Source organism: Vibrio sp. N418, from assembly GCF_000222565.1.
Taxonomy (GTDB): domain Bacteria; phylum Pseudomonadota; class Gammaproteobacteria; order Enterobacterales; family Vibrionaceae; genus Vibrio; species Vibrio scophthalmi.
In genome coordinates, this window is the sequence record NZ_AFWD01000035.1 from 57672 (window position 1) to 115342 (window position 57671).

Annotated in this window: 52 protein-coding genes (2 of these 52 cut by a window edge); 31 read left to right on the plus strand and 21 right to left on the minus strand. The window is 44.8% G+C overall.

Features of this window, described 5'->3' with window-relative positions; translation table 11 throughout:
• Window positions 1–99 carry the 3' end of an ATP-binding protein gene (locus tag RH86_RS05720; RefSeq protein ID WP_009385478.1) on the plus strand. It extends 1347 nt beyond the left edge of the window, so the window shows 99 of its 1446 coding nt (coding positions 1348–1446); the start codon falls outside the window, past its left edge; the stop codon is at window positions 97–99.
• 2 nt (window positions 100–101) lie between these two features.
• Window positions 102–1334 (plus strand): ABC transporter substrate-binding protein, encoded by a 1233-nt coding sequence (locus RH86_RS05725; protein ID WP_009385479.1) that lies wholly within the window; start codon window positions 102–104, stop codon window positions 1332–1334.
• 106 nt (window positions 1335–1440) lie between these two features.
• Here RH86_RS05725 and RH86_RS05730 read toward each other — a convergent pair whose 3' ends face one another.
• Window positions 1441–1635 carry a hypothetical protein gene (locus tag RH86_RS05730; RefSeq protein WP_038219333.1) on the minus strand — a complete coding sequence of 65 codons (195 nt, stop codon included), beginning with the start codon at window positions 1633–1635 and terminating at the stop codon, window positions 1441–1443.
• 214 nt (window positions 1636–1849) lie between these two features.
• Window positions 1850–3265 (minus strand): serine hydrolase domain-containing protein, encoded by a 1416-nt coding sequence (locus RH86_RS05735; protein ID WP_009385481.1) that lies wholly within the window; start codon window positions 3263–3265, stop codon window positions 1850–1852.
• Between the two features lie 468 nt (window positions 3266–3733).
• Here RH86_RS05735 and glgX point away from each other — a divergent pair, with 468 nt between their 5' ends.
• From glgX to RH86_RS05750, 3 genes are all read left to right on the plus strand, one after another.
• Window positions 3734–5692: a glycogen debranching protein GlgX gene (gene glgX, locus RH86_RS05740; protein WP_009385483.1), complete on the plus strand. Its 1959-nt coding sequence runs from the start codon at window positions 3734–3736 to the stop codon at window positions 5690–5692.
• Window positions 5693–5950: 258 nt separating this feature from the next.
• The gene (locus tag RH86_RS05745; protein WP_009385484.1) at window positions 5951–7648 is read left to right on the plus strand and encodes a diguanylate cyclase domain-containing protein; all 1698 of its coding nucleotides are present in this window, start codon (window positions 5951–5953) and stop codon (window positions 7646–7648) included.
• Between the two features lie 131 nt (window positions 7649–7779).
• Complete coding sequence (locus RH86_RS05750; RefSeq protein WP_009385485.1) at window positions 7780–8649, plus strand: hypothetical protein; 870 nt, start codon at window positions 7780–7782, stop codon at window positions 8647–8649.
• A gap of 100 nt (window positions 8650–8749) precedes the next feature.
• Here RH86_RS05750 and RH86_RS05755 read toward each other — a convergent pair whose 3' ends face one another.
• The 5 genes from RH86_RS05755 to RH86_RS05775 form a co-directional block, all read right to left on the minus strand.
• A complete protein-coding gene (locus tag RH86_RS05755) occupies window positions 8750–9181 on the minus strand; it encodes a YccF domain-containing protein (RefSeq protein ID WP_005599907.1) in 432 nt (143 codons plus the stop codon).
• Between the two features lie 147 nt (window positions 9182–9328).
• Window positions 9329–10063 carry a sulfite exporter TauE/SafE family protein gene (locus RH86_RS05760; RefSeq protein ID WP_009385488.1) on the minus strand — a complete coding sequence of 245 codons (735 nt, stop codon included), beginning with the start codon at window positions 10061–10063 and terminating at the stop codon, window positions 9329–9331.
• Window positions 10064–10143: 80 nt separating this feature from the next.
• Window positions 10144–11352 carry an MFS transporter gene (locus tag RH86_RS05765; protein WP_005599903.1) on the minus strand — a complete coding sequence of 403 codons (1209 nt, stop codon included), beginning with the start codon at window positions 11350–11352 and terminating at the stop codon, window positions 10144–10146.
• 60 nt (window positions 11353–11412) lie between these two features.
• Complete coding sequence (locus tag RH86_RS05770; RefSeq protein WP_009385489.1) at window positions 11413–11592, minus strand: hypothetical protein; 180 nt, start codon at window positions 11590–11592, stop codon at window positions 11413–11415.
• A gap of 171 nt (window positions 11593–11763) precedes the next feature.
• Window positions 11764–12159, minus strand: coding sequence for a rhodanese-like domain-containing protein (locus tag RH86_RS05775; protein WP_005599899.1), 396 nt, complete (start codon window positions 12157–12159; stop codon window positions 11764–11766).
• 148 nt (window positions 12160–12307) lie between these two features.
• Between RH86_RS05775 and RH86_RS05780 the strand changes: the two genes are divergently transcribed.
• Both RH86_RS05780 and RH86_RS05785 read left to right on the plus strand, forming a co-directional pair.
• The gene (locus tag RH86_RS05780; protein WP_009385490.1) at window positions 12308–13246 is read left to right on the plus strand and encodes a helix-turn-helix domain-containing protein; all 939 of its coding nucleotides are present in this window, start codon (window positions 12308–12310) and stop codon (window positions 13244–13246) included.
• A gap of 199 nt (window positions 13247–13445) precedes the next feature.
• Window positions 13446–13736, plus strand: a complete 291-nt coding sequence (locus RH86_RS05785; RefSeq protein WP_009385491.1) for a putative quinol monooxygenase — start codon at window positions 13446–13448, stop codon at window positions 13734–13736.
• A 69-nt stretch (window positions 13737–13805) separates the two neighbouring features.
• Here the strand turns inward: RH86_RS05785 and RH86_RS05790 are convergent, their stop codons facing one another.
• Both RH86_RS05790 and RH86_RS05795 read right to left on the minus strand, forming a co-directional pair.
• Entirely contained in the window at window positions 13806–14612 is an 807-nt protein-coding gene (locus tag RH86_RS05790) for a Cof-type HAD-IIB family hydrolase (protein WP_009385492.1), read from the minus strand.
• 114 nt (window positions 14613–14726) lie between these two features.
• Entirely contained in the window at window positions 14727–15083 is a 357-nt protein-coding gene (locus RH86_RS05795) for a hypothetical protein (protein ID WP_009385493.1), read from the minus strand.
• A 297-nt stretch (window positions 15084–15380) separates the two neighbouring features.
• On the opposite strand from RH86_RS05795, the gene RH86_RS05800 reads away from it, so the two are divergent.
• The 7 genes from RH86_RS05800 (at window position 15381) to secF (ending at window position 25854) form a co-directional block, all read left to right on the plus strand.
• The gene (locus tag RH86_RS05800) at window positions 15381–16220 is read left to right on the plus strand and encodes a phosphate/phosphite/phosphonate ABC transporter substrate-binding protein (RefSeq protein ID WP_009385494.1); all 840 of its coding nucleotides are present in this window, start codon (window positions 15381–15383) and stop codon (window positions 16218–16220) included.
• A gap of 9 nt (window positions 16221–16229) precedes the next feature.
• Window positions 16230–18872 (plus strand): ATP-binding protein, encoded by a 2643-nt coding sequence (locus RH86_RS05805; RefSeq protein WP_009385495.1) that lies wholly within the window; start codon window positions 16230–16232, stop codon window positions 18870–18872.
• 219 nt (window positions 18873–19091) lie between these two features.
• Entirely contained in the window at window positions 19092–19979 is an 888-nt protein-coding gene (locus RH86_RS05810; RefSeq protein WP_009385496.1) for a PA4780 family RIO1-like protein kinase, read from the plus strand.
• Between the two features lie 282 nt (window positions 19980–20261).
• Window positions 20262–22109, plus strand: coding sequence for a M3 family metallopeptidase (locus tag RH86_RS05815; protein ID WP_009385497.1), 1848 nt, complete (start codon window positions 20262–20264; stop codon window positions 22107–22109).
• Between the two features lie 367 nt (window positions 22110–22476).
• Window positions 22477–22932, plus strand: coding sequence for a hypothetical protein (locus tag RH86_RS05820; protein ID WP_038219308.1), 456 nt, complete (start codon window positions 22477–22479; stop codon window positions 22930–22932).
• Between the two features lie 208 nt (window positions 22933–23140).
• Window positions 23141–24955 carry a protein translocase subunit SecD gene (secD, locus tag RH86_RS05825; RefSeq protein WP_038219309.1) on the plus strand — a complete coding sequence of 605 codons (1815 nt, stop codon included), beginning with the start codon at window positions 23141–23143 and terminating at the stop codon, window positions 24953–24955.
• 2 nt (window positions 24956–24957) lie between these two features.
• A complete protein-coding gene (secF, locus tag RH86_RS05830; RefSeq protein WP_009385500.1) occupies window positions 24958–25854 on the plus strand; it encodes a protein translocase subunit SecF in 897 nt (298 codons plus the stop codon).
• 92 nt (window positions 25855–25946) lie between these two features.
• Here secF and RH86_RS05835 read toward each other — a convergent pair whose 3' ends face one another.
• A complete protein-coding gene (locus tag RH86_RS05835; protein WP_009385501.1) occupies window positions 25947–27383 on the minus strand; it encodes a coniferyl aldehyde dehydrogenase in 1437 nt (478 codons plus the stop codon).
• Between the two features lie 274 nt (window positions 27384–27657).
• On the opposite strand from RH86_RS05835, the gene speG reads away from it, so the two are divergent.
• The 3 genes from speG (at window position 27658) to RH86_RS05850 (ending at window position 31261) form a co-directional block, all read left to right on the plus strand.
• A complete protein-coding gene (gene speG, locus RH86_RS05840; protein ID WP_005599882.1) occupies window positions 27658–28185 on the plus strand; it encodes a spermidine N1-acetyltransferase in 528 nt (175 codons plus the stop codon).
• A 249-nt stretch (window positions 28186–28434) separates the two neighbouring features.
• Window positions 28435–29103, plus strand: coding sequence for a hypothetical protein (locus RH86_RS05845; RefSeq protein WP_009385502.1), 669 nt, complete (start codon window positions 28435–28437; stop codon window positions 29101–29103).
• Window positions 29104–29263: 160 nt separating this feature from the next.
• Window positions 29264–31261 carry a leucine-rich repeat domain-containing protein gene (locus RH86_RS05850; RefSeq protein ID WP_009385503.1) on the plus strand — a complete coding sequence of 666 codons (1998 nt, stop codon included), beginning with the start codon at window positions 29264–29266 and terminating at the stop codon, window positions 31259–31261.
• Window positions 31262–31445: 184 nt separating this feature from the next.
• Here RH86_RS05850 and RH86_RS05855 read toward each other — a convergent pair whose 3' ends face one another.
• The 7 genes from RH86_RS05855 to RH86_RS05885 form a co-directional block, all read right to left on the minus strand.
• Window positions 31446–31820 (minus strand): hypothetical protein, encoded by a 375-nt coding sequence (locus RH86_RS05855; RefSeq protein ID WP_005599879.1) that lies wholly within the window; start codon window positions 31818–31820, stop codon window positions 31446–31448.
• Window positions 31821–32057: 237 nt separating this feature from the next.
• Entirely contained in the window at window positions 32058–32582 is a 525-nt protein-coding gene (locus RH86_RS05860; RefSeq protein WP_005599877.1) for an RNA methyltransferase, read from the minus strand.
• A gap of 309 nt (window positions 32583–32891) precedes the next feature.
• Window positions 32892–33263, minus strand: a complete 372-nt coding sequence (locus tag RH86_RS05865; RefSeq protein ID WP_005599875.1) for a DUF2750 domain-containing protein — start codon at window positions 33261–33263, stop codon at window positions 32892–32894.
• Window positions 33264–33437: 174 nt separating this feature from the next.
• Window positions 33438–35168: a diguanylate cyclase gene (locus RH86_RS05870; RefSeq protein WP_009385504.1), complete on the minus strand. Its 1731-nt coding sequence runs from the start codon at window positions 35166–35168 to the stop codon at window positions 33438–33440.
• A 342-nt stretch (window positions 35169–35510) separates the two neighbouring features.
• On the minus strand, window positions 35511–36737 hold the full coding sequence (gene gltS / locus RH86_RS05875; protein WP_009385505.1) for a sodium/glutamate symporter: 1227 nt from the start codon (window positions 36735–36737) through the stop codon (window positions 35511–35513).
• 394 nt (window positions 36738–37131) lie between these two features.
• Window positions 37132–37560, minus strand: a complete 429-nt coding sequence (locus RH86_RS05880; RefSeq protein WP_038219336.1) for a VF530 family DNA-binding protein — start codon at window positions 37558–37560, stop codon at window positions 37132–37134.
• A 155-nt stretch (window positions 37561–37715) separates the two neighbouring features.
• Window positions 37716–39320: an ABC-F family ATPase gene (locus RH86_RS05885; RefSeq protein WP_083181580.1), complete on the minus strand. Its 1605-nt coding sequence runs from the start codon at window positions 39318–39320 to the stop codon at window positions 37716–37718.
• 324 nt (window positions 39321–39644) lie between these two features.
• Between RH86_RS05885 and RH86_RS05890 the strand changes: the two genes are divergently transcribed.
• The 8 genes from RH86_RS05890 to RH86_RS05925 all read left to right on the plus strand — a co-directional run bounded on the left by RH86_RS05890 (window position 39645) and on the right by RH86_RS05925 (window position 46889).
• Window positions 39645–40238, plus strand: a complete 594-nt coding sequence (locus tag RH86_RS05890; protein ID WP_009385508.1) for a LysE family translocator — start codon at window positions 39645–39647, stop codon at window positions 40236–40238.
• A 66-nt stretch (window positions 40239–40304) separates the two neighbouring features.
• A complete protein-coding gene (locus RH86_RS05895) occupies window positions 40305–41159 on the plus strand; it encodes an AraC family transcriptional regulator (protein ID WP_009385510.1) in 855 nt (284 codons plus the stop codon).
• 274 nt (window positions 41160–41433) lie between these two features.
• Entirely contained in the window at window positions 41434–42540 is a 1107-nt protein-coding gene (locus RH86_RS05900) for a tetratricopeptide repeat protein (protein ID WP_009385512.1), read from the plus strand.
• A gap of 19 nt (window positions 42541–42559) precedes the next feature.
• Window positions 42560–44074, plus strand: a complete 1515-nt coding sequence (locus tag RH86_RS05905; protein ID WP_009385514.1) for a 4Fe-4S dicluster domain-containing protein — start codon at window positions 42560–42562, stop codon at window positions 44072–44074.
• Window positions 44074–44385, plus strand: a complete 312-nt coding sequence (locus tag RH86_RS05910; RefSeq protein ID WP_009385516.1) for a hypothetical protein — start codon at window positions 44074–44076, stop codon at window positions 44383–44385. Before RH86_RS05905 ends, RH86_RS05910 begins: the two co-directional genes overlap by 1 nt.
• 75 nt (window positions 44386–44460) lie before the next feature.
• Window positions 44461–45708 carry a 4Fe-4S binding protein gene (locus RH86_RS05915; protein WP_223296327.1) on the plus strand — a complete coding sequence of 416 codons (1248 nt, stop codon included), beginning with the start codon at window positions 44461–44463 and terminating at the stop codon, window positions 45706–45708.
• A 2-nt stretch (window positions 45709–45710) separates the two neighbouring features.
• Window positions 45711–45929, plus strand: a complete 219-nt coding sequence (locus RH86_RS05920) for a hypothetical protein (protein ID WP_005599837.1) — start codon at window positions 45711–45713, stop codon at window positions 45927–45929.
• A gap of 90 nt (window positions 45930–46019) precedes the next feature.
• Window positions 46020–46889 carry a helix-turn-helix transcriptional regulator gene (locus RH86_RS05925; protein ID WP_005599835.1) on the plus strand — a complete coding sequence of 290 codons (870 nt, stop codon included), beginning with the start codon at window positions 46020–46022 and terminating at the stop codon, window positions 46887–46889.
• Window positions 46890–46975: 86 nt separating this feature from the next.
• Here RH86_RS05925 and RH86_RS05930 read toward each other — a convergent pair whose 3' ends face one another.
• A complete protein-coding gene (locus tag RH86_RS05930; protein WP_038219312.1) occupies window positions 46976–47902 on the minus strand; it encodes a DMT family transporter in 927 nt (308 codons plus the stop codon).
• 1036 nt (window positions 47903–48938) lie between these two features.
• Here RH86_RS05930 and RH86_RS05935 point away from each other — a divergent pair.
• Together RH86_RS05935 and RH86_RS05940 are read left to right on the plus strand one after the other, a co-directional pair.
• Entirely contained in the window at window positions 48939–49976 is a 1038-nt protein-coding gene (locus RH86_RS05935) for an HlyD family secretion protein (protein WP_005599829.1), read from the plus strand.
• A gap of 1 nt (window position 49977) precedes the next feature.
• The gene (locus tag RH86_RS05940; protein ID WP_009385521.1) at window positions 49978–51519 is read left to right on the plus strand and encodes an MDR family MFS transporter; all 1542 of its coding nucleotides are present in this window, start codon (window positions 49978–49980) and stop codon (window positions 51517–51519) included.
• A gap of 103 nt (window positions 51520–51622) precedes the next feature.
• On the opposite strand, the gene RH86_RS05945 is transcribed toward RH86_RS05940, so the two are convergent.
• The 3 genes from RH86_RS05945 to RH86_RS05955 all read right to left on the minus strand — a co-directional run bounded on the left by RH86_RS05945 (window position 51623) and on the right by RH86_RS05955 (window position 53903).
• Window positions 51623–52393, minus strand: a complete 771-nt coding sequence (locus RH86_RS05945) for a phospholipase A (protein ID WP_009385522.1) — start codon at window positions 52391–52393, stop codon at window positions 51623–51625.
• 201 nt (window positions 52394–52594) lie between these two features.
• The gene (locus RH86_RS05950; protein ID WP_005599812.1) at window positions 52595–53014 is read right to left on the minus strand and encodes a DUF3010 family protein; all 420 of its coding nucleotides are present in this window, start codon (window positions 53012–53014) and stop codon (window positions 52595–52597) included.
• A 172-nt stretch (window positions 53015–53186) separates the two neighbouring features.
• Entirely contained in the window at window positions 53187–53903 is a 717-nt protein-coding gene (locus tag RH86_RS05955; RefSeq protein ID WP_009385523.1) for a UTRA domain-containing protein, read from the minus strand.
• Window positions 53904–54140: 237 nt separating this feature from the next.
• Between RH86_RS05955 and RH86_RS05960 the strand changes: the two genes are divergently transcribed.
• The 4 genes in view from RH86_RS05960 to RH86_RS05975 are tightly spaced (at most 47 nt apart) and all read left to right on the plus strand, a layout consistent with a single transcriptional unit that may run on beyond the window.
• Complete coding sequence (locus RH86_RS05960; protein WP_009385524.1) at window positions 54141–55217, plus strand: ABC transporter substrate-binding protein; 1077 nt, start codon at window positions 54141–54143, stop codon at window positions 55215–55217.
• Between the two features lie 47 nt (window positions 55218–55264).
• The gene (locus tag RH86_RS05965) at window positions 55265–56089 is read left to right on the plus strand and encodes an alkaline phosphatase family protein (protein ID WP_009385525.1); all 825 of its coding nucleotides are present in this window, start codon (window positions 55265–55267) and stop codon (window positions 56087–56089) included.
• Window positions 56086–56997, plus strand: a complete 912-nt coding sequence (locus tag RH86_RS05970; RefSeq protein WP_009385526.1) for an ABC transporter permease — start codon at window positions 56086–56088, stop codon at window positions 56995–56997. Before RH86_RS05965 ends, RH86_RS05970 begins: the two co-directional genes overlap by 4 nt.
• A protein-coding gene (locus RH86_RS05975; protein WP_009385527.1) for an ABC transporter permease crosses the window boundary here: on the plus strand, window positions 56984–57671 show its 5' portion. The gene runs 98 nt beyond the window's last position; 688 of the gene's 786 nt are visible here — the first part of the coding sequence; its start codon is at window positions 56984–56986; the stop codon falls past the right edge of the window. The genes RH86_RS05970 and RH86_RS05975 overlap by 14 nt, the downstream gene beginning before the upstream one ends.

Genomic DNA, 57671 nt, shown 5'->3' on the forward strand with positions numbered 1-57671 from the left:
ATTTCGCAAAGCATTGCCAAAGCGCATGGCGGTCATTTATCACTCAGTGTGACAGAACGTGGCGGCCTATGCGCGACGCTCGCATTTCCAAGAGATTAAGCATGAACAAAACACTACTCACTATGATCATCACCAGCTTTTCCGCCGACAGTTTTGCTGAGGTAGAGTTTCTCCATTGGTGGACTTCAAAAGGCGAAATCAAAGCGTTAGAAGCTCTCGAAAATCAGTTACAACACCATGATATCCAATTGCGGCACTCAGCGATTCTAGGTGGCGGCGGCGACAGTGCGATGACGGTATTACAAGCTCGTGCGTTGGCAGGTAATACACCCGATGTGGCACAGATCGAAGGGCCAAGTATCAAAGCATGGGACGATGTGGGTATCGTGCACAGCATCAACGAAACCGCGCTCAAGCATCAATGGGATGAAAACCTACATCCACTGACCATCAGTATCAATAAATCAGCTAACGGTTATATCGCGCTACCTATCACCCTACATCGACTAAATTGGATGTGGGTCAACCATCGTTTACTCGATCAACTCGAACTACAAGTACCAACCACTTGGCCAGCAATGTTTCAAGCAATGGAAAAAGCTCAACAAGCCAATCTATTGCCCTTAGCCCTTGGTGAACAAAGCTGGCAAATCGCGTCACTCTTTGAAAGCTTACTGATCGCCTCCGGGGGCGTCGACTTTTACCATAAAGCGTTAGTCGAGCTTAAACGCGATCATATTGATAGTGAGCAAATGCGCTTGGCACTACGCCAATTACGCAAAATTGCTAGCTTTGTTGAACCGCTACAGCCCAATCAAAACTGGGATACAGCAACGCAAACCTTAGTCGACAATAAAGCGCTATTTCAATTGGGCGGCGACTGGATCTTAGGCGATCTGCTGGCTTCCGATGTTAAAGTTCCGCAGCAAATAGGTTGCTATCCAGCACCTCAATCACACGGTGCATTTTTGTATAACATGGATAGTTTTATCTTTATGGACGCTCCTGACTTTAGTCAACAACAAGCGGTTGCGGTGGCCAACGCGCTGGCAGACAAAACGTTTCAAACGCGCTTTAATCAAATTAAAGGCTCAGTTCCAGTGCGAACCGATATCGACCTTTCCAATTTCAATTCCTGCCAGAGACAATCCGCCCAAGACTTTATCCAAGCCAGCCAGAACGGACTGGCAATACCGAGCATGAGTGACTCGATGGCGGTGAATCCCATTGCCCAACAAGCCATCAATTCAGAAATATTCAATTACTATCGAAACCCGAATGTCACCGAAGAAGCAGTGTTGCGCCGTATTATCGCCATAGCACAAAGCACCTAGTTACTTGGTCACCGTCATCCGGCTAATGTTTACGTTATTCATACTCCGCAAAAAAGAACAGGCGACCCGTTACTGGTCGCCTGTTACCGATTCATTCGTCCGTTATCTAGCGATCCAAAGACATTCCCACATCGGCTAATTTCTGCTTAAACGATTCGACGCTCTCCGCCTGATAGGTCGGTGAACCATTGAAATAACGCGGTTTCTCTGGTGCTAGTGCATTTTTTACTGCTTTTTCCTGCTCAAGGTCATCATGGTAGATAGTGACACGATTAGGAATGTCCTGTTTGAATGTCGCCATTTCGCTCTCCTTTTCTTTGACGTTTTTATTAAGCGTAGAGAGTTGCGGCAAACTGTCAAAGTAAGGGGCGAAATTCATTCCTTCTCGCTGTCAAAAAATAAGAATAAAAAAATTTAAATTCAATCACTTATGAAATTAAATTTAATGTGAAATAAATGTTAATATTTATGCGTTCGCAACATATATGCCAGAAGTATGACTCAAGCGATCAGCACTAGTGGCCAAACGCAGGAAGAATAAACTCTTTCATTAGTCGTGTATGAGGCAACAGCAATTCAAAATTACTCGCAGTGCGCACAATCACCAAATTAAGATCGTCAACAACCGCGATCATTTGCCCACCATAACCAAGCGCATAATTGACTTGATAGGTTTTTCCACCACTAAAAATATGGTCAATCCACCAATAATAACCATACCCAGAGCTATAGATTGGCGTCGCAAGATAAGGCGTGGTCATCTGTTTTATCCAACTCGGTGAGATAATCTGGTTACCTTGCCACTTTCCTTGGTTATCGAGTAACAGCCCTAATTTGAGCATATCTCTCGAACGCAAAAATGCCCCACCAGCGGTATTAGAGTGGTTCCCCGCTTGCTTGCTAATATAGGCATGTTCTAGACACAAACTTTGCAATGAACTGCTCTTCATGAACTCCGCAAAATTGTCATGCTGAGTTTGCTCTGCCAAAAGTTGACCCACAATCGTCACCAAACCACCATTGTAATTAAATCGTATCCCTGGCTTATCGACCATTGAACGACTGAGCACAAAGCGAGCTGGGTCACTCTCTATCATTTCTTGATAACGAATATTGGCGGGATCTGAATAAGGTGTGCCCCATTCATCCCACTCAAGTCCAGCGCCCATTGAGAGAAAATCATGTACGGTTAAACTGGCTTTTTCACCTTGCAGCAGCGATTCATATTGCGGCATCAGTTCGCTTAGTTTTTGTTGAGTATCACCCAATTTTCCTTGTTGCTGTGCGACGCCAACCATCATCGAGGTTAAGCTTTTAGTAATGGATTGAACACTATGCGGGTAAGCAGATTGCCAGCCATTCAGGTACTTTTCGTAGACAATCTCGCCATTTTTAGCGATCAAAAAACTATTCGTGTTAGCAAAAGGGCCTGACTCTTTTTCGCCAAGCTGCATTAGTTCGTCAATCAAATCTCGATTAAACTTTGCGTCAGGATTTTCACTCCAGGACGAAAATTGACAGCTTTGATGCTGACCTACCGATGTAAACCACTCTGGTGAGTCATACAATTTGTCCAATAGTTGATGTTGAGGCAAGGCGTGATGGCGTTTCGCTTGATAGCGTTGACCATTTTCAGAAAATTGCGCTTGTTGATATTCTCCCTGCTGAACATGGGTGAACTGCCCCGAGATAGAGACTCGACTGTCGTGTATTTTTATCGCTCCTTGAGTACTCACATCAATTGCAAGTACTCCCCAAGCTGAACGTAGATAATCTTGCCCATCTTGATGATAAATTTGTATCAGAGGTAAATTGGCTTGATCGGTGGTGTAGATTCCATGGTATTTAATTGCCTGACCCTGCTGATCAAAACAACCGCCAATTAAGCTCGTCACAAGAACAACCAATACTGCGAAAAAAGCGCGAGACACCCTAGTCTTCCTTTTCACTGGATATTTGCTCCATTGTATTAAAATCATTACCTCGACGTAGATACCCCTAACCAATATGCGGTCAATATTGCAACTATCTTTCCTTCTATTTCGCAGCAGGAAAATAGTGAGTCTAATTTAGACGACAACGAACAAAAAACGCACTATTTTTAACCTTTGTGGAGGCATATCTCCAAAAACCACTTAATTTTTCTAGCAACCGATTAAGAAACAAGCGCATTAATATTGGTTCTACGACCTTAGAGGCTGGAGATCGATCACATTTGACGATAAAAAATAGTCAAAGTTAGACAACATTCTGTAATACAAAATGCAATATAGTTCACTATTTAGAAAAAGAGATAACAGTATGCTAATTCAAGCGGGCATCTCTGCTCTAAAATTGGATGGCATTTAAGTACTTAACCAAGTGATAAATCCACTTACAGAAGACACATAATAAAATCAATGACAGTGACTAATTCAAGCCCATATCCGCTCGGTGCCACTCTAACTCAACAAGGGTGTAACTTTGCGATTCATTCGCCGGACTGCCCTGACATTCAACTGGCGTTGTTTGACGATTCTGGCAGTTATACTACTCATCCATTAGAGCATGAATATGCAGGCGTGAAACACACTTACATTGCCGATATTCAAGCAGGTCAAAAATACGGTTACATCACAACGATCAACGGCCATTTGCATTACCTCGCCGATCCCTATGCCAAAGCTCTAGAACGTGAACTGGGTTACGTCTTACCGTTTAACGCTGAAAAAAGTTTTAAGCTGGCTAAATGTGTCGTGACTAATGATAGATTTGACTGGCAAGACGTTAGCAAACCCAACCGACCTCGCGATGAAATGGTGTTGTTTGAAACTCATGTAAAAGGCGTCACTAAATGCAATCCTGACGTATCAACCAGCCAACAAGGCCGCTATCTTGGCTTGATCAGTGAAACGATGTTGGCCTTCTACCGCGAACAAAATATCAACACGATTCAACTAATGCCGATCACGGCCTGTATGCATGAACCTCACCTACTCTCAATGCGCAAGGTGAACTATTGGGGATACAATCCTTATCTCTTTATGGTGCCAGATCCACGTTACGCTGAATACGATGCGGTCTTTGAACTAAAAACCACCATTCGAGAACTGCACCGCCATGGCATTGAAGTCATTCTAGATGTGGTATACAACCACACAGCAGAAGGGGGCACCGATGGGCCAGCTTTTAACCTCAGAGCACTCGACAAACATCACTACTTAGCCCATGGCACTCATTTTGCCAACTACACTGGTTGTGGCAATACTATCAACTTAGCGTATCAACCATCACTTAACCTAGTTATGGATACCCTTCGTTACTGGGTTAATGAATTCCATATTGATGGCTTCCGTTTCGATCTCGCAGCGACACTGGGTCGCGAAGGTGATCAATTCAATCCCAACAGCGGCTTTTTCAAAGCGGTGGCACAAGATCCAGTCCTCAAGCAAACCAAGCTCATTGCTGAGCCGTGGGATATCGGGCCAAATGGCTATCAAGTCGGTAATTTTCCCCAAGGTTGGAACGAATGTAATGATCGCCTACGCGATATTAGCCGGAGCTTTTGGCGCGGTGATAACGGCTATCTAAAAGAACTCGCGACACGCTTGATGGGGTCACGAGATCTCTATAGCGCCGCCAACTGGCCTTATCGCCTTACCGTCAATTACATTACTTACCACGACGGCTTCTGTCTGCAAGATCTGGTCTCCTATAAGTCTAAACATAACGAAGCTAATGGGGAGAAAAACCGAGACGGGCACGGTGACAATCGTTCGGCAAACTACGGAATTGAGGGACCATCAGATAGTCAATCAGTGACCAACCTGCGTGAAAAACAGAAACGCAATTTTATGGCCACGCTACTGTTCTCCTTTGGTATTCCACACATTTTAACCGCTGATGTGTTGTCACATACACAGAGAGGCAATAACAACGCATATTGCCAAGACAACGAAATCAGTTGGCTAAATTGGCAATTGAATCAAAACCAGCAGAACTTTAAACAATGGTTAGCAGAGATGGTGGCTGCACGACAACGCTATATGCTGCCCTTTATTCGTGCATTCAGTGGCGAGAGTCGCAACCACAACCGGATTTTTTGGCGCCGTCTTGATGGTAAAGATCTCTCTCACGATGATTGGAATCAGCTCACCGCGGTCGCTTTGCACCTAGGAATCGACGAACATGGCGATGAACTATTTTATTGCATCAACCAAACCAACGCACCGGCGCGATTTAGCTTACCGAGTGAAGAACAGCAGCAATGGAATATGATCTGTAATACTGGCGGATTAGATTTGCATCAGACGATTGATGGTAAGCAAATCCTACTTGAACCGGTTTCAATCGCAATTTTTCATTTCTCACCCAACTAAAATTCCTGAGCCAATCAGTGAGCTCATTAGATACGATTTCTCTCCACACCAAGAGGGGCGCAAAGTGATGTGCCCCCTATTACTACTCAATAAAAGCGACAAGTTGTTGTCAAAAGTGCATTGATGTGCATACAAAATCCGTTTATTATACGACACAAATCACAATAATTTTAAATATGTTGGCAAAAATCAGTTATGGCTTTACCTAAGTTAGTTATCCACACGCTCAGGCCGTACGTTATACTATTATCACTCGGTATGATTTACTTGGCTTATCAGCAGTTCAAAACATCCGAACAAGATGCTGATATGCAGTCACTTGCTAACCTTAATACCGCCTCTAGCTTAGTTGCTACTCAAATCGAAGCCGCCTCAAGCAAACTGTTCCTGTTAGATAACACGACATCTCTGACGCAATTCAATAACACGGCAAAACGCATTCTCAAGCACTCTCCTTTGTATGCCGATGTGATCCATGTAAACCAAGAAACTGGCCAATATCGCTCTGTGTCACTGCAATCGACCGATGCCGAGCGCAACGCAGACATTATTTGGACACCACTGATCAAACTGTCCGCTAATTTAGCGGTATCTTCTCTTTATGAGAAAAAGCCCGGCTATTGGGTATTTGCAGTTAAATACACCCCAGATAGCGACAATCAAATCTGGCTTGAGTTCGATCTTATGCATACCACTCAAAGTCTCAGAGGTTTACGAACGCTCAACGATGGCTATGTGTTTGTGATCGATCGTCATACTGAACGCTTAATATTCCATCCAGATCCAAGCCGTATTGGCTCCCCTTCTGTGAGCTATCATGGCGGCATTAGCGCCTTGATTGATTCCGGGCAACAATTTGGCCATTACGAATACTATTATCGTGACCAATTTAAAATCACCGTATTCGATACCGACAATGCCTTTAACTGGGTCTTCATCTCCGGAACAGATCGATCTGATATTCTTGCCTCTTCTTACCAATTTGGTTTGACGGCCATCTTTATCGCTTCGTTACTGTTAATCTCAGCATCGATTGCCTATTTGATTCGCCAGCTTAATCAGTCTTTGTCGACACTAAACCGCCAAACAGATTTAGCCCAATTCAAACAGCAATTCCGCCATATTCTTGACCGTTTCGTCTCTCATCAAGGTGTGCAATTTTGTCTGTATGATCGCGATAACAACCAGTTTAGCACTGTCGACTTTCACGGTAACAGCCGCGTGATCATGTGTGATAACCCACTGGCACAACACTTTTCTCCGGGCGTCATCGACTACCAAAGCAAAGCGCATACTGATCCGTTGGCCAAAAAACTGATGATTCAAGCCCGTCACTACCGCTTACCTCTGTTTAGCAAAGACGAATTGATCGCAGTGATATACATACAAGCAATGATGCCAACGTATCGTACTATCGTACACATGATCTGTGATTACTCAGAAGTGGCTTTAGCGAACTTATTACTGCACAAGAAATTGCTTAGTAAAGATGTCATGACGCAGTTGGATAACAAGCACATCATGCGTGAAGCGATTGACCACAACATCGATAACCAGCACGTCTTTTTTGCTTTGATTGATATCGACCGCTTTAAGTTGATCAACGACAATCACGGGCACAAATGTGGCGACAAGATCATCCTCGCCACTGCAGAATTGATGCAAACCTGCTTTGCCAAGCCGAAAGCAATTAGTCATGCGCGTTATGGTGGGGATGAATTCTGCGTCTTGTTCCATGCCAATGATGAAAATGACGCCTATGACCAATGTGATTTATTTAGGCAGTTGATCGAAAAGCACGCCTATTGCTATAACGGTGAGGACATCCATTACACCATCAGTATGGGCGTAACTCGGGTTCGTGACAGCCAACATATCACCGTCGGTAATGCCGACAAGGCGATTTCTCAAGCTAAAGGGCTTGGTCGAAATCAGGTGGTATTAAACACATTCTAGTGTGAACTGACTAAGGAGGCTTCGCCTCCTTTTTTATCGCGTGAGCTTGGCCTAAGAGTACGACACAAACATAGATTATCACCACTATTGCTGCCAAAATAGACCTAACTTGTAGCGCAAAGGAGCCATGCGTGACCCAACCTAAAATATCCACTTCTCAGCTGGCCAAACAGCGTAGTATTGATGTTAAACAACTGTTCAATGACCTAAAACATGCTGGTTATATTAATCGCAGTGAAGAGAGTTGGGTGCTGACCGAACTGGGCCGTAGATTCGGCGGAGAATACCTCCAACATCCCAAGTTTGGTCAATACATTATTTGGCCCGAGAACCTGTTGATCGACGATGCACTGACGGATGGAAAACAGCTCACCGCAACGCAGATCGGTGAACGCTTTCAACTCAATGCTAAAAAAATTAATCAACTACTCAGTGAGCTGGGTTGGATCAATAAAACAGACAGTGGCTGGCATGTCACCGCATCCGGCTTAACGCACGGCGGTCAGCAACGTGTTGATAGCCAAAGCGAGCAACACTATGCCCTGTGGCACGATACCATCGTACACAATCAGCGCTTAAAACAGACGGTAATAGAATTTTTAGGCCAAGATGCACAAGCCAATGCGACCGATAAGTCATTTTCTAATTTCCAGCAAAAATTTGCCGCCAAACATCGCACCTTAGATGGCCATTATGTTCGCTCTCGCGGTGAGTTAATCATTGATAACTGGCTCTATATGAATGGCATTGTTCACGCTTATGATCGCCCATTGCCGATTGAACAAGAGCAATTGTGTGATTTTTATCTCCCGACAGGAAAGGTGTATCTGCAATATTGGGGCGATGATCAAGGGCCGACTGACGAGATGAGTAAACAGGCAATCAAAACGCTCTACCAACAGCACCAGTTCGCTTTAATTGAAGTTTGTGTCGATGAGATCGATAGACTCGATGAGGTGTTACCCAGCCAATTACGTGCGTTTGGTATTAGAGCTTACTAAGCAGACTTTTAGCTATAAAAACGTTTAGCAGTAAAAACGCCGCTATTCAGCGGCGTTCTGTCTGTTACAGTTCTTGTCTATCAACAATGTCACAATAGACTCAGCGACGAATTGAGTAACGAGCTGCAGCCGCTTCTTCTTTCGATACCACGGTTTTACCAATCGGTGCGAGTGAAATCACCGCCAGTTTCAAATGCTGTAAAGCAAATGGAATACCGATAATGGTCACAAAACATGCGACGGCTGAGAGAATATGACCAATCGCCAACCACACGCCAGCCAATAGGAACCAAATCACGTTACCGACAACACCCAACGGGCTGGTACCAATATCCATTTCATTGGTTAGTTCATCACGAGAGATCGCCTCTTTACCAAATGGGAAAAACGAGAAATTCCCCATCACAAAGCAGGCTCTACCCCATGGAATACCGATAATACTGATGAATGCAAGCAGACCAAACATCCACCACATTAGCCCCATAAAGACACCACCGAATAAAAACCAAATGATGTTACCGAGTGTTCGCATATTTTTACCCTCTTTTAAAAAATGATAATACAAAACATAGAGAGTGAACGGAATTCATCTAATGCCCAGTAGCTTATGGTCTATCGTCAATATGATCAACCAAACAGACACTGCTAGTATTCATAAATTACATGAACCTAATATGAATTATAATGCCATTATCCCTTGCCACACCGCCGTTGCCCCACTGAGAGAACATAACACCAACGCGCCAATTCGAATTTTTTCCTTTGGTAGCGAGCCCGTTGTCGCTCGCGCTAAGCGATAGCCCAAATAAGCCGCAGGCAACAACGGAATAGTGATCCAAAGATGATGCGTATTTAAAAAGCCAACCGGTATTTGCACACACAATGAAATAATCGAGCTGAAAACAAAGAACGCCGATAGATTACCACGCAACTGATTCGCTTCTTGATGTTGCAGCAACAGTGCCATTGGTGGACCGCCAATCGCGCTACTGGTACCAAAAAAGCCTGAGAAAAAACCGGCAATCCCCATACGTGTTGGGGTCGGTTCAATTCGCACAGGCAATAGGCTGACTAATACAGCGAACAGCACCAAGATACCCAACCATAAGGCCAGCGCATTACCAGAAACCATCACGAGTAAAGCACCACCAGCAATCGATCCAGGAACGCGACCAATCAGCGCCATTTTTAGGCCACCAATTTCAATACTTGAGCGGTATTTCAAGGCATTTAACAATGAGATGAACAATGCCACCAAGCAGATCGGCGCTGGCACATAGTCAGGAGAAACCAAAAATAACAGCGGTGATGCGACGATAGCCAAGCCAAAGCCAATCGAGGTTTGCACAAATGAGCCAACAAAGATCAAAAATGCCGCAATCAGGGCCTCAGAGGTAAGCCATTCTGAGAACATGGGTAACCACAAACGATAGATAGAAAGAGAGCTGAGTATAACCCAGCTCTCTAAAATATCGGTAATATTACGCTTAATGATTATGCCGTTGCTAATCGCGTGACTGGCTTGTCATTAATTGGAATATGAAGTAGTGCCGCGATAAAGGCTAATACGACTGTCGACCACCAAATTGGCTCATAGCTACCATAGTAATCATAAATACGGCCACCCGCCCATGCACCAAGGAAGCTACCGACTTGGTGAGTAAAGAACACCAAACCGTATAGGGTTGATAGATAACGAGCACCGAAGATCTGACGCACCAGCCCTGAGGTTAGCGGCACTGTGCCTAACCAACAAAAACCAATCGCGGCACCAAAAATAGCCGCCGTGTTTTCTGTGATCGGCAAAGTAACAAAACCCGCGATCACCACAGTTCGCATCAAATACAGCGCAGACATCACATAGCGCTTGTTGAAGCGATCACCCATCACACCCCAGAAATACGAACCAAAGATATTGAAAATGCCGACGTAAGCCAAAGCCATTGCCGCACTTGATGCTGGCAAGTGTTTATCGGCTAAGTAACTTGGTAAATGAGTGGCGATAAACATAACGTGAAAACCACACACAAAGAAACCCGCATGAATCAACCAGTAACCACGATGATGAAATGCTTCTTTGATTGCCTGACTCAGCGTAAGATCATCCTGGCCATTTTGATTGTTCGCCACATTATTACTTTGCGCTGTTTTCATAAATAAGCTCAACGCCATGATCACAGTACATAGCACCGCGAACACCTGCATCGCTTGCTGCCAGCCAAAATCCATCAGTAACCATTGGGCACCAGGTATGACCGCAAACATACCAAATGAACCCGCCGCAGTGGTTAAACCAAACGCTTTTGCCGCATGTTCAGCGGGTACCACTTTAGCCACCGCCCCCAAAACAATCACATAGCTGGTGCAGCTTAGACCAAGGCCAACTAACGCGCCCAAAGAAACATATAACATGCTCGCTTCAGAGGTAATTGAAGTTAAATAAAGACCCAACGCATAAGAAAGTGCACCTAAAAAGATAATGCGTTTTGAACCAAATTTGTCTGCTGCCATACCAATAAATGGCTGAAAAGCACCAAACAGTAAGTTTTGCAAAGCGATAGCAAAACTAAAAAACTCTCGCCCCGTTTGAAAGTGTTCAGAAATGGGCATCATAAAAATGCCAAATGACTGACGAATACCAAGGCTGGTGATCAAAATGCCGATCCCTAGCCAAACCAATAATGGAAAGCGGAAAATACTCATAATATGTCTTAATAACTTATCGAAATGATCTGGCCATCAGTACGCGAATTGGCCAGCAAATTAATGGTGATGCGAATGGGTATCCGATTCTGATACGCCACTTTGTTGATGGCATCCCATGTCTACGGCTTGCTGAGCAAGCAACTCAAGTAACGGCTCGCTGTGATGAACTACAACGAGCGTCAAACCCAGCAACAGCACCATTCTGGTTAACTGAGCTTTCAGCGATTGTGAGAACATACAAAGTCCATGAGGTAAAAAATGAGCGCGGAGTTTAGTGGCCAAGGCACTAAGTTACTAATGATATTTCGTCAGCTAGTCTATGCATAATTTGCATAGACTATTGAAAATTGAAACCTAGATTGCATATAAAACCACCAACCAATGCAAGTTATCAGCAGAATGACTTTATTATGAGCCTATTAAGTCGAACCCTTCATCGAGCCATCCCGTCACTCCACCAATCATTTTCTTCACCGGACGCCCAAGCTTAGCTAAGCGAATCGCGGCTTTCTCCGTACCGTTGCAGTGCGGCCCAGCACAATAGACAACGAACAGGCAATCTAGAGGGTAATCAACAAGTGCTTTCTCATTTAAACGGCTATGAGGAATATTCACCGCGCCAGCAATATGCCCTTGAGCGAATAATTCATTGCCCCGCACATCGACCAAAATAAAGTCTTGTCTTTGATTGGTAAGCGCATGATGCACATCCCAACAATCGGTTTCGAACTCTAATTGAGCACTAAAATGACGCAATGCTCTCTCGCTCTGTGCGGCAGGAACCCTGGATACGGCACTCGACATAACTTCTCCTTGTGTCTCGTCTATCGATTATCGTTTAGCTTAATTACCTACCACCATTATTCATCGTTGAACACATCATCACCATTGGCTTTCAAGTCAAGGTTCGTTAATATCAAGCCAAGTTAATGACATGTTAAGGATGACAATCATGCGCGTGGCAATACTTTCACACCCCGACATCTCCTTCTTCGAACTGGGTTGCGCGGTTGAGATGTTTGCGCTATCTCGACCTGAATTTGAACATTGGTATGAGGCAGAGGTCATCAATCTCGTTGACCAAGCCATCACGACGACAGGTGATATCGTGATGAAAACCAAGCATGTGGCTGATCTTACTGATTACGATATGTTAGTGATTCCCAGTTGGCCGACCCACACCGCTGACATTGACCCAAAAACAAAAACCGAAGTACTGCGGTTTGCGCAGCAAAATAAACGCATCATTTCATTTTGTTCCGGGGCATTTTTACTCGGTGAACTGGGTCTTCTTGATGGTAAACAAGCAACCACGCACTGGGCGTTTGAAGCGCGATTTCGTGAACGATTTCCACAAGTTAACTACGCCAGTAATGTACTGTATGTGTTTGATGGTCAATATGGCTGCTCAGCAGGCAGCGCGGCAGGGTTAGATCTCGGGCTTGCCGTGGTAAGACAAGACTTTGGCTATACCATTGCTAACCAAGTAGCAAAACGTTTAGTGGTCTCAGCTCATCGAAATGGTGGCCAAGCGCAATTTGTCGATACGCCAATGCTACAAGTGGCCAACCAGTTTTCAGAGTCACTACAGTGGGCGAGAGCCAATCTGGACCAGTTCATCAGCGTTGATTTGATGGCAGAGAAAGCCAATATGTCACGCAGAACCTTTGACCGAAAATTTCGCGCCAGTATGGATTTGACGCCGCAAGAGTGGCTAATCATACAGCGCATTGAGTTAGCTAAGGGAATGCTGGAGAGTGATAACGGCAGTATTGAACAACTCGCCGTGCAATCGGGCTTCAATAATGCCGAGAGCATGCGCCATCATTTTCGCCGCGTGGTGGGCATCTCTCCCAAGCAATATCGCGCCCAGTTCAATCGCTCAGCATAAACGATCACCGACAGTTAGGATCAAGGAGAACCATCGAGTGGAACATCGGCTGATTATCAAATTTTATTTGAAACTGGTTTAAGCGAAGGCACGTTTTCTATTGGCTCATCAAAGATTATGCTTAGTGCAGAAAACAAAGCGTCGGCCAGCCGCTATCGCTTTGACAGTTTGAGCAAAAAGATAAATTAAGGAGAAGTCGATGACCAAATTAACCATCGTGGCTAATATCGTCGCACATGCGGATAAAATTGAATTGGTAAAAAATGAATTACTGAAATTGATTGAGCCGACACGCAAAGAAGCAGGCTGCATCAATTACGATTTACATCAGGACAATCAAGACCCTGCGCATTTTGTCTTTTACGAAAACTGGGCGTCAGAAGCACATTTACAAACGCACCTAGCCACCGAACATATCGCTCAATACGTCCAAGCGACGCAAGATGCGATTGTTAGCTTTACGCTAAACAAGATGACCCACATCGGTTAGATTATTGCGAATACCAACAATCCCTGCCAATCAATAAGCAGGGATTGATTTCAACATCAAAAAGCGTAGCTACGCCTGATTCAACACCGTTTTTTTGAGCACTTGCATCACACCCGCTTCAATGTTGCTCGGTGCTCGGAAACGAGCTAGTTTTTTCACTTCTGGATGGGCATTTTCGACGGCATAAGAGTGGTAACTCGCCTTCAACATCTCTACATCGTTAAAGTAGTCGCCAAAGCTCATGGTTTGTTCATGAGTAAAACCAAGCGTCTTTTGTAAATGTTCTATTGCTGCGCCTTTTGATGCCTCGGCATGCATTATATCAAGCCAAATTCGGCCACTGACCACCACTTGGTTAGTTGCGCCAAATTTTGCATTCATCGTTGGGAAGACAAATTGTTCAGTACTATCAAAATGACAAATCGCGACTTTAATAAACTCATCGTCAACGTCCAACAAGTCTTCCACATACTGACATGCATGGTAGTACTTACTCAACTCTGCTAACGCAATCGGATCTTGGGTTTCAATATAGGCAGAATTTTTTCCGCACAACACCGTATAAGCGCCTTTTATCTCACGCGCCGCGACCACGACTTCACGCGCAGTACGAGTATCCAATGGGCAACTATACAGCTCTACCCCATTATGCATTACAAAAGTGCCATTTTCCGCGATGAACATCATCTCATCTTGAATGGGTAAAAATGTCTGTTTCAAACTCGCGTATTGGCGACCGGACGCGGCGGCAAAGATGATGCCTTGCTCGGTGAGTTGGCGATAAAGATCAAAAAACTGAGGATCGAGCTGAGACGATTCATCAAGCAGTGTGCCATCCATATCAGAGGCAATAAATTTGATGTTATGTGAAGACAATTCTGGAGACATTGATGCAAACTCTTGTAAAAGCGAAGCATTGAGATTGCGATATCTACCTAGAATTGTAAACCCCTAAACACGGCAAAGTTCCCCTCTGAATTTATCCGCTTTTTAGCTAGCGCCCATTGCACAATCGGTTTGTGACAACAAATGGTAATCGTTCAATGACTCGACTGAAAATTGAAAGCGGATCTGCTTACACACTGTCTTCTGATCATCAACATATTCAATTCTCGCATCTGCATACGCGACACCATCAAATGCGCTGTTGACGGTTAATGTCGTGTGGTAAACCGGATTATCTTCATTATGACTAAGTGGATTGAACCAATTCTCACCATACGCAATCTGCAACACCATTCCTTTGGCGCGCTGCTCGATATATTGCGGTTTAACCACCCAATGCTGATAACTAAAATAACCGATGATCAACAGTAGCAGCGTTACTACAGGTACACTTTTACTCATCGCCCCCTCTCCTTCAATCCATACGATAAACAAAACGTCGTAATGTTAAGGAAATTATTGATATAACTCTAACTTGCCGGTTGTTTCTGCGAAATAGCACAAGTTAATCAGCATTGTTTCGATTGAAACATATCGTAAAAGACCTCCCTTCTAAAAGGCGACCTTCTCTCAGTCACTGTTTTCAATAAAATCTGCTAGTTAGAACAGAATATAACGACGAAGATGCGAATCGTTGACTACTATCAATAGAGGGCCGAAAACACGGTCAACTTAAAGGGATTTAAGGAAAAGATCAGGATGATTAGAGCAATGTTACAGACTATTTTCAGGGCTAGCCGCAGACGCACTACAGTATTACTCGGCTTAACGCTGATCGCATTTACGAGTCATGCAACGGACAAGCAACAGTTGGTCTTTGGCGTCGTGCCGCAACAATCAGCAGCAAAACTCGCCCAGCAATGGCAACCGCTTCTCGATCGCTGGGGAGAATTAGCCGGAGTCGATATTACTTTTGCGACTGCAAGAGATATCCCCACCTTTGAAAAACGCTTAGCCGCTGGGGAATATGATATGAGCTATATGAATCCGTATCACTTTACCTTGGTCAATCATAATCCCGGCTATACCGCTGTTGCGCATGCTAAAGATAAGCAGATCACGGGCATACTTGTCGCGAAGCGTGATTGGCAAGGTGAACTAAGCGATTTAGAAGGAGCGACGATTGCATTCCCGGCCCCCAGAGCGTTTGCAGCGTCAATCCTGACCCAATCGGAGCTTAAACAAAAAGGGATAACGTTTACGCCCAAATACGTTGGTTCACATGATTCCGTATATCTAGGGGTTGCTAAAGGGCTGTACGTTAGCGGTGGTGGGGTAGGTAGAACCTTCAAGAGTTTCAATGATGAAGCAAAGCAGGATCTCAAAATCATCTATCGAACCGCTTCCTACACGCCCCATGCTTTCGCGGTCTCAAACCAAGTGGATGAAAAAACACAAACGTCATTACGTAAGGCGGTCGAACTATTAAATAAAGATCCTCAAGCACAAAAAAGCTTCAAAATGCTAAGTATTAAGGGGCTACAACCCGCTCAAGATAGTGATTGGGATGATATCGTCCAGCTTGGCATTTCACTTTAATGATCGCCTATGACTCTACGCTCTAAGACCATAATAGGCATTGCTCTCATCGAAGCGCTCGCGCTTGGAATATTGATTGTCAGCGGCTTAAGTTGGTTAAAAAGCTCAAATGAGAAAAGTCTTGAGATTGGTAGCCAGCAATTAGTAAGTGTATTTGCTAAAGCCTCTCGAGACGCAGTTATCGCAACAGATCTTGCCTACTTGGCCAGTTTTGCGCAATCGGTCGTCAGTGAACACAACCTTGCCTACATCCGAATTGTTGATCAAAATGGCATCGAACTTACTCGTAAAGGCGACTATTTCTCCGTTGATACCAACGTACTCCCTTTCGATGCCTCCGATGGAATTTACGATGTATCCAGCCCAATAATGCTTGATGAACTCTCTTTTGGTTCGGTAGAGATGGGCGTTAGGGTTGACGGTATTCACCAAATTTTTGATTATGCCAAACGAGCCAGCATTTTTATCGCTGTTATCGAAATGTCTCTGGTTGCACTCTTTTCTTTTGCGCTAGGTACATACCTAATGAAGCGATTGGATTTACTGCGAAAAGGGGTTATGAAAGTCACTCAGCAGGGACCTGGCACACATATAACCATCCCTGGAAATGACGAAGTAACACGGGTTGGGGATGCATTTAATCTTATGTCCTCCTCACTTGCCCAAGCACAAGATAATTTGGCTCAAGAGTATTACAAGCAAAAAATCCTCTCTGATAAAGTCTCTCTACTGGCTGAAGTCGCAGAGCATGCACGTGATGCCATCATCATCACCAGTCCAGATGGAAAAATTGTCTGGGTAAATCCTGCTTTTGAACGATTAACCAAGTACTCGCTACAAGAAGCACTCAACCATACTCCCGGTACACTATTACAGGGTGAAGAATCCGATCAGGCAACAGTCGAACTGCTTTCTCAAAGCATCAAAAACCAAGCACCTATTCGAGTTGAGATCCTCAACTACACTAAATCACGAGAAAAATATTGGGTTGAAATCGATCTTTCCCCAGTACTTGATCAAAACGGAGATCTACTGCGGTTTATCGCCGTGGAGCGCAATATTACAGATCGACGCGAAATCGAACAGCAACTCTCGGCGGCAGTGGAGAAATCTAACCATGCCGCAAAAGCAAAATCAGAGTTTCTCGCTAACATGAGCCATGAAATCCGCACCCCGATGAATGCCATTATGGGGATCAGTGAAGTACTACTTGAAAATGAACAACGGGTTGAACAAAAAGATTTGTTAACATTACTTCACCGTTCTGCGGGTAACTTAGTCACCGTCATCAATGATATTCTCGATTACAGCAAAATCGAGGCCGGTAAACTGACTCTCATTGAAGAAGCCTTCGATTTAAAAGAACTAATCGAAAACTGCAGTAATTTATGCGCTTATCAAGCGACACACAACAAATTGATACTCTTAGTCGATATGCCACTTTCCATTGATAGTAAGGTTATTGGTGACAAAGGGCGCATCAACCAGATCCTGCTAAACCTCGTCGGTAATGCCCTTAAATTTACCCAACATGGTCACGTACTATTAAAAGTATCAGCAACTAAGCATGGCTATCAGTTTGATGTTATTGATACCGGAATCGGCATTCCAGCTGATCGCCTTCCCCACATCATGGAAAAATTCGAACAAGTCGACAACTCGGTCACCCGACAATATGAAGGAACAGGCTTAGGATTAGCAATATCCAAACGTTTAATTCAAGCTTATGGAGGCGAGCTTAGCGTCACATCTACCGAAGGTGTCGGATCTCGCTTTAGTTTTAGCCTCAATCTAAAACATCAACCCGAAATAAGCTCTCAACAGAATCGTCTGCAGCGACAGAAGCTGCTACTGATTGATGATTACTTACCGCGAGCAAAACGACTAAAAGCAATCGCGGAAGAGCTAAATTTAGACTTCATCCATTTTTTATCCAGCGAACAAACTCAAGCTGACCAAAATGACCTCTCCCTGTACGACGTCATTCTTATTGGTCAATGCGAACGTCATGCAGATAAAGAGCTATTAAACTCTCTTAAACATCAGCCAAATCACAAAACTATTATTCGCATTCTAGAACCGACTTGGGGAGAGCTTACCAATCATCCGTTACTTACATCCCATCAGCGAATATCCCAACCTGTAACAGCAAGCAAGCTACTGCAACTATTTAGCGCCGACGACAAGCCAATTAACCCAGTCGCATCTTGCCAAGCAGCTAACTTAACAGGTATTAGCTTGTTGGTTGCAGAAGACAGTAGTGTTAACCGAATTTTGATATCAAAGATGCTTGAAGATACTGGTATCGACCTAATTTTGGCAGAAGATGGCGCAATTGCTCTCGATCTTTATCAACAAATGAAACCCGACTTAGTGATCACCGATATTTCAATGCCGAATAAAGATGGTTTCAGCCTAACGAAAGACATTCGCGAACTTCAAAAATCCGCAGATTATGTGTGGTGCCCAATCGTGGCATTTTCAGCTCATGCTTTACAAGAAGAGCGGGAAAATAGTAAAGAAATTGGTATGGATGACTATCTCACTAAACCGATCAAAAAAATTGAGTTGCTCAACATGATTACCAAATGGATCAATCATGATAAGTTGAGTCATCAGAGTGGGTCTGACCTCAACGTCCACCTAAAATGAAACAAACACGAATTTTATTCACGTTTGTATAAGTTTTCGTTGTTCACAACCGTTACACTCATTTTAACTGCAACTTTCCACCTATTTGCTCAACAAAAAACCACTTGCAATGAGTTCCACTAACGAAATCCGTCTTGTTTGTCAGCAAATCTGCTAGATATTTCATCCATTCAGCAGCTTTATATTACATCCTCACAAGAACTAGGGTATAACGGCAAAATGAAAATACCGAAACGAATACAGCCCCTAGTTGACGATGGTTTGGTCGATGAAGTGACCAGCCAGTTAATGAGTGGCAAAGAAGCCTCAGTGTATATAGTACGCTGCGGTGAGACGATCCGCTGCGCCAAGGTTTATAAGGAAGCAACTCAGCGCAGCTTTAAAAAAGCCGTGGCCTACCGAGAAGGCCGCAAAGTCCGTAATAGCCGTCGCGCTCGTGCGATGGAAAAAGGCTCAGGCTTTGGTCGCGAACAGCAAGAGAAGATGTGGCAAAGTGCGGAAGTGGATGCTTTATACAAGCTGGCGGCTGCCGGTGTACGTGTCCCTGTCCCTTACGGCTGTTTTGATGGCGTCTTACTGATGGAGCTAGTCACCGACGAGGAAGGCTATGTTGCCCCACGTCTGAACGATGTAGAGCTATCTGCCGAGCAAGCACTCCGAGACCATAAAACCATGATGGGCTATGTGGTCAAAATGCTGTGTGCGGGTTTGATCCACGGTGACTTATCTGAATTTAACGTACTGGTTGATGAACAGGGCCCGGTAATTATCGACCTACCACAAGCGGTCGATGCGGCTACGAATAATAATGCAGAGTGGATGTTAACCCGTGATATCAACAATATTCGCGACTATTACAGCCAGTTTGCGCCAGAACTAAAAACCACCGAATATGCCAAAGAAATGTGGGCTATATTCGAGAAAGGTGATTTAACACCTGAAACTGAATTAACCGGTCAATTTACCGAAGTTGATACCGTGGCCGATCTCGCCACTATCATGCAAGAAATTGATGCCGCGCGTGATGAAGAGCGCTACCGACGCGAACGCATCAAAGAAGCCAGAGATGGCATTGATGAAAGCAAATTTAACTGGGCAGAAGACTAAATGACATTGTCGCTAGAGTAGATTTAGCGACAATTTCTCCTCACAATACGCACCTCATCACTGCAAGCACAAAAAATCGCACACTGACTAAAGTACACCGTAAACACACGTTATTTTCCTTCTTTGAACCTTCCGTTTTCATCCTAAACTGCTAAGACAATATTTGCTCATTAGCCCCTCAGCATGTTATCAAATAACTCGGCGTTACCTACATCACGGCTCTGGGATCCCCCGATTTCATCTTGCTTCACGGTTTTCAGGGCGACAACAACAAGGATTGATATGACTGCCACACAATTTCTCAACGATCTCAATGCACGCTATTTGGTCATCCATCGCACCAAAGAGGACTGGTTTTGGGATACCTACATGGGGCTAAGCGACGATCACCCCGCGGCGGCCAAAGCGCAGACGCAATGGAGCCAATTTCTCAGCAGCGCTGACAACCTCAAGCAAGTAAAACAGCAACTTGAGCTCGCGCAAAACATCGAAAACACTGATGAACGATCCGTCACCACCCATGGCCTGACAGGTTGGCTAGCGGTATTTGAATCACATGCGATTGAAGAGCCACAAACCGCACAACAACAAGCAGATTTAATCCAATTCGAAGCTGAGTTGTTTAAAGCAAAACAAGCGCACGTGATGCATTACATCAATGACAATGGCGAGCAAGTCGAAGGATCTCTACCGGTGCTTGCCGCGGCTGTACGCACCAGTAATAACGAAGCAGTACGTCAATCCGCTCATTCAGCTTTTATTGAGTTAGAACAATGGCTACTACAAAACGGCTTTATTGATTTGGTTAAGCGTCGTAACCAATTTGCACACGCACAAGGTTTTGCCAACTACTTCGATTATTCGGTGCGAAAAACGGAACATATGAGCAGTGATGAACTGTTCGTCATTTTGGATGATTTTGAACAGCGCACCCGCCAAAGCAACCTTGATGCCCTACAAGCACTAAGCGAACAAAAAGGCCGCCAAGCGCTGCTGGGGCATAACTTCGTCTACGCCTATTCCGGTGATGCGATGCGCGATCTCGATCCTTATGTGCCTTTCTCTCAATCGCTTCGCCGTTGGGTCGACTCGTTCGGTCGTTTGAATATTGATTACTCGGGCGCTGAACTAACGCTAGATTTACTCGACCGTAAAGGAAAGTATCAAAACGGTTTTTGCCATGGCCCTGTGCCCTCATTTTACGACCAAGGCGAATGGATTGCGGCGAAAGTTAACTTCACCAGTAATGCAAAACCGGACCAAGTTGGCAGCGGCTACAGTGGGATTAATACTTTATTCCATGAAGGGGGCCATGCAGCACACTTTGCTAATATGAAGCAAAACGCGCCTTGCTTCTCAATTGAATTCGCCCCAACGTCAATGGCGTACGCCGAAACACAATCAATGTTCTGCGATAGCTTGCTAAACGATGCAGATTGGCTAAAACGTTACGCCTTTAACCATCAAGGGGAAGTCGTACCCGACTCTGTGATTGAAGCCATGACCAAAAGCCGCCAGCCTTTTAAAGCGTATGAAGAACGTTCTATTTTGGTTGTGCCCTATTTTGAACGTGCGTTATATCAGTTAAGTGACGATGAGTTAACCGCCGAGAACATTACGACACTCGCTCGCGAAACAGAGCAGCGCATTCTGGGTTTAGCATGCAGTCCTCGACCACTGTTGGCGATCCCTCATTTGTTGTCGGATGAATCCGCCTGCTCTTATCAAGGCTATTTGCTGGCACACATGGCGGTCTACCAAACTCGCGCATACTTGCTAGCAGAGTACGGTTATCTCACTGACAATCCTGCTATTGGGCCATTACTTAATCAGCATTACTGGCGTCCAGGCAACAGCCTCACGCACAATGAGACCATTGAAAGCCTAACCGGCGAAGGCTTCAATGCTAAGTATCTGGCGGATGTTTGTAACTTATCCGCGGAAGAATCTTGGCAGGTTCAGCAACAAAAAATGGCACACGCCAGTCCCCGACCTCAAGGCGCTCCAGCGGATCTCAATGCGAAAATTACAGTGATTGATGGCGCGCAAACCTTAGCCAGCAATCAACAGTCGAGTGAAATGATGTGTCAACAATTTGAGCAATACATCAAACATCATTACGGCTGCTAAGATGAGAGTCAAAAACGCTTTAATGCAACACTCATGATTAAGACCGCCTTAGGGCGGTTTTTGTTTATAACGTCAGTTTTATGCAAGATTCAGCAAGGCATTACCGTAAGATAATACCCATAGATGAAATAAAGCCGCCACTAATCTGCGTTTATACAACCCATAGCAACAACAAATCAACTTCTTAAATATCAATACTTTAAGAAGGTTGCCTTATAATTAACGCCCGCTTTCATCAACAATATATTGAGAAATTTTACCCATTTAGCGCATTCACTGCTTGTCGATTTTGAAACTCAGGCTTATGATGAGCGCGAATCATAGTGTGAGTTATTGTATGCGTGAGCAGTGGATTAAACGGTGTCGGATGTTGAGCGTTATGCTTAGCTTGCTGCTCGCCTGTTTTTCAGCTAGCGCAGCATTAGCCGCTGGTGACGCCAATGGGCCAATCACCAAACCGCTATTAACCCAACCGATTCAAGTTATCATTCACCACGATAGCGCCGAGCATCACACTACCTCAAGCCCAGTTCACAAACTGCATATTGAGCATCGTGCACCCGCTAAATCGCTCTCTCCTAGTCTTGCTTCTATTTTACGTAATGGCTCATTTATCCCTGAGCGCCTACACGAAGCAGAGCCTAACTATGAGCTCGTGTTCGAATTTAGTGATACTCATGCACAAACATTGCGCTGGAGTGTTTATTTCGCGCTCGACCAATGGCATGACTGGACATTGCACCCACCCGCAACGTCACATCGTATTGCTGGCTGGAAAGAATCCAATCTCCTCTATCGGTTTATAAGCCAAGCCGACGCTTAACTTTTTCTCTCTTGCCCTTTTTTGGGTTCAATTTGTCACACCTCTTGTTTCGTAGTCACCGTTTTAGCGCCGTAGTTACGTTCGGTTAATTTCGAGCAAACGGCACAAACAACGCTATAAGCGACTGCGAACGATGACGATTCATCTCTCATCATACTAGGTGCGACACTTTTTCACTCCTATCGGCCTTGCCGAAGAGAAAAATGTTATGCATAAAAAGAAAACTTCCCGAACTGTGCTGAACCACTACTCAGCATGGAAATACGTTGTGTTAATCACAACGGTCATCATCATGTTGTTCAGCGCCTTACCATCTTGGTTTGGTGAAAATGCCGCCGTGATCATGAATCACAAAGCTACGCCAATTTCTGTTGTGACAGCCCAGCAACAACTTGATGCTCACAATATTGCAGTGAAGCGTATCAACCAACAAGACAACGAAACCACCGTTGTACTTGAACACGCGAACGACCAAAACAAAGCCAAAAACATCTTGGCTGACTTTGCGCCAAAAGAAGATATCGTCACACTGGCCATGGTACCAGCCGCACCCACTTGGTTACTCGACATGGGCTTCAAACCGATTAAGCTTGGCCTAGATTTACGCGGTGGCGTGCAGTTCTTACTTGATGTGGATATGAAAGAAGTCTTCCGCTCTCATGCTGAGCAAGCGCAAGATTCTATTAAAGATTACGCTCGTGAAGAACGCATTCGTGGTGTTCGCATCGAAGCCGATCGCGATGCCGATATCAGCATAAAAGCACCGAATGAAGAGTCGGTTGCCACCCTGCGTAAATACATCAACCAACAATTCCCTCAATGGGTGGTGAAAGGTGAAGGTGATAACGGTTTAACGATGGCACTAGCGGATTCTGAAAAACAGACGCTAACCAGTCTAACCGTGCAACAGAACTTGCAAACCATGCGTAGCCGCATCGAAGAGCTTGGTATCACTGAAGCGGCGGTACAACGTCAAGGTGAACATCGTATTCGTATCGAACTACCGGGTGTACAAGATCCAGCGGCAGCGAAAAACGTAATCGGTGCAACGGCTAGTCTTGCGTTCTATGAAGTGAAGCCAGAGCGTATGGCTGGCACTGAAATGATCATGGACAAAGATGGTCGCCCAGTACATGTGACTCGTAAACCAGTCCTAACCGGTGAACACATCGTCGACGCGCGTGCTGGAATGGGCGAAATGGGTATGCCGGAAGTTAACATCAGCCTCGATTCAGCGGGCGGTAAAATGATGTCTGACTTCTCAGGTAAGCATATCGGTAAACCAATGGCGACGGGTTACAGTGAATACAGCCGTGATGCCAATGGCAACGTTGAGCAATCAAACACCATTATCAGTGTCGCAACTATCCAATCTCAACTAGGTAACCGTTTTAGAATTACCGGTGTTGGTCAGCTCAATGATGCACAAGATCTCGCGCTATTGCTGCGCGCAGGCTCGCTAACTGCGCCGGTCACCATCGTTGAAGAACGTACCATCGGCCCATCTTTAGGTGCTGAAAACATCCAAAATGGTTTTGCCGCTCTTGCACTTGGCATGGGTCTTACTCTGTTATTTATGGCAGTTTGGTACCGTAAACTGGGTTGGGTGGCAAACGGTGCTTTGCTGATCAACATGGTGATGCTACTTGGCCTCATTGCCCTCTTACCTGGTGCGGTATTAACACTACCGGGTATCGCAGGTTTGGTATTAACCATTGGTATGGCGGTAGATACCAACGTACTTATTTTTGAACGAATTAAAGAAAAACTTCGTGAAGGTCGCAGCCTTGCTCAATCAATTGACCTTGGTTTTAGCAGCGCGTTTGCCACCATCCTTGACTCCAACATCACGACGCTGATTTCAGCCGCTACGCTCTACATGATTGGTAATGGCCCAATTCAAGGCTTTGCCTTAACGCTTGGCTTAGGTTTGTTAACCAGTATGTTCACCGGCATTTTCGCGTCTCGCGCGATGATCAATTTAATTTGGGGTAAAGATTCACGTCGCGGAGTGAGAATTTAATTATGATTACCAATAAAACACTAACCAAATGGCGTCACGCTGGCAGCTTGATTTCTTGCCTGCTGATCATCGTATCGATTTTTTCTTTGGCAACTAAAGGCTTGAATTTCGGTCTCGATTTTACTGGCGGTATGATCAGCGAAGTGCGTTTAGATAACACCCTAACTGCAGCGCAAATCCAAACCAACCTTGAGGCTGCGTTACACCAGCCAGTATCGGTTGTTTCAACGGGTGATGATGGCCAGTGGATGCTGCGTTACGCCGCCACAGAAGACATTCAACAACAACCTGAAATTAGACAATTGCTGGCAAGCTTCTCAGACAATGTGGAAATGATTAACGTCAGCTTAGTTGGCCCACAAGTGGGACAAGAGCTGGCAGAACAAGGCGGCCTAGCGGTAATGATTACCTTGATGGTGATCCTCGCCTACCTAAGCTTCCGCTTTGAATGGCGCTTAGCATCGGGGGCTCTACTTGCGCTGATGCACGATGTGTTTATTCTGCTCGGTTTCTTCTCACTGACTGGAATGGAATTCAACCTTACGGTACTAGCGGCGCTGTTAGCAGTGTTGGGTTACTCACTCAATGACTCAATCATCATCTCTGACCGTATTCGTGAACTACTAAGAGCGAATGTGAAATTACCAATCGCAGAGTTAAACAACCAAGCAATCTTAAATACACTGTCACGTACCCTAATCACATCTGGTACCACGCTGATTTCGGTTGCGTCACTGTGGTTATTGGGCGGAGAGCCACTATTCGGCTTCTCTGTCACCATGTTCATCGGCATTGTGGCTGGCACATGGTCAACCATGACCATCGCAACCATCATTCCTGAACTGACTCATCTAGGCCCTCAGCATTACGCGCCAGAGCCTATCTCTGAAGCGCCATAACCCCTAGGGTAAAGCTTGATAACTTAGATAGTCGTTAATCGGTATAATATAAAGTGCAATAATCAAATCAGACCCTCAGGGTCTGATTTTTTTTACTTGATGAACATCGCTGCCATGACTTTCTTCATCCACTTCCGGTGCTGAATAATCCAGCGAGCACGCGGTAACCAACTTGGCGTCGTCAAGACTGTCTTCGCTTTCGACAAACTGCGAAATCCCTCCACACCGTGATAATGCCCCATTCCGGAAGCGCCTATCCCACCAAACGGCGCATCATGCGCTGAAACGTGCAATAAGGTATCATTGATACACAGACCACCGCTGTGTGTCTGGTGGCTAACCTGTTCAATTAACGTTTTATCGTTACTCATTAAATAGAGCGCTAATGGCCGCGGGCGATTTTCGATATATTCGATTGCTTGGTCAACATGGTGATAACCGATAATCGGTAAAATAGGGCCAAAAATCTCTTCCTCGGTCACCAACATATCATCACTGAGAGTGGTGATCAGATGTGGCAGCATCTCACGTTCAGCGAGCGGCATATCTTCGATAGTGTAAACCTTGCCGCCTTTTAGTTTGGCATCTTCGATATAACGGATTAAACGCTCAAACTGCGCTTGATTGATGATGCGTGTCATCGCCAACTGATGATTCTGATTAAGATATGCTTGGCGATATTGGCGAAAGTAACTTTCTATAAAGGCTTGTTGCTGATCTTCTGGCAGCAAAACATAATCTGGGGCGACACAGATCTGTCCAGCATTAAGTGATTTTCCCATTAAGATGGCCGCCACCGCTTTATCAATATCAGCATCCGGTGCAATAATAACCGGTGATTTTCCACCCAATTCGAGTATGACTGGGGTTAGGTTTTTCGCTGCTTGCTCTGCCACCATACGGCCAACTTGAGTTGAGCCAGTAAAAAGTAAATGGTCAAAAGGCAATTGAGAAAAATACTGCGCGATCTCAACCTCTCCTTCCACCGCGCAAACATAGCCATCAAGGTGGGCGAGAATCTTGCTCAGGATCTGATTTGTATTCGGGGTATGCTCACTGAGTTTCACCATCACTCGATTACCCGCAGCTAATGCAGTAACGACTGGCGCAATACTAAGGAAAATTGGGAAATTCCAAGGAACGATAACCCCCACAACACCTAGGGGTTGATAGATAACGTTAATACGAGAAGGGGCTAATAATAAGCCCGAGCGACGTTTTGATGGTTTAGCCCACTTACGCAAATTTTTACAGGTGTAATGGATATGTTCAATCGCCGGAAGTAAATCGCAAATCGTACTATCAAATTCGCTACGGTAACCATAATCTTCATCCAGCGCACGAATCAGATCGGCTTGATGCTCAATTAACGCCTGCTTAAGCTGCATTAAGATCTGCAAACGATGCGACAGTTCTGGGTATGACTGTGCTTGAAAATTCCCGCTTAACTCTTCAAATAACACCTGTAATTCTTCCTGAGATTTCACATGCGCTTTTTGCCAACGATTTAGATCGACGATCTTCTCCATAACCTTAATACACTCTTACGATTCATCGACTTAAGAATAGCCAGTTTTAACTCAGAAATCACGGCTGTTCGATAGCCTCCTTGTAACACACTTCTCTGGGTAGTAATCCCCCCATACCGAATAACATCTCCAGTAACATCACCAATAACATTATCTAAGAATGCGCCAAATAGTGATTCCCCACTCCAAATTATAGTGATATGTTCTCGCCATCAGCATAAGACACTAAAGACTGTGCTGTTACTACTATATTTACTTGTTAATGGAAAGTAACATGGATAATGAAATCCGATTACGTGCTCTCGAGCAAACAGACCTTCGCTTTATTCACCAGCTAAACAACAACCGTTCAATCATGTCATATTGGTTTGAAGAACCGTATGAATCGTACTACGAGCTGGAAGACCTCTACCGTAAACACATTCACGACAGTAATGAACGCCGTTTTATCGCGGAAAACTCGGAGAATCAAGCCATTGGCCTTGTCGAGTTAGTTGAAATTAACTCCATTCACCGCAACGCTGAATTCCAAATCATTATTGCGCCAAACTATCAAGGTTGCGGCTATGCTCGCGGTTTGATCAATAAAGCGTTGAATTACGCTTTTACTATTTTAAACCTGCACAAAGTGTATTTGCATGTGGCCGTCAACAACGAGAAGGCGATTCATCTGTATGAAAAAAGCGGCTTTGTTGAGGAAGGGCATTTAGTCAAAGAAATCTTCGTTAACGGCGAATACTGCGATATCAAGCGCATGTATATTCTTCAAGATAACTACCTAGCGAATCGCAATAAGCAATAGCACATTACTGATATCACAGATATATACGGCAATTGATGCAAAGGGCTTCTCACAGAGAAGCCCTTTTCTATTTAAGCCTGAGGGAAATTATCCAAGATATGTATGCTGTAAAACCACAAAATACAATCAGCACCACATAAATTATTGAATAGAGGAGTTAAAGTACGGCCTTCTATTTTCATGGTTCACTCCTCTTCAGTGAGCAAGTATTTCTCTTATATAAAAAATAAGGCTATTTGTTGTATCGTTATGGCTAAAAATAAACGCAAAAATTCGGCTAAAAAAGAAAAAAAACACTCCAACGTACCACCTAAAAAACAAAAGCGATTCTGGCACAACCCAATCCTAATCGCCTTAGCCATTATCATTATTACCCCGTTTACCTCTCTGGTACTGGTCGGTAAAGACAGCATGATTAACGCAAAGCTTGAACATATCTGCTCGGCACTCGCAGCAAAAACCTACCCTAACGGCAAAATCGACTACATCAACAATAAAACGCAGATCTTCGATGATTTTGAGTATGCGCTAGCTCTGGAAAACCCAAACAGAGAAGAGATGGATGGAATCAGCTATAGAGGACAATATAATTCACTCGACATCGCTTACAGCTATGGTGAACGTTTTCAAACCCGAGACGTTAAGATCAAGATTCAAGAACTGATCGATGGCACAAAACTCTCTTCTACTCTGTCGTGTCATTTTAAGAGTGAACTCGGATATCTTGAAGAAAGGTTGAGATTTGATCGATTTACTTATAAATCTGTCGAATATCCGAGTGGCAACGCATGGTTTGTCTATGATGGCAGCGTCGATTACATTGAGGTTGGCGATCATGGTTACTATGTCTCAATGGACTCGAGCGTACTAAGCCGATGGGCGTTTCTCTACAAACAAGTAAAAGCGCTGTTTGTTTAATGGCCCCCACCAAACAGGATGTGTAACACTTTAAAGTAGCATGGCCAAATCAATCGCTTCTTGGCATGCTGCTTACCTCGTTTGTATACAAAGTCACTGAATATTATCGTCAGGCTCGAGCAAATACGCCTGAGCCTTTTTCCAGAATCAAGAGGAAGTCATGAATAATTCCAACCGCCAAGCTCATACTCTGACATTAGCAGACGTTGAATTTGACCAAAGCTCGGGAATGATTACCGAATACACGGCAAGCTACACCGAGATTATTATTCCTGAAACATTCAATCATATTCCCGTCGTCGCCATTGATGAAGAAGCGTTTAGCCGCTGTGACTTAACCCATGTCACTATCGCCGATTCAATCACTTATATCGGTGAATATGCGTTTCTCAATAATGAACTGACCAGTGTAACGTTGCCTAACGCTCTAAGCACTATTGAGGAAGGTGTGTTCATGGGGAATGAGCTTGGTCAGGTCACTATTCCAAATTCCGTCACCTCGATTGGAGCGAGAGCTTTCTCTAATAATCAATTAACTGATGTGGCGATTCCAAATTCGGTGATTCGCATCAATAAAAGCGCTTTTGCCGACAACCAACTCAGCGCGATTTCGCTACCTGACTCGATACTAACGATTGGTCACAATGCATTCGATGGTGATCTACTGGAATCAACCCCTTTTTCTGCATCTGCTTTAGAGCAGGAGCATACCCTCACGTCAATCGACGTCGATTTTAATCCAGAGACAGGCCGAATCCTCCAATACTATTCCAGTTACACCAACATCATTATTCCAGACAATTTTGATGGTATGCGCGTAACCGAGATTGAGTATTGCGCCTTTCGCCACTGCCACTTAACACGAGTAGTGCTACCTCACTCATTAACCTTGATTGGCAACGGCGCCTTTGAACATAATGCGCTAAGTGAAATAGAGATTCCTCATCAAGTAGAATCCATCGAACGTGACGCCTTTGCCAATAATCAAATCACACATGTCGATATTCCCAACTCAGTGAAAGAAATCGGCTATCGCGCCTTCGCTGAAAATGGCTTAACCAGCGTGATCTTACCTGAAGGCATTGTCACCATTGGTAATAGTGCCTTTATTGAAAATTCGCTGGCACATGTCACCATCCCTGACTCCGTCACTTCGATTGAGTATCGGGCTTTTGCTGAAAACGCCTTAACCAGTGTGACTCTGTCAAATAATTTAGTCACGATTGGAGAAATGGCGTTCGAAGAAAACCAGTTGATGAAAATAACAATTCCAGACTCCGTCACTCAAATTGGCGAATATGCCTTCAATGATAATGAACTTGAAAAAGTGACGCTATCTCAGTCACTCGAGAGCATTGGTGAACATGCTTTTGATGGTAACAACCTAGACGAATTGGTCGTGCCAAACTCTGTCACCAGCATTGGTCGTTTTGCCTTCTTCGATAATGAACTCACCAAGGTGACACTCTCTGACTCATTACGAGAAATCCACGACTACGCTTTTTCCGTCAATCAGATCGCCAGTATCACTTTGCCTGATTCTCTCACCTTTATTGGCGAGCGGGCCTTAGCCGAAAACGCCCTAACTCATGTATCCATTCCACCATCAGTGCAAGTTATCGCTAAAGATGCCTTTGACTTCAACCCATTAACCAGTATCGCAATACACAGCCCGACGGTTTCGATTGCCCCTAACGCTTTTCCAGAACACTTACTCGATGCGACGCCATTTTCTCAGCATCAACTTACCTCGCCTCATACGTTAACCCTGAAAGACGTTAATTTTGAGGCAGAAACGGGCACTATTTTGGAGTACTTTGCCCGTTATACCGAGATTGTAATTCCGAATCAGTTTAATGGTGTCACGGTTGAGGCTATCGGCTCCGATGCCTTTCGCAGAAGCAAGTTAACTAAGGTGACCTTGCCTGATTCGCTCAAATTAATCGGCCATGCAGCCTTTACCGACAATAAGCTGCTTGAATTAGAGATCCCAGCCTCCGTGACAAGGATTGAAGAATATGCGTTTTGGAATAATGAAGCCATCAAAGTGATCGCTTATAACCGTGATACTCAGGTGGACTACGCGGCTTTTGCGTCAGAATCAAGCGACGAAGAAGATGACTACTATGGCTATCCTGAGGATGTAGTCTACCGTTGATGCAGCACTGACACGATAACCCAATCCGCTTATGAGCACGCGATAGATAAAGAGTGAGTTAAGATAAGTTCGCTGAGATAAAAACAAAAACGCAGAGCTCTGATTGAGACTCTGCGTTTTTACTTGTGTTCGATTTATGAGGATAGAAGGCAAACCAAAGCGATCACTCATATTACCGGTCTAATTATTCGATCTCTTTCATCGCAGACACAACCGAAGGCTCATTGATCAGGTTAAACAGTAGACTTTTCGCTGATGAACGCTGTGCATCAGAAAGAACCTTGTTCGGGTTCTCTCTCGATTGAGTAAGAATATTCTTCACAAAACGGCTGTTAGTACCCGACAGTTCATAAACAAAGCGCAGCGTATCAAGCAGCTCGCTCTGTGGGAAACTGTACACCGCCATTTCACAACTCAGTTTATCCATCGCCAATAAGTTGTTTACTACCGCTTTGCGTTCAGAATTGAACTTCTCTTTAGCTTCATGAGCATCAATCAGCGCTTGCACCCTGTCGGCAATCGCGACAGGGACTTCCATTGTTTTTGTTTTATGAGTCATTACTGATTCTCCTGCTCTAACTGATTCTATTATAAGCTTAAGTTTACGCGCTCGCGTATGCCTCGGCATCAACTTTAACTTTTATATGCGGTAATGAATGGAGAAATAACCGCACCATATTGTTACAGCTTGCCTCATTTCAAGCCCAATGCCCACCCTTTGTCAAAACGATTGGACAAAATTAGAGCGGTTGAATTCAGAAACAGGACTCTCAATACATCTTTTGATGTCAATCGCTTACGCGACATCACTGGTCGACTTAATCACAAGCTTATTCTTATTATCACGGCTGCTGCGGATCAGTTCATCACCTTGAATCATGTTTTCTGACTTAGCCAAACGATCATAAAGCAGTACATTCACCGAAGCGGCAAGATTCATACAGCCAATCGTTGGTACGTAAACGACGTGATCAGCTCTATCGGCAACTTGTTGAGGAATCGAGCCATCTTCCGGCCCAAAAACATAAATCGCTTTGTCTGGATGCTGAAAATACGGCAGTGGTGTTGCCCCTTCTGCCAATTCAACACAGACAATCTTTACATCTTCCGCTAAACCATCAAGCACACAATCAGCACCCGTCAATGGAATACTCTGAATCATACTCTTGGTATCAGTCGCAAACTTCACCGCACGATCGTAGCGTTCACCCGTATAGGTCACTGCATTCGCTTGATAACAGCCAGCAGCTCTCATTACTGCGCCGACGTTTTCAGGACTTTTCGGGTTGATTAATCCAATGATGGTGTGAGTGTTATTCATGTTATGCGTCTCTGATCTTGCATTATCAGGCACCGTAGCCTGCGAAGGGCGGCATTCTAGCAAATGCAGGCCTAGATTCAAAAAAACATCGTTAATAGACGCGCAGCAATCCTGAGTGCAAGGAGAAGGGTTAGCGAAGAAAACAGCAGAGGTGACGAGATTAATCAGCGATCATGGCTGAATGATGTGAGCCTCTGAAGAGAGGTGGGTGATCAGGTTATTGGCAATGCTCATGATACTTGAGCACTGCCAATGTCAACTTAGCCTAGCGTTTATGCGCCAGCTTAGATCAGATAGAGCCGCGTTAGATTAGCGACGCTCACGCTTGATCATTTCAAATTCAAACTCATCAGGGTAAAGCACTAAGCCTTCGCCTTCCGCGTCAGGGAATACCACAAGAGAAAGATCATCTTGTTCTAGACCACGAGTCCAGCGGCTTTTCCATTTCGCTAAAGAGATTGGCTCTGCCGTAAAGCCTTCCCACTCATCGGTTGCCCATTGCAACGCGTGCTCTTCTGATGGCCATACTGGCACACACTCTTCATCATCCGTGTTCAGCAGCACACTGCCGTGCTCATCAATCAATAGCCAGATTTTTTTGCTTTCAACAATTGCTTTAAAAAACGCATCGAAACGTGCCATTGGGTCACGTGGTACAGTTACAGCAGATGAATCACTCATAGGTAGCCTTTTAATCATAGATACCTCGCCAGTATATCCTGCTTTTCTACTCGGATGTACTGGCTAATATAGAATTAAACGCACGCACTGAAATAGAATCGCCAAAACGAATGCAACACTTCTCACGAAGCCACGAACCTATAGCATTCTGTGGCTGATTGAAGCACGACAACATTAGGTGGATGGCATCAGCGAATTTGGCTCCTCGCACTCCGATTCTTGTTCCGCCTCCTGCTCAACACGTTTGGCGTCCTCATTAGATTGATTGGTGTGAATCGCTTGGCTACGTCCATTATCTTTGGCTTGATAGAGCGCAGTATCGGCGGCTTTGACCAAATCTTGGGTTGAAGCATTCAAGTCTGGGTAGGTGGTCACCCCAATAGAGACACCTAATTGGCCTAACGATAAGCCTTTCATATCAAGATGCAACTCTCGCACGGCTTGAACAATCGCATTGGCCAGCAACATCGATTGTTCAATATTACAATTCGGGCTAAGCACCGCAAGTTCCTCCCCGCCTAATCGGCAGGCGACGTGCTCTTCACCAATGGTACGCTTGAGCAGATTCGACACTTCTTTAAGTACATAGTCGCCCGCGTCATGACCGAAATTGTCATTGAAGCGCTTAAAATGATCCAAATCGAGCATCAGCAAGGAAAGCGGTGCTTGAGTTTGACCTGACTTCACCCACTCACTCTCTATCGCTTCTTCAAAGAAACGGCGATTGTATAGCCCCGTCAGTGGATCACTTAATGCTTGTGAACGTAACTTCTCTTGTAAGCTTAAGTTAGCTAATGCAAGGCCAAGATGTTCGGCAATAGTGAAAGCAAGTTGCTTGGTTTCCTCATTAATCGGCTCAAATTGCGAATCGAAATATAAATGGAACATCCCCACGGTATTGCCATGTGCCGTTAACGGCACACATAAGGTGAGGCCACTCGTTTCACAGTGATCCATATGGGTACAAGGCAAGTTGTGATGCTCATCTTGAGACAGATGATGCTTACCTTTGCGTAGCGCCCAGCAATCTGAAGGCGCGTAGACTTTATTAGCCGGCCACTCGCCCCCCCAATCAAGCTTCACTTCAAGTTGGTTACGTGACTCACGCATAATCGACACGCAACCATTTATGTTGCCTAAGATGCGCGGAATGATGTCAGCAACCACACTCTGCGCTTCACTAATGGTATTACAAGCAGCCAGCATATTCGCCAACCGATGCAACAACTCGATTTCTTGGGTGCTTTTTCTAATCCGCTCTTCTTGCTTATCTCTTTCCTTATTCACTACATAGAAGATTTTGCGGTTGCTGTACCACAACGACGAGATCAACACGATAAGCGAACAACCCAGCAGCGCAAATACAATCAGTTCCAGATCGATCGCCATGGCATAAAGCGTTGTCATCGGCATCGCTAGCCGTAACACATAGGTTGTGTCGTGGCCATGTTCATCATCCATCATCTTCAGTTTCTTCGCTACATACAGCAGTTCTTGGTTGAGTGTCGGGCTATAACGTTTGGCGATACCCGGGTCACCCGAAAGCGCGGAAATGATTTCACCACGATTGCTGTGGTCATCAAGTAATGAGACTTCATGCTCAGTCAGTTGGGAATCACCCAAGACTTTTCCAGAGCTGTGGACGATGGTAAAGCGACGGCCAAAATTAGCTTGCGGGATCTCGCTGAGGAATTGGTCAATCTCTGCCGCGTCCATGTCATACAAGTCCAGTTGTGAGCGTTGCATTTCAAACGAGACATCTTCGATAAGACCAAACATATAGCTACTGACAATTTTAGTCAGCCACTCATCTAAGGTGCGATTGTAAAGATAGCCGCCAACCACCATCGAAATGGCAAGGGCGATAATAGGGAAATATTGGAACTGACTAAATGACTTCTTCATTGTTTCTCCATAAACAACGTGGGAATCGTGAAATATTTAGGCGAATGTCAGTCAATAAAAAACCATAAATTGAATAGGTTAGCCGACATAGCTCATCCATAAGTTTAGTCTTGAAATCGAATAGAATGGTTCTGGATAGCAACCAATATTCATTTATGTGCACTGGGTTCAATTCCGCACTAGCAACGCATTAAGAACAGCAAGTCAATGTGATGCTTCTCGCCGAACATAACTTTCCGATATAAAAAAACCAGTCAGCAAGCTGACTGGTTTTTTACATGGTGTATATTCTCGCGATGATGACGCTATCTATCACCCACTCTCGGCTAAAGCCGCATAACACTAGTGGATAAACGCGATACAGCCTTGCAGGATCATTAAGTTGACGATGTCGATAAAGAATGCGCCCACAATCGGCACCACCATAAACGCTTGTGGTGACGGGCCGTGACGGCTCACGATTGACCCCATATTCATCACTGCTGTCGGGGTCGCTCCAAGGCCAAAGCCGCAATGCCCACTCGCAATCACCGCTGCATCGTAGTTGCTGCCCATAACACGGAACGTAACGTGATAAGCAAAGACCGCCAAAATCATTGACTGCACGCCTAAAATAATCAGGAATGGAATCGCTAGATCAAAGATATTCCATAGTTTTAGACTCATCAATGCCATCGCTAGAAATAGGGACAATGATACCGTGCCAAGAATATCAACGGTCTCTAAATCCAATTTACGAACTTTAGTCACTTCAAGAATGTTGGTGATCACCACACCAATGAACAATGCATAAACAAAATCAGGGATCATTAACCATTTGATACCAAATGAACTTACCCACTCTTCTACATAGCCAGCCCCCGTCACACAGAACAAGATCAGGGCTAAGCTCTCAACCACCTTCTTCGCCGTAACACGATCTTCCTCATGCTCGTTGTAAGTGACCAATTCAGGAAACTCTTGGTGCGTTTGGTTGGTGTGGCCGTAATCTGACTCTAACTTGCGCTTTTCAATCAAGCGTTGAGCAACAGGGCTACCAATAATCCCCCCCATCACCAAACCAAATGTGGCTGATGCCATCGCAATCTCAAGCACATTATTTAAGCCATAAACATCTTGGAAGGTTTGCGACCATGCCGCACCTGTGCCATGACCACCGGATAGCGTAATGGAGCCAGCAATAAGCCCCATAAGTGGGTCTAAGCCCAGCATGCTCGCCAAAGAAACGCCTACAGCATTTTGGATAAGAATGTAAACCGATGCGACCGCAAGGAAAAGAAAGACCTTCGCGCCACCTTTGACTAACTGAGTGTAATTCGCCGCTAAACCGACCGTAGCAAAAAACATCAACATGAATGTGTTTTGTAATGGCAAGTCAAAAACCAGATCGATACCTTGGAAATGCAGCGTAGTGATCGCACACGCGACAATCAAGCCACCGACGATGGGTTCAGGGATGTTGAATTTCTTTAGGGTCGGTAATTTTGCGTTAATAAACTGGCCTAAAAATAGCACGAAAATCGCGACTAAAAATGACTCCTGTGGACCGACAGATATAACCTGATTCATACAACCTCTTTATTCCTTTTTCTCATTCCTTGAGTTACCGCTTCATTATGTGAGCTATAGCTCGCGAATCAGGTTGCCTGTTGATAGGTTACATTACTAGGTTGCAGACTAACTCGATTCTCATTAACTAAGAATTAAAAGCGAATTAGGCGTTAATTATTCTTTCCTGATAAGAATGCCCACATGGAACGCTGTTCGTAATTAGTAAATGTCCTGTTGAATTGAGTCAAATTCAACAAAATCACCTAGTGAGAAAAGTACGTCAATGCCATGATTGAGTCATGAAAATAATCTGGATAGCCGGAGAGAAAATGGGGCCGAGGAAGAAGGAATGGAGAACAATAAAAAAGCCAAACAATCGTGTTTGGCTTTCAGTATAAAACGAACTCGTTAACTATCGACGATGATGGAAACGCGAACGATCTGCACGCTGTCTGGATGCGCGTTCTTTGTGCGCAGAAGCCGCTTTTGCTTGAGAAGCTAAGATAGACTCTACCGTTAACTCCATTGGTTCACGTGGCTCTAAACCATGTGGGAAAGTACGTGAACGCGGTGGTAAGTTGTATTCGTATTCCGATGCTTTTGGCATGCGTTTAAAGCGGTATAGATAAAAGTTCTCTACACGCTCACGCGCCCACTCGGTCTTTTTCAGGTATTTAACACTGCTCGCAATACTTGGTTTCGTGTTGAAGCAGTTCATACGCATTGCCGTATCAAGAATGACCCAGCCGTAATGATCAACAAGCTGCTGCAGCATGTCTTCTAATTTAAGGCCGTGCAGTGGGTTATTCTGTTGTAGTTCGATGCGTTCTTCGTCGGTCATAAATTCATGGCTCATGAACGGCTCCTTTATTATCAATGGCGCGCTTTCAGCGCTCCACCATACCTTTCTAAGGGTATAAATTAATTCATTACAGCGAATAACCTACATCGATTTGAATTACGGTTATTCGCCATTCTAAGGCTTAGTGCGCGAGATTACGCGGCGCTAAGAACTTTTTTCTGATGTGCCATGTACTCATCAAACGTACCTTGGAAGCTCACCAATTTTTTCTCTTTCACGTCAATAATAGACGTCGCAAGTGATGAAACAAACTCACGGTCGTGACTGACAAAAATCAACGTGCCAGTATAAACCTTTAATGCGCTATTCAGTGCTTCAATCGCTTCCATATCCATGTGGTTGGTTGGTTCATCCATTACCAGTACATTGATATCTTGCATCATCAGCTTACCAAATAGTAGGCGGTTCTTCTCACCACCTGAACAGTTTTTGGCTTTTTTATTGGCATCATCCGCCGTAAACAACAGACGACCCAAAATACCACGCACCATCAAGTCATTGTGCTTAACAGTACGCCATTGCGAGATCCACTCAAAAATGGTCAGATCGTTATCAAAATCTGCAGTGCTGTCTTGCGGGCAGTAACCGATCGAGGCATTTTCTGACCATTTCACTACGCCTTGTGTCTGCTCTAGCTCTCTCACTAGACAGCGTAGTAAAGTAGTTTTACCCACGCCATTTTCACCGATAACCGCTAAACGCGTGCCCGCTTCAAGCAATAAGTTGCCTTTTTCAAACAACAGTTCGTCACCAAAAGCGTGGCCAAGATCTTGCAGTTCAAGCGCTAGACGGTGCAGTTTTTTACCTTCACCAAAGTCGATCGACGGGCTAACACGGCTACTTGATTTCACTTCATCTAATTGGATCTTATCCATTTTCTTAGCACGTGAGCTTGCTTGCTTCGCTTTAGAAGCATTGGCACCAAAACGGTTTACGAAATCTTGTAGTTCGTTAATTTCTGCCGTTTTCTTTGCATTCGAAGCCAATAGTTGCTCACGAATCAAACCCGAAGCTTCAAGGAAGTACTCATAGTTACCAGGGTAAATGCGTAGCTCACCGTAATCGATATCCGCCATGTGTGTACACACAGAGTTTAGGAAGTGACGGTCGTGCGAGATGATGATCATCGTACATTTACGTTGGTTCAACTCTTCCGCCAACCAGTTGATGGTATGAATATCCAAGTTGTTGGTTGGTTCGTCGAGTAGCAAAATATCAGGGTTGGCGAACAGCGCCTGCGCCAAAAGCACACGTAATTTCCAACCAGGTGCAACTTGCTGCATCAGGCCAAAATGAAACTCTTCCTCAATACCTGCTTGTAGCAAAATATCACCCGCGCGGCTTTCTGCAGTATAACCGTCCATTTCGGCAAACTCGCTTTCAAGCTCTGCCACTTTCATGCCGTCTTCTTCACTCATTTCCGGCAATGAATAGATACGCTCACGCTCTTGCTTCACTTCCCACAGTTTACGGTCGCCCATAATCACAACATCGATAACATTGTGTTGTTCAAAAGCGAACTGGTCTTGGCTCAATACGCCTAGTTTAAGCCCTGGAGTAATCGAAACATTACCTGAACTTGGTGTTAGCGCACCGCTCAAGATTTTCATGAATGTTGACTTACCACAGCCATTCGCACCAATTAGGCCGTAACGGTTACCATTACCGAACTTAGCTGAAATGTTTTCAAACAGTGGCTCGGCACCAAATTGCATGGTGATGTTATTTGTACTTATGATAGCAGTGCCCTCGAAGTAAATTTCTTTTAATAACAAGCTCTTAATTCACTTTCGAGATACTGTTAAAAAAGGTCATATTGGATGTGGGCGCTATTCTAGCTGATTCATTCATAAGGTGATATAGGTCACGTTAATAATGAGTGTAATTTTCACAAAAAAAAACGCATAAATGGCTATTCTAGGCGGATGATAGATAGCAAAAATAGACCTTAACCAATCAAATCACCTCCAAAGCGCTTAATTTAAATGCTTGTGCTGCAATATCGTTCAATACTCCATTTTTACTTCACACTATATTGTGGGTAGTACAGAAAGGATTGCACAATGAATAGTCTCGTTTTCGCCATGGTCGTTTTTGCTTTTGTTGGTTCAACGACACCCGGCCCGGTAAACCTCCTCGCCACCAGCACAGCCATCAACCATGGCAAACGCGCCGCCGCTAGATTTGTCACCGGTGCATCCGTCGCCTACGCGATGGTGGTTTTTTTAACCGGTGGTATGATGCAAACCGTTGCAGCACTCATCCCTAAACTCACCACGGTGATGCAATTGAGCGGAAGTGTGTTTATTTTGTATTTGGCCTACAGAATTTTTACCGCCCCCGTCGCCTCACTTGAGTCATCTAAAGAAAAAAAATCGGGCTTTTGGACGGGATCGCTCACACAGATCCTTAATCCCAAAGCGTGGCTAGTTGCCATGTCTGGCGTCAGCCTTTATGTTATAGGGCAAGAGAATGAGTATTTTTCATTACTACTATTCACCGCGGTATCGCTTGTTTTATGCCTGATCGGGGTGGGAATTTGGGCAGTGATTGGCCGAGTACTGGCCAAATATCTCAATAACGCCCAACGATTTGTATTGTTTAATCGCATAATGGCGGTGCTGTTGGCTCTCTCGGTCGGTGCAATATGGATATAATGCCGCCAAAGCCAATTTTATAAAAAGCCTATCACAATGGCTATCATTCAGGGATCGTGACGAAAGATGAAAAAAGATGACAGTGTCAGTTTTACACAAAGTACATTGTTGCCTTGGATTGAGTTAAGAACAGCCAATCAAAGCTCGGCTTGTTATCAAGCCCATTCCCATGATGAGTTCTCTTTTGGCATTATCGATAGCGGTATTGCCGGCTACCACAATCGTGACAAGCACTACCGCATTAGCCAAGGCGATATCGTCACCATTAATCCGTTTGATGTGCATTCTTGCAATCCTGAAACCAGCACTTCTGGTCACGGAGAATGGTCTTATCGGATGTTGTTTGTCGACGCGATCAAAATGGGCGAAGTGCAACAAGATGTGCTGCACAATCGCACCTCAAGCTATACACGCTTTGCCCGCGATTTAGAACGAAGTGAATCATTACAGCGGCGATTTAACTTGCTATTTGATGCTCTCGCGCAAAACGCAAGCCGTCTGCAAGCTGAAGTTTTGCTGTTTGAATTTGTCGCCGAGTGCTTTATTGAACAAGGCGAACAAATAAACTGCTCCACTCAAAGTGCTCACCATTCCGCGCAGGCTCAACCTTGTCTTGCTCATGTGCGCGACAAGTTACTTGACCAAGTCAGTCACAATCATCATTTGCAGTCATTAGCCGATACTGTCGGAATTAGCCGCTATCAATTAGTGCGGGCATTTAAAAACCAGTTTGGTCTTCCTCCCCACGCTTATTTGATGGATGAAAAAATCAAGCGTGCGAAACAGATGCTTAAATCTGGCCAACCTATCTCTGATGTAGCTTTGCAGCTCGGATTTTCCGACCAAGCACACTTTCAGCGCCAATTTAAAAGAAAGCTTGCGGTCACACCGAAATTCTATCAATCGCATTTTGTAAACTAGGCGCCTAGCGCCATCAAGTAGCACTCGCGCGATTGGCTAATGATTGCAGCCTAATGGCATCGACATAAATACTTCCTTAACAGCCAAGATACTTAGTAACTACCAACCCTCCCTACCTTTATCTTTTTGTTCACATTTTGGCTAAGAGTAGATTTGATCAAAATCATGTTTGCGAGCAAAGGGAAGAAAACTACCACTTTAGGGTTAAAAACGACCTTTTGCCCATTAATAGAATACTCAATATTAGCGCTGAAATTTAAGTAGGACGTTTTGCATGATCAGCACTAAATGGCTAGAACTCTATCAATATCTACAAAGCCAACTCCCTTTACTACCATCACAACAAGACGTTGAGCCAAAGCTCAATGATCGTTTGATGTTTTTAAGTGCCCAGTTTGCCCAAGCAGGCCGTGAGCAGGATAAAAACCAACTCGATTGGTTAGAGCATGAAAGTTTCACGCTGGTAATGAGTGAGCTATTTGAACCGATTTCCATTACCGAAGCCCAACTGCAATTTCTGTTTGAAACTTTAATGGCAGCACAAATGTGTCAGCTCGCCATGATCGTCACCAACCTTTACAAGTCGCTACTCCCTGAACATGAATTCAAAAGCAAATGTGGCCTTGTTTACCAACAGCTAGGTGATTACGAGATGGCAAAAGCGATGTTGCAAGAGTCCATCGCACTAAATGAAAACAAGCCAATGGTTCATTGCCACCTTGGTTTTAATCATCTTTACCAAGGTAACAGTGATTTGGCCGCAGAGCAGTTTCAACGCAGTATTGAAATTGATGAAAACTTTGTCGGCGGCTACCAAAATTTGGCTGGCCTGCATTATCAAGACAGTAAATTTGAGCTGGCAGCCAAGTATGCCGAGCAAGCTTTTGCTTGTGATCAATCGTTAGTCTCCACTTACATCACAGCCGTGAGCTCATACCTTGCCCTTGGTCAAAATGACAAAGCGGATCAGTGGATCACAACCGCACTCAACAACGATATTTCTTCGATTGAACTGGTGCGCTTGGCCGGGATCACTGCACACCAAAATGGTCGCTTAGAAGAAGCACTCGAAGCGCTGGATCACTATCTGCTATTGAAACCGGAAAGCTACGACGTGGTCAGCATTCGTGCTCGCGTTAAAGCGGACTTACGTCTTTATGTCGAACTTGAACAAGATATTCGTCAATTACTGATCTTTGAACCACATGACGAATGGTGCTTAGAACACCTCTTCCTGTGCTACTTCCACACTGAAAAATGGGCCGATGCTCAATTGGTGATGGTTGAGCTTAATAAGCTGGCAGCACACTACAAAATTACCTATCGAGATCAGATCAATACTATTAACAAAGCGCTGAGCCTTGATGTGGTCGAAATATAATTATAAGTCTGGAGTTAATGTGAAAGAGCAAGTTGAATCAGGTGTTGCAGACACCTCTCGCCGCGACTTTTTGAAGCTAGGTGGCGCAGCTGCCGCAACAGCGACAATTGGTGCAGCGGCCGGCGCTGGCTTTGTATTGGGTCGAGATCCTGATGCAAACGTCGGCTGGGGTCGTACCGAATCTGGCCACGATATGTACTTTGATCGTGAACCGTTCCGTGTCGATGTTGCACCTACGATGGAAGTTGCGGGTGAGTTAACACGCCCTGAATGGAGCGATTTCTTATTCCACCGCACCCGCGTTCTGGGTGCAGAGATGAAAAACGGCTGGGTTCCTACTGCTGATTGGCGTGAAATCCCAAATGAAAGAGTACGTGAATACTACTCACGCTACCCTGAGCGTTGGGCCGACATGCGTCAATCGTTTGAAGAGAAAGCAGAACACACGCAGAACTTTGAACAACACCGCTCACGCTTTGCACTTGGTTGGGCCTACTCTGCGGCTTACATGCGCGGCAACATGAGTAACTTCCCTCCGAAGCCTGATGGTCACCCTGACGAAGTGGATTTCCAGTGGGTTAAGCGCACTAAGCAAGAGTTTAAATCACCAAAACACGCGTCTGAACTGATCAAAAAGATGGCTTTCAAATTTGGTATGAGCATTGTTGGCATCACCAAAATGGATCCTAACTTCATGTTCAAAAATACCATGCGTGGTATGCCTGATTGGGACGAATCAGTACCAAAACACTGGAAGAACGTGATCATCTTTGGTACCCCAATGAACTGGGACCCTATGTACGCTGCGATCGGTTATTCAACCTCTTACGATGGTTACTTCCGTGCGAAGAATGCCTCAGGTTTGATGGCGGCATTCCTTGGTGAACTGGGTTACGCAGCGCGTCCACAGTGGCCAGGTTCTGACTATGAAATAGTTGTACCACCACTGGCTATCCAAGCGGGCATGGGTGAAGCGGCACGTAACGGTATTCTATTAACGCCGGAGCTAGGGCCAAACATCCGTCTTGCGGCGGTCATCACTGAACTGGATCTTGAAGCCGATAAGCCAATCGATACCAAGGTTAAGCACTTCTGTGAAGAGTGTAAGATCTGTGCTGACTCTTGCCCAAGCGGTTCAATCAGTAAGGCCGATAAACCGGATGCCATTGTCCGTGGCTATCGCAAGTTTGACTTCAACCAAGACAGTTGCTGGACAATGTGGCGTCAAGGCCCTACGGAAACCGCAATGGGTTGTCGCGTATGTATTGCTGTGTGTCCTTACACTCGTAAGAACAACTGGATTCACGCCTTGGTGAAGGAAACTGACCCGCGCGATCCAACTGGTATTACACGTAAAACACTATTGGCGATGCAACACAACTTCTTCTACTACCCAGAGGCCGAAGCGTACCACGGCGATTGGAATGGCGGCCGCTTTGCTGGTTACCACCAACCACCAGAATGGATGCGCAGCGAGAACTACCTCAAGGTTGAGAAAACTTGGGAATACGACGGCAACTGGGAGGGCTTCTAATGTTTCCACAATCAACGGTACTTGATCCACTATTTTGGATGGCGTTTGGTGCACTACAAGTCTTAGTGTTTGCTGGTGCAAATCAATGGGCGAAGCAATTTAAGCTCGGTATGAACTGGTGGAAATGGGCACTCGTTGGCGGTTGGTGGGCATCTATCGTCCTGACTGTCGCGGGAGCATTCACTCTACTGGGTGAAAACGAAGGTTTCGCAGGCTGGTACTTCCTTGGCTTTGCAGGTACTGGGCTTATCATTGGCGGCGCAATTCTATTGCGTGTGTTGATTGCTCTAAAACCGAAAACCACACACTGATCTCACCCATCATGATTTAGTACAATGTTAAGGAGCAAGCCACAGAATCAAATTTTGTGGCTTGTCTATTTCTGTATGGCAATAAAAAAACCAAAAACTCCAAATCGAAATAAAAACATCGAGAAGATCCTCAGCGTCTTATCGATCTTACTGCTGATTGTTGCTTGGTATTTAGGCGGCTTACGTCCGAATAACTCTCAAACGCAATTTTTTGAACACATTACTTCATCGCTAGATCAACGGATTGAAATCTCGCCGAATCTATACAAGTTAGTTGGCGAAGAAGGTGAAGATAATGCCAAATGGATCAGCTTTGGCTCTGGCATCGGCTATGGCGGCGAACTGACGATTGGCGCAGTATTTAGCGCTTCAGGTACCGTTGAAACCATCTCCCTGCTCTCATCAAAGGAAACCTCGTCCTACTTTGATAAAGTGGTGGAAGAAAAACTACCCGAAGCGCTATTGGGAAAAAACATCAAAACCTCGCTTAATGTTGATGCGATTACCGGCGCAACCTTGACGTCTGATGCTTATACACAAGCACTCGATCAAGCAGCCGACCCCATCCGCCAAGCCATGTTTGGTTACCGCTTATCTGAGCAAGCTTCGCCGTGGAGCTATTTTAAGTGGTTAGATGCCGCGGCTCTGATCTTCTTTGCGATTGCCGTGTGGGTAAACCGCACACGCTCAGAACATAAGGTAAAAATGAATGTTGCCTTATTGGCTGCATCCACTCTACTGTTTGGCTTTCACTCCGCATCACTTTACTCGGCTTCAACCATGGGTGGCTTGATTTATGGTTCGTGGATCTCTGGGGTCGCCAACTACACGCCATTTATTTTGTTGGTACTTAGCATTGTCTACATCTTCTACTACAACCGTAATGTCTACTGCCAAAGCCTATGCCCATTTGGCGCAGTACAACAATGCCTAGCTAAAGTGGGAAATGCGAAGTCATCACCAGTACGTCACCAGTTCTTTATTTGGTTTCCACGCGCATTGTTGCTAATCACATTGTGTTTGGGCGCCTATTTCCGTAGTCCAGCGGCTTTCGTTTACGAACCATTTGGCATTGCCTTTGGCATGATTGGTGGCATGTACCTATTTGTATTGACTGTGATGATCATTTTAACGTCTTTGGTCGTTCGTCGCCCTTGGTGCCAAAGTCTTTGCCCGATCAACGCCATGACTGATTTCTTGGTCTTTAACAAAAACTGGTTTAAGCAAGTACGTAACCAAAAAGGTAAGAAAGCTCGTCAAACCGCGCCAAGAAAACCAAGAGCTGGGGCTAAAAACGAAACCGCTAAACAAGAGAAGGAATAACAATGAGACAACATATCTCTATGGCATTTTACTGTTTGGCTTCAGTGGTGATCATTTTGCAACTTTCGACTAGCTTCATCAGTTTGAGTAATGAGCAAACGACTCAGCAATTACTGCATACTGTGACCAAGCAGGCAGAAAAAGCACCTGTAGTAGTAGAGAGTAAGGCCAAAATCGATTATCAGCAGATGGCCGAAGATATGGCGCAAGAAAGCTATTAGCCATATTGATTGGCTAGCCATGCGATAAACAAAATAAACGTAATAATAAGATTGGAGCTTCACCTTGTGTAAGCTCCTTTTTCGCTAACTATGAACAGTAAATGTATTCCACTTGAGCGCATGCGCTCCGAGTCTGATTTAACCAACCCTTATCTTTTTCGTATCTCACAGCTTTATGCTGAACGCGGCATTGAAGAGGTATCACGTCATCATCGACTCAATTTTAGTGCTCTAATCTATATTACCGAAGGCGAAGGTCAGCACTATATAGACCATCAATTTCATCAAGTACGAGCAGGCACATTATTGACATTAGGCAAAAACCAGATCCATGCCTTTGCCAAAAATCGTACTGTCGATGGCTTTGTGATGCCGTTTAATTGTACCTTTTTAGCTGAAAGCGGCCATGACCCTTATTTTGATTCGATCATTGCAGCTTTAGTACAGGTCAATTGCATCCACAATATCACTGATGATATTGACGCTTTGTTTCGAGTCATGGTGCAGGAGTTTTATTCTGATTCTGAATTTCGCGCAGAAATCATCCGCAGCTTACTACGTAGCGTATTGCTAAAAACCATCGTGCCTATCTATAAGGCTAATGCCAAACAGGTGCAGCTGGGTGCGAGTGATTTCTACCGATTAAAACACTATATCGATGAGCACTTTCGTCAACGCCCTTCCGTGGCTGAGATTGCCCTTGCGATGGGTAAAAGCGTCAAACAACTTGATAAATTGGCTAAGGATAATGCCGGAATTAGTGCGAAGGAACTGCTGGACGAACGTGTGTTAATTGAAGCCAAACGTCAACTGGCCTTTAGTCAATATTCCATCGCAGATATCGCCGAGCAACTGGGATTTAACGAAGCCACCAATATGACCAAATTTTTCAAACGTCATACCGATGTGAGTCCAAAAGACTTTCGTCAGCTGTGCCGCATGGGCTTGAGACAAAACTAGTTTCCCCCACTTATCGTAATGATCGTGGCAATGACAATAAAATCGCAAGACGTGTTAAGCGTCTTGCGATTTCGATTATCCCTCTATCAATGCGTTGTGCGAATCAATGTATGCCGCACCACATTCCACTTTTTCCACGATGATGGCTCAACTTTGGTGACAAAAATACCACCGAGTAGAGGCAACATCAGCGCCATAGAGAACATTGAAATGGCGTTACCCGCAAACCAAGTCGATAAACTCAATGCAATCAAAGGGAAAAAGAGGAAACAAATTGACGCGGTAAAAGGGGTCGAAACTTGCCCCAATTTGAAATAAGCGACAATCCCGCCGACACTTGCAAACAAGCCAAGATAGAGCACTGCTGCCAAAGAGTCTGAAGAAAACGCCGTAATATCCGGTTGTTCTACAACCAATGACGTCGCAAAGAGACAGATGGATGCGACAAAACTCGGTAAAGCATTGTAAGTCAACACGGCAATCCCTTTGCAGTATTTCTCAACCAACACATACATCACCGCATGAGCGGCCACAGCACCACCTAAGGCCAAAAAGCCCAGCAAATAATCACTGCCACCTAAACTCATCTCATTGATCAAAATTAAGATGAGGCTACTCACTGCAATCAACAACCCCATGATTTGTACTTTACGCAGCCTAAGACCAAGAAATAGACCAGATGTGATCATCACGGCAATCGGCATATTGGCGAAGATAATTGATGCTAATCCTGAAGAGATATACTGCTCGCCAAAAATCATCAAGGTAAACGGCACCGCGAAATAAAAAATCGCTACAACCGCCATCCAGGCCCTTTTTTCTTTAGGGAACAATAATGGCTGGTTAAAGCATTTGGCTAACAGGATCAATAATGGTGCGGCAATGGCAAAACGGAGCCCAGTCGCGAATATTGGCGGAATGGTTTTCACTGCGACTTCCATCGCAAGCCAAGTCGTTCCCCAAATTAAACATACAGAAATGAACAACAGCATAGGTAAACGTTTAAGCATCATCACGTTCCCCTGTAACCAATAAAACAGCAGTAGCGTCAAAGCAAGCAACGTATGAAGGCTGTGCTTGTGCGCACAACACTTGAGCGATCAATGTAAAATTCATTGTATTAATTCCAATCACTAAGCGATGCAAATAAGTCGGCTTATTTACATGCATGGCAAATACGCACGGTTAATTCGTGCAAAAAAGAAGCAGTAGCGAAATGCTACGAGATTGGAATTACGCTATCGGAGGACGATAAAGAGAGTGCAGATCAGCGCTTAAATAGAAATTTATCCGAGGAACGTCAACAAGTGAGCGATAAGGAGCGGCATAAGAAGAGAATAAATTACCAACCAAACAACTACCGCAGGTAGGGGCATGCGAGCAGCATTGCTTATCTCTACAGCTTCCGCCGGGATCGCAACATCCGATTTCATCCGCTAAGAAAACCGCGAACAGATCATCACTAAGATAACCAGATTCACTCGTTTGAACATCAATATTATCAATGGGAAACGGCACAGGAGAAACATCAGCGCGCACAGAAAAGCTCAATAGTATGGCTACCATTAGAGTCATTATCAGTAAGCAGATTGTGGTTAGTTTTTTACTTAACACCACTGTGTCTCGCCAGAAGGAAGTTTAGATTTATCGCGAAAATAACGATAAATAATACAATTAGCAATAACAAAATTGGCGCTTTACACTCTTTTACCCTTCAAAATCATGATTATGTCATGATCAAATTCTCACCATTTATATTATCGAGCGGTTTCCATCAGGTCGGCTGACAAACTCTATAACCTCTGGACACACTCTATAAACCAAAGCCACGTCAGTCATATCACCCCACGCTATAACTAGCGAAGCGATACTCATCATTTGCTTTACACCTGTAAAGCAAATGCACCAGTGTATTGATGATTTTTTTCCTCAAGTCGTTGTTAGGTTTGAGAACTAGGTCTAGTATTTGTGTAAGTAATTGTAACTGCGCACTTCTGCGTGATTCTCAAACGCCCCGAACAGGGCAACTAACTTAGTTGGTTTAAAATAATGAGTGAAAATACTGCACCGTCCCATTTCATCCGCAACCTTATTATCACCCTCATTGGTGCTGCGCTTCTTGCTGCCGTGGCCTATTTTTATGTCGAGCATCAGAAAAACTATCCAAGTACCGATGATGCTTATGTTCACGCCAATATCATTTACGTTGCGCCTCAAGTTAGCGGCAAAGTGCTTAATGTGAATGTTTCAAATTACCAAAAAGTTAGTCAAGGGGATTTGCTTTACCAAATCGATCCTGCGCCCTTTCAAGCTAAGCTAGATGAAGCGCGTGCCGCTTACGAAATGGCGATTCAAAGTAATGCCGCTACTGATGATGCGATTCTTGCAGCGAGTGCCAATGTCAAAAGCACTGTTGCCCTACTCGCCGATGCTCAGTCAACCTACCGACGCATCGATAACCTAGTCAAAAAACAATTGCTTCCAGCGCAACAACTCGATGATGCTAAAGCCAAGCTTTCAAGTGCAGAAGAGAATGTGATTGCCGCTCGTGCCAGTATGTCACAACTGGTGAAGGCGCAAGGCGCACAGGGCACAGCCGCTCCTGAGGTCAAAAAAGCCGCTGCCGCATTAAGCCAAGCAACGCTTTCTCTTTCGTACACCAATATCTTTGCTCCAAAAAGTGGTCATTTGGGCAAGTTAAGCGCCCATGCAGGCAGTGTTGTCTCGCCTGGCCAAGCTTTGGTTCCTTTAATTGAAGACAATACTTTCTGGGTTCAAGCTAATTTCAAAGAGACTCAGCTAGAGCGTATTACGACTGATATGCCAGCGACGATTGAACTCGATCTCTACCCTGACGCAAAATACCACGGTACTGTAAAAGCTATTTCACCAGCCAGCGGTTCAGCCTTCTCACTACTACCACCAGAAAATGCCACCGGTAACTGGGTAAAAATTCCACAGCGCTTCCCGATCTTGATTCACCTAACCAATGAAACGGAGCATCCAGATTTTCCATTGCGCGTAGGGGCGAGTGCAGATGTAACCATCGATACCGTACACACTCAAACAAGCCAACAAGAGCAATAGTATGGCGGAACTAGCCCACACCGCTTCTTCAGAGGATGAAGAAGCCAATGTAATGAGTGAAGGCACTCGTAAGCTAGTCACCTTGGCGGTGATGCTGTCCGCCATTATGGTACTGCTGGACATGACGATCGCCAACGTTGCCCTACCGCATATGATGGGCGCACTTGGCGTAACCTCAGATCAAGTCACTTGGGTCCTGACCTCTTACTCGATGGCGGAAGCGATCTTTATTCCACTGGCCAGTTTTCTGGCGCTGAAGTTCGGTATACGTCGTTTATTATTAATTTCAGTCGGTGGCTTTATCATTACGTCAGCGTTATGTGGCCAAGCCGATAGCATCGCCGAGATGGTTACTTTCCGTATTATGCAGGGCGCTTTTGGCGCTTCAGTGATCCCGCTATCACAATCGATCATGGTGCAGATTTATCCAAAAAATCAACGTGGTAAGGCGATGGCACTGTTCAGTGTTGGGGTTTTACTTGGCCCAATCCTTGGCCCAACTCTGGGCGGCATCATTACCGAAAATATGGATTGGCGTTGGATTTTTTACGTCAATATGCCAATTGGTGCTATTTGCCTCTCGCTGCTGTACTTCTTCGTAAAACTGGATGGGCGTGGCGACAGTAAAATTGACTGGCCTCTCGTCATTGCCATGACCATTGGTATCGGTTTGCTGCAAATGGTCCTAGACCGAGGTAATGAAGAGTCTTGGTTCCAATCTAACGAGATACTGCTTGCCGCCATTATTAGCGCCTTCGCTATCATATTCTTTGTTAGCCGCTCGCTAATCACCAAAGGGGATATCGCGCCGGTATGGCTATTGCGTGACCGTAACTTGGCCATGTCGTGCATCGTGATGGCTGGGTTTTCGATGGGCATGTTTGGTATTACTCAGCTGCAACCGATGATGCTGGAGCAACTGCTCAACTATCCCGTTGAAACCACGGGCTTCATGATGGCGCCCCGCGGCTTAACCTCCGCCATTGTATTGCTGGCTCTCGCCCGTTATATGGACAGAATTGACGCGCGCTTATTGATTGTCATCGGCTTATCACTCAATGCGATAGGCACCTATTTGATGACGTTATACTCGCTCGAGATCAACATCTACTGGATCTTGCTGCCAAGCATCATCCAAGGTGCAGGCATGGGGCTAGTCTTTGCGCCATTAAGCCAACTGGCTTACGCCACTTTGGCTCCCAAAGATACGATAGGCGGTGCGGTGATCTTTAACCTATGCCGTACTATCGGCGGTTCATTTGGCATCTCGATAGTAAATACTTACTTCTCTCGCATTCAACAAAAAGAGTGGAATGAGCTCGGTGGTTCATTATCACCAATGAATCCAGCTCTACAGCAAGCCGCCCACGCTCAAGGGACAACGATTACTGACCCATCGTTTTTGGCACAGATTCAAAACTTACTGCACCAACAATCGACCTTAATGGCGTTTGTTTATACCTTCGGCTTCTTGTTGTTTTCCTATGTCTGTTTGATCCCCTTACTGGCGCTGTTTAAACCCAAACCCAAGATGGATAGCTAGATGGACCACGGATTAAAGGCTGTACGTTGAAAATAAAAATAGGAGTCCATTTGGGCTCCTATTTTTATCTCAGATAATTTCATTTCAGAAAGGGAGAGTATTGTTAGAAATTAAAAGCGAATCCCGCCCCTAATGCACTCTCATCAAAATTGTAATTGGAGATGGTAAGACCATAGCCCGTTTCAGCCTTCAAATAACCATTTAAGCCCTGATAGAGCGGAAAACTCCACGACACGCGGTAAGCCCCGTTCTGCCAATCTTTGGTCAATAGATTGGCGACGGTCAGTTTAACTTCATGGGAATCTAACGGTTGCCAACCTAACTCCACTTCGCCATAGCCCAAAAAATCAACAATGTCTGGGTTATAGTCGTTATTACCAATATCAACCCAGGGCTTTATACGCAAGAATCCCTGTTCAAACCGCCATTTCGCATCGACATAAGCGCGATTCCAACTCACTTCATAATCACCACCCGCGCCATTTGACTGATGTTCAAAACCAACCGACAGTTGCCAAGCATCATGATTTAGTCGGTAGAACAGCTCGGGGTTGTACTGATCATCACGAAAATAGGCTGAATCATCATACGCTTCCCAGTTTGAGCGCTGCGTATAACCAATAAAAACACCATGATCATCCCACGTCAGTAGTTTGTATTTCACACTCAGTTGAAATTGAACGAAGGTATCTTTCGCGGCATGCCCATTGGGATTGAGCGGTTCATAACGACGCTGGTTGACCTTGCTCTCGTGATAAAATGGCAATATGTAATTATCTCTATGCGCCGAAAAGCGACGCTCCTCAGCCTGTGCGAAAGAGAGACATACCACAGGCAAAGTAACCATAATCCATCCAGTTTTTGACCACACCATACTCATCCTTTTTCATTCGCAATATTCAAAGTGAGCAAATATCACATACCCTTAAGGAGTATAGAAAAGTCTCAAGAATCAGCCATTACTTCTTTTTTCTCAATCATCTAGCATATTGCAGACAATAAAAAACGAAGCCTCGATTTGATCGAATGGCTTCGTTTTCTTTTTTAACGCAAAGGTTGTACTAAATCGCAGTGATTAGCTCAAGTGTGCGTAAGCAGTAATAAACGCCGCTTCTTGGAACTGACGTAGACCCGTATCACGGAAATCGACCATTGGCGCAGTGCGTTTAAGTGCTTGCTTGATATCAACTGAGCTCATAAATTGAACGTCAAGGCCGTCGATAAGCTGGATCGCAGACTCTAGCTTAAAGCCGATTGCGCTACCGGCAAATTTACCGCGAGTTTCGCGAGTACGGATAACCACACGATCTACTTGGTAATCATCAAGCAGTTTTTTGAATGCGAATTGGAAGTCACGCATCTCTTTGTTATCCAAAGAATCCTTGATAATGAACTTTTGAGTTCGACAATCAGGGATGTCCATCATGCTATTACTTTTACTTAACAAGCAGATAATCGCTTCGTTGCTACGTAGCTCAACAGCACAAATTTTCATGTTTTCACCTATCTTTTAGTTAGCCCCTAAGTGTAAGCAAGTTTGCTGACGATGTCTTTAGGTTAAAGGCGTTAAAAGGAAAAAACTCATTGCTGTAGAGCCTACGTGAAGCGAGAACAATGGCGGCGTATCAGTAATCTCATATCTATAGCGTGCTATCAATGGTTTAGCATTAACTCATCGCTTCACTATCAATTTGAATTAACACCGCATCAGGTCGCCAATATTCAAATTCACCATCCATCAACTGACCATCTTGTTTGTAGTTAATGCGACATATCTTCAGCACCGATTGCCCTTCAGCAAGATTGAGCGCTTTGGCGACATGGCGTGGCGCCGAGGTTGATATGACATCAAAATGGGATCGTTTGGTTTCATAACCATATTTATTGCGATAAAGCTGCGTCAGCGACGTTGACAGATTTTCATCTAATATGTCTGCAAACAATGCACTTTTGAGCACATTTTCGACGAATAACACCGCCCTTCCATCAATATATCGCAACCTCTCAATCACATACACTGACGTCATTTCGGGTAGCTTGAGAGCCTGAGCATACTCCCCTTGCACGCTTTCTTTGCGGGCATTGATCACCTTAGTTGCCGCGATTCGTTGTTGATCACGGATCATCTGATGAAAGTGCGTTCGCGAAAGTGGGTTATAACAAATTCTTGGCGGAGAGACGTACCAACCTCGTCGCTCTTCGCGATAAATCAGCCCTTCTGTTTCCAAAGCCACCAGCGCATCTTTTATCGTAATGCGAGTGGTTGAATACAAACCGCTCAATGCCCTTTCAGATGGCAACTTTTGCCCTTTCACCATCAATCCTGAATGTATTTGGTCACTCAAGCTGGTTTTAATTTTGCCTAGTTGTGTTTGTGAATGCATTACCTTGCTGATCTTCTCCATCAATGATGGCTACACAACATAAAGTGGGTTTGTCACAAAAATATGACAGCTAACAGGCTGATTGAAAACAGAGTTGTCATCACTAACCTCACTCAAAGTGAAATATAACTGCCATCGAAAAACATCAAAACTGTCAAATAAGTTGCGCCAAACCGTCACATTACGCCCCTAGCATACAAAACGAACTTACTGACCTAGTCCAAGAGGATAGAGACTATGAAAACTTTGTTAAGTCGTTCCACTTTTGTATCTGCCACTCTGGCTGCGGCGACACTCTCTGTACCGGCTCTCGCGACATCAACGGATGATGCCAATTTAGAAGTACTGGTAAAAGCGGCGCAAAAAGAAGGGGCGGTTTACAGCGTCGGCATGCCTGATAGTTGGGCTAACTGGCAAGGAACATGGGCAGATATCAATGCGAACTACGGTTTAAAACACCAAGATACCGATATGAGTTCAGCGCAGGAAATCGCCAAATTTGAAGCAGAGAAGAAAAATGCTACGGCGGATATCGGTGACATCGGTTTTGCCTTTGCTCGCGTTGCGGTCAAAAAAGGGGTCACTCAACCTTACAAACCCACTACATGGAATGATATTCCTGACTGGGCTAAAGACAAAGACGGCCATTGGGCACTGGCGTATACCGGGACAATTTCATTTATTGCCAACAATACATTGGTCGATAACCCACCGAAAAACTGGAGCGACCTATTAACGGGTGATTACAAGGTAACCGTTGGTGATGTCGGTGTTGCTGCTCAAGCCAATAATGCCATTCTCGCCGCGGCCTTTGCCAACGGTGGCGACGAATCCAACTTGAAGCCCGCGATCAAATTCTTTGCCGAGCTCGCCAAACAGGGCCGTTTGTCATTTACCGATCCAAACATGGCTACACTTGAAAAAGGCGAAGTTGAAGTGGCCATTATGTGGGATTTCAACGCACTAAATTACCGCGACAAAATTGACCGTGAACGCTTTACCGTTACGATTCCACAAGATGGTTCGGTCATTTCAGGCTATACCACCATCATCAATAAATACGCTAAGAACCCTAACGCAGCCAAACTTACTCGCGAATATATCTTCAGCGATCAAGGCCAAATCAACCTCGCTGACGGTTACGCACGCCCTATTCGTACCAGCATTACCCTGCCAAAAGCAATTCAAGACAAGCTGCTGGCCAATGACCAGTACAGCAATGTTCACCCGGTTAGTGATTTCTCTGCATGGGAAAAATCATCGCGCAAACTGCCGCGTCAATGGCAAGAGAGTGTGTTGATTCACCAACAATAGTAATCAATGTCTAAAACTCCTATTTTAGAACTCATAGAGAAACTGTAATGAGCAACAAGGTAATCCTTATTGTTCTAGATGGCCTCAACTACCCGGTAGCCCGTGATTGCATGGGCTACCTCAATGGTCTACTAGAACAACAACGTGCGACACTTTATTCCATCCAGTGTGAATTACCGTCGATGTCGCGACCTTTATACGAATGCATTCTAACGGGCGTGCGCCCGGTCGACAGCGGTATCGTCAATAATGACATTGTCCGTTTATCGCATCAGCAATCGATTTTTAGTCTTGCTACCGCACAAGGCAAAGTCACCGCGGCAGCCGCCTACCATTGGGTCAGTGAACTTTATAACCAAGCGCCTTACCAAGCCGTACGTGACCGCTTTACCAACAACAAAGCACTCAATATTCAACATGGCTGCTTCTATCATTGGGATCATTACCCTGATGAAGCACTCTTTTTGGATGCCGAGCATTTACGCCTAACCCACCAGCCTGATTTTTTGTTGGTTCACCCAATGAACATTGATGATTTGGGCCACAAATATGGCGTGGATTCGCGTCAGTATCGCAACAGTGCGCGTCACGCAGACATCATTTTGTCTCACTATATCGATGGCTGGTTAGCTGCTGATTATCAAGTGATCGTCACCAGTGATCATGGCATGAACAACGATTTATCCCATGGTGGCATTTTGCCTGAAGAGCGCGAAGTACCGATGTTTGTCATCGGCAACCAGTTTTCGCATCACAGCGCTGATACTCAAAAACGAATCGACGTGAAACAAACCGAGATTTGCGGCTTGATTTGCCAACTACTTAATCTCGACCACGACAAACCCTACACTCCGGAGTTGCTGGCGTTATGAGTACCACTGTCATTTCACAATCAAGTACCGCCTATCAATCTAGGTCACATTCAGCACTCAATCGATTGAAAGGCTTCAAACCCGTTCTGTGGCTCGTCCCCTTTGCTTTGTTCTTCTACCTGTTTCAGCTCGCTCCAATGGCGTGGGTTTTCATCAATAGCTTTATTTATGAAGAGGCGTTTTCGTTAGAGAACTACATCGAGGTGCTTGATTCTGCCTTTATGCTGCAAGCGTTTGGCAACAGTCTTTGGCTCGCCGTATGGTCGAGCCTATTCGGCTTAGTGATCGCAACTTTATTGGTTGCATCCCTACGCTGTGTCGATAGCAAAATTCGCGATGGGGTGATCGCCTTTACCAATATGAGCAGTAACTTTTCCGGTGTTCCTTTGGCATTCGCTTTTATCATTATTTTAGGCACCAATGGAGCGATTACTTTACTGCTAAAACAGCATGGCTTATTGGGTAATTTCGACCTTTATGGTCAATGGGGATTGCTGATCATTTACGTCTATTTCCAAATCCCACTGGCGGTTTTATTGCTCTACCCTGCTTTTGATGCATTGAGCGATGACTGGCAAGCGGCGGCCTCACTGTTAGGGGCTAAAACGTGGCAATACTGGAGCAAAATCGCTTTACCCGTGCTTTCACCAGCGCTGCTTGGCACCTTCATTATTTTGATCGCCAATGCCATTGGTGCCTATGCCAGTGTCTATGCACTCACCTCTGGCAACTACAACGTGATTACGATTCGCATTGCCAGTCTTGTCTCGGGTGATCTATTCCTTGAGCCTAACTTAGCCGCTGCTATTTCTGTGGTGCTGATGGCTATGCTGGCCTTTATTACCGTCATCAACCAATGGCTCATCTCAAAGAGTTACGCAGGGAAGAAGTCTCATGCAAAACGTTAACCTTCGTTTTCATCAAACCGTGGTGTATTCCATCGTTGGCATCATGTTGGTGCCCATTCTTGCAACCCTCATTTATTCGCTTTCTTCGAGTTGGGGCGCCACCATTTTGCCTGATGGTTTTAGTTTAGATTGGTATATTAAGCTACTTACCGACCCGCGTTTTTTACACGCTTTTGGCCGTTCATTGTTCATCTGCATTGCATCACTCGCCTTGAGTGTGGTGCTGGTGTTGCCGGCAATTTTTGTGGTGTTCTATTACTTTCCAAAACTCGACAAGGTAATGAACATCCTTATATTGCTGCCGTTTGCTGTGCCGCCAGTGGTCTCATCGGTTGGTCTATTGCAGCTTTATGCCGACAGTGAAATCACTTTAATTGGTACGCCTTGGATCTTAATCGGCACTTATTTCACCATCGCCTTACCTTTTATGTACCGTGCTTTAGCCAACAGTTTTGAAGCGATCCATTTGCATGATTTGATGGATGCCGCTCACCTACTTGGCGCAAGCACCAGTAAAGCTTTCTTATTAATTATTCTGCCTAACTTAAAGAAAGGGTTAATGGCGTCACTGTTTCTCTCTTTCTCATTCCTATTAGGCGAGTTCGTGTTTGCCAATATTCTGGTGGGCACGCGTTATGAAACGCTACAAATCTACTTATTTAATATGCGTCAAA

What these genes read in the sequence shown, in the direction of transcription:
- RH86_RS05725 (WP_009385479.1), top strand. Translation starts at nt 102, where the DNA reads ATGAACAAAACACTACTCACTATGATCATCACCAGCTTTTCCGCCGAC.
- RH86_RS05730 (WP_038219333.1), bottom strand. Translation starts at nt 1,635, where the DNA reads ATGGCGACATTCAAACAGGACATTCCTAATCGTGTCACTATCTACCAT.
- glgX (WP_009385483.1), top strand. Translation starts at nt 3,734, where the DNA reads ATGACAGTGACTAATTCAAGCCCATATCCGCTCGGTGCCACTCTAACT.
- RH86_RS05745 (WP_009385484.1), top strand. Translation starts at nt 5,951, where the DNA reads ATGATTTACTTGGCTTATCAGCAGTTCAAAACATCCGAACAAGATGCT.
- RH86_RS05755 (WP_005599907.1), bottom strand. Translation starts at nt 9,181, where the DNA reads ATGCGAACACTCGGTAACATCATTTGGTTTTTATTCGGTGGTGTCTTT.
- RH86_RS05760 (WP_009385488.1), bottom strand. Translation starts at nt 10,063, where the DNA reads ATGTTCTCAGAATGGCTTACCTCTGAGGCCCTGATTGCGGCATTTTTG.
- RH86_RS05765 (WP_005599903.1), bottom strand. Translation starts at nt 11,352, where the DNA reads ATGAGTATTTTCCGCTTTCCATTATTGGTTTGGCTAGGGATCGGCATT.
- RH86_RS05770 (WP_009385489.1), bottom strand. Translation starts at nt 11,592, where the DNA reads ATGTTCTCACAATCGCTGAAAGCTCAGTTAACCAGAATGGTGCTGTTG.
- RH86_RS05775 (WP_005599899.1), bottom strand. Translation starts at nt 12,159, where the DNA reads ATGTCGAGTGCCGTATCCAGGGTTCCTGCCGCACAGAGCGAGAGAGCA.
- RH86_RS05780 (WP_009385490.1), top strand. Translation starts at nt 12,308, where the DNA reads ATGCGCGTGGCAATACTTTCACACCCCGACATCTCCTTCTTCGAACTG.
- RH86_RS05785 (WP_009385491.1), top strand. Translation starts at nt 13,446, where the DNA reads ATGACCAAATTAACCATCGTGGCTAATATCGTCGCACATGCGGATAAA.
- RH86_RS05795 (WP_009385493.1), bottom strand. Translation starts at nt 15,083, where the DNA reads ATGAGTAAAAGTGTACCTGTAGTAACGCTGCTACTGTTGATCATCGGT.
- RH86_RS05800 (WP_009385494.1), top strand. Translation starts at nt 15,381, where the DNA reads ATGATTAGAGCAATGTTACAGACTATTTTCAGGGCTAGCCGCAGACGC.
- RH86_RS05805 (WP_009385495.1), top strand. Translation starts at nt 16,230, where the DNA reads ATGACTCTACGCTCTAAGACCATAATAGGCATTGCTCTCATCGAAGCG.
- RH86_RS05810 (WP_009385496.1), top strand. Translation starts at nt 19,092, where the DNA reads ATGAAAATACCGAAACGAATACAGCCCCTAGTTGACGATGGTTTGGTC.
- RH86_RS05815 (WP_009385497.1), top strand. Translation starts at nt 20,262, where the DNA reads ATGACTGCCACACAATTTCTCAACGATCTCAATGCACGCTATTTGGTC.
- RH86_RS05820 (WP_038219308.1), top strand. Translation starts at nt 22,477, where the DNA reads ATGTTGAGCGTTATGCTTAGCTTGCTGCTCGCCTGTTTTTCAGCTAGC.
- secD (WP_038219309.1), top strand. Translation starts at nt 23,141, where the DNA reads ATGCATAAAAAGAAAACTTCCCGAACTGTGCTGAACCACTACTCAGCA.
- secF (WP_009385500.1), top strand. Translation starts at nt 24,958, where the DNA reads ATGATTACCAATAAAACACTAACCAAATGGCGTCACGCTGGCAGCTTG.
- RH86_RS05835 (WP_009385501.1), bottom strand. Translation starts at nt 27,383, where the DNA reads ATGGAGAAGATCGTCGATCTAAATCGTTGGCAAAAAGCGCATGTGAAA.
- speG (WP_005599882.1), top strand. Translation starts at nt 27,658, where the DNA reads ATGGATAATGAAATCCGATTACGTGCTCTCGAGCAAACAGACCTTCGC.
- RH86_RS05845 (WP_009385502.1), top strand. Translation starts at nt 28,435, where the DNA reads ATGGCTAAAAATAAACGCAAAAATTCGGCTAAAAAAGAAAAAAAACAC.
- RH86_RS05850 (WP_009385503.1), top strand. Translation starts at nt 29,264, where the DNA reads ATGAATAATTCCAACCGCCAAGCTCATACTCTGACATTAGCAGACGTT.
- RH86_RS05855 (WP_005599879.1), bottom strand. Translation starts at nt 31,820, where the DNA reads ATGACTCATAAAACAAAAACAATGGAAGTCCCTGTCGCGATTGCCGAC.
- RH86_RS05860 (WP_005599877.1), bottom strand. Translation starts at nt 32,582, where the DNA reads ATGAATAACACTCACACCATCATTGGATTAATCAACCCGAAAAGTCCT.
- RH86_RS05865 (WP_005599875.1), bottom strand. Translation starts at nt 33,263, where the DNA reads ATGAGTGATTCATCTGCTGTAACTGTACCACGTGACCCAATGGCACGT.
- RH86_RS05870 (WP_009385504.1), bottom strand. Translation starts at nt 35,168, where the DNA reads ATGAAGAAGTCATTTAGTCAGTTCCAATATTTCCCTATTATCGCCCTT.
- gltS (WP_009385505.1), bottom strand. Translation starts at nt 36,737, where the DNA reads ATGAATCAGGTTATATCTGTCGGTCCACAGGAGTCATTTTTAGTCGCG.
- RH86_RS05880 (WP_038219336.1), bottom strand. Translation starts at nt 37,560, where the DNA reads ATGACCGACGAAGAACGCATCGAACTACAACAGAATAACCCACTGCAC.
- RH86_RS05890 (WP_009385508.1), top strand. Translation starts at nt 39,645, where the DNA reads ATGAATAGTCTCGTTTTCGCCATGGTCGTTTTTGCTTTTGTTGGTTCA.
- RH86_RS05895 (WP_009385510.1), top strand. Translation starts at nt 40,305, where the DNA reads ATGAAAAAAGATGACAGTGTCAGTTTTACACAAAGTACATTGTTGCCT.
- RH86_RS05900 (WP_009385512.1), top strand. Translation starts at nt 41,434, where the DNA reads ATGATCAGCACTAAATGGCTAGAACTCTATCAATATCTACAAAGCCAA.
- RH86_RS05910 (WP_009385516.1), top strand. Translation starts at nt 44,074, where the DNA reads ATGTTTCCACAATCAACGGTACTTGATCCACTATTTTGGATGGCGTTT.
- RH86_RS05915 (WP_223296327.1), top strand. Translation starts at nt 44,461, where the DNA reads ATGGCAATAAAAAAACCAAAAACTCCAAATCGAAATAAAAACATCGAG.
- RH86_RS05920 (WP_005599837.1), top strand. Translation starts at nt 45,711, where the DNA reads ATGAGACAACATATCTCTATGGCATTTTACTGTTTGGCTTCAGTGGTG.
- RH86_RS05925 (WP_005599835.1), top strand. Translation starts at nt 46,020, where the DNA reads ATGAACAGTAAATGTATTCCACTTGAGCGCATGCGCTCCGAGTCTGAT.
- RH86_RS05930 (WP_038219312.1), bottom strand. Translation starts at nt 47,902, where the DNA reads ATGATGCTTAAACGTTTACCTATGCTGTTGTTCATTTCTGTATGTTTA.
- RH86_RS05935 (WP_005599829.1), top strand. Translation starts at nt 48,939, where the DNA reads ATGAGTGAAAATACTGCACCGTCCCATTTCATCCGCAACCTTATTATC.
- RH86_RS05940 (WP_009385521.1), top strand. Translation starts at nt 49,978, where the DNA reads ATGGCGGAACTAGCCCACACCGCTTCTTCAGAGGATGAAGAAGCCAAT.
- RH86_RS05945 (WP_009385522.1), bottom strand. Translation starts at nt 52,393, where the DNA reads ATGGTGTGGTCAAAAACTGGATGGATTATGGTTACTTTGCCTGTGGTA.
- RH86_RS05950 (WP_005599812.1), bottom strand. Translation starts at nt 53,014, where the DNA reads ATGAAAATTTGTGCTGTTGAGCTACGTAGCAACGAAGCGATTATCTGC.
- RH86_RS05955 (WP_009385523.1), bottom strand. Translation starts at nt 53,903, where the DNA reads ATGCATTCACAAACACAACTAGGCAAAATTAAAACCAGCTTGAGTGAC.
- RH86_RS05960 (WP_009385524.1), top strand. Translation starts at nt 54,141, where the DNA reads ATGAAAACTTTGTTAAGTCGTTCCACTTTTGTATCTGCCACTCTGGCT.
- RH86_RS05965 (WP_009385525.1), top strand. Translation starts at nt 55,265, where the DNA reads ATGAGCAACAAGGTAATCCTTATTGTTCTAGATGGCCTCAACTACCCG.
- RH86_RS05970 (WP_009385526.1), top strand. Translation starts at nt 56,086, where the DNA reads ATGAGTACCACTGTCATTTCACAATCAAGTACCGCCTATCAATCTAGG.